46 protein-coding genes are annotated in these 40,578 nt (G+C 57.3%); 34 read left to right on the top strand and 12 right to left on the bottom strand.

The window, feature by feature from the left end:
* From IFT47_RS20520 to IFT47_RS20475, 10 genes are all read left to right on the top strand, one after another.
* Positions 1–980: phage/plasmid replication domain-containing protein (locus IFT47_RS20520; protein WP_206759205.1), on the top strand; the 980-nt coding region annotated here is incomplete at its 5' end.
* The gene (locus IFT47_RS20515) at positions 977–1,285 is read left to right on the top strand and encodes a hypothetical protein (RefSeq protein ID WP_192174724.1); all 309 of its coding nucleotides are present in this window, start codon (positions 977–979) and stop codon (positions 1,283–1,285) included. The genes IFT47_RS20520 and IFT47_RS20515, both read left to right, overlap by 4 nt.
* A 266-nt stretch (positions 1,286–1,551) precedes the next feature.
* Positions 1,552–1,905, top strand: a complete 354-nt coding sequence (locus IFT47_RS20510; RefSeq protein ID WP_192174723.1) for a hypothetical protein — start codon at positions 1,552–1,554, stop codon at positions 1,903–1,905.
* A gap of 33 nt (positions 1,906–1,938) precedes the next feature.
* Positions 1,939–2,091: a hypothetical protein gene (locus IFT47_RS20505; RefSeq protein ID WP_192174722.1), complete on the top strand. Its 153-nt coding sequence runs from the start codon at positions 1,939–1,941 to the stop codon at positions 2,089–2,091.
* A 271-nt stretch (positions 2,092–2,362) separates the two neighbouring features.
* Entirely contained in the window at positions 2,363–2,602 is a 240-nt protein-coding gene (locus tag IFT47_RS20500) for a hypothetical protein (RefSeq protein WP_192174721.1), read from the top strand.
* A gap of 76 nt (positions 2,603–2,678) precedes the next feature.
* Complete coding sequence (locus tag IFT47_RS20495; protein ID WP_192174720.1) at positions 2,679–4,142, top strand: hypothetical protein; 1,464 nt, start codon at positions 2,679–2,681, stop codon at positions 4,140–4,142.
* A 7-nt stretch (positions 4,143–4,149) separates the two neighbouring features.
* A complete protein-coding gene (locus IFT47_RS20490) occupies positions 4,150–4,497 on the top strand; it encodes a DUF2523 family protein (protein WP_192174719.1) in 348 nt (115 codons plus the stop codon).
* Positions 4,498–4,512: 15 nt separating this feature from the next.
* Positions 4,513–5,838: a zonular occludens toxin domain-containing protein gene (locus tag IFT47_RS20485; RefSeq protein WP_192174718.1), complete on the top strand. Its 1,326-nt coding sequence runs from the start codon at positions 4,513–4,515 to the stop codon at positions 5,836–5,838.
* Positions 5,835–6,059, top strand: a complete 225-nt coding sequence (locus IFT47_RS20480) for a hypothetical protein (protein WP_192174717.1) — start codon at positions 5,835–5,837, stop codon at positions 6,057–6,059. The genes IFT47_RS20485 and IFT47_RS20480 overlap by 4 nt, the downstream gene beginning before the upstream one ends.
* 410 nt (positions 6,060–6,469) lie before the next feature.
* Positions 6,470–7,615 (top strand): integrase, encoded by a 1,146-nt coding sequence (locus IFT47_RS20475; RefSeq protein WP_192174734.1) that lies wholly within the window; start codon positions 6,470–6,472, stop codon positions 7,613–7,615.
* Positions 7,616–7,762: 147 nt separating this feature from the next.
* Here the strand turns inward: IFT47_RS20475 and IFT47_RS20470 are convergent, their stop codons facing one another.
* Positions 7,763–8,347, bottom strand: a complete 585-nt coding sequence (locus tag IFT47_RS20470) for a CGNR zinc finger domain-containing protein (RefSeq protein WP_192174716.1) — start codon at positions 8,345–8,347, stop codon at positions 7,763–7,765.
* A gap of 73 nt (positions 8,348–8,420) precedes the next feature.
* On the opposite strand from IFT47_RS20470, the gene IFT47_RS20465 reads away from it, so the two are divergent.
* Both IFT47_RS20465 and IFT47_RS20460 read left to right on the top strand, forming a co-directional pair.
* Complete coding sequence (locus IFT47_RS20465) at positions 8,421–9,140, top strand: MFS transporter (protein ID WP_192174715.1); 720 nt, start codon at positions 8,421–8,423, stop codon at positions 9,138–9,140.
* 84 nt (positions 9,141–9,224) lie between these two features.
* On the top strand, positions 9,225–9,608 hold the full coding sequence (locus IFT47_RS20460; RefSeq protein ID WP_192174714.1) for a hypothetical protein: 384 nt from the start codon (positions 9,225–9,227) through the stop codon (positions 9,606–9,608).
* Between the two features lie 59 nt (positions 9,609–9,667).
* Here the strand turns inward: IFT47_RS20460 and IFT47_RS20455 are convergent, their stop codons facing one another.
* A complete protein-coding gene (locus IFT47_RS20455; protein ID WP_192174713.1) occupies positions 9,668–10,453 on the bottom strand; it encodes an NAD(P)H-dependent oxidoreductase in 786 nt (261 codons plus the stop codon).
* Positions 10,454–10,538: 85 nt separating this feature from the next.
* On the opposite strand from IFT47_RS20455, the gene IFT47_RS20450 reads away from it, so the two are divergent.
* Complete coding sequence (locus IFT47_RS20450) at positions 10,539–11,459, top strand: LysR family transcriptional regulator (RefSeq protein ID WP_192174712.1); 921 nt, start codon at positions 10,539–10,541, stop codon at positions 11,457–11,459.
* A gap of 572 nt (positions 11,460–12,031) precedes the next feature.
* Positions 12,032–12,748 (top strand): SDR family oxidoreductase, encoded by a 717-nt coding sequence (locus IFT47_RS20445; RefSeq protein WP_192174711.1) that lies wholly within the window; start codon positions 12,032–12,034, stop codon positions 12,746–12,748.
* 281 nt (positions 12,749–13,029) lie between these two features.
* Here the strand turns inward: IFT47_RS20445 and IFT47_RS20440 are convergent, their stop codons facing one another.
* Positions 13,030–13,278 (bottom strand): CsbD family protein, encoded by a 249-nt coding sequence (locus IFT47_RS20440; protein WP_133775252.1) that lies wholly within the window; start codon positions 13,276–13,278, stop codon positions 13,030–13,032.
* Positions 13,279–13,547: 269 nt separating this feature from the next.
* Here IFT47_RS20440 and IFT47_RS20435 point away from each other — a divergent pair, with 269 nt between their 5' ends.
* Positions 13,548–14,174: a glutathione S-transferase family protein gene (locus IFT47_RS20435; protein WP_192174710.1), complete on the top strand. Its 627-nt coding sequence runs from the start codon at positions 13,548–13,550 to the stop codon at positions 14,172–14,174.
* A gap of 126 nt (positions 14,175–14,300) precedes the next feature.
* Here IFT47_RS20435 and IFT47_RS20430 read toward each other — a convergent pair whose 3' ends face one another.
* Positions 14,301–14,669 (bottom strand): histone-like nucleoid-structuring protein, MvaT/MvaU family, encoded by a 369-nt coding sequence (locus IFT47_RS20430; protein ID WP_192174709.1) that lies wholly within the window; start codon positions 14,667–14,669, stop codon positions 14,301–14,303.
* A gap of 138 nt (positions 14,670–14,807) precedes the next feature.
* A complete protein-coding gene (locus IFT47_RS20425) occupies positions 14,808–15,905 on the bottom strand; it encodes an ankyrin repeat domain-containing protein (RefSeq protein ID WP_244656060.1) in 1,098 nt (365 codons plus the stop codon).
* A gap of 374 nt (positions 15,906–16,279) precedes the next feature.
* Between IFT47_RS20425 and IFT47_RS20420 the strand changes: the two genes are divergently transcribed.
* From IFT47_RS20420 to IFT47_RS20410, 3 genes are all read left to right on the top strand, one after another.
* Entirely contained in the window at positions 16,280–16,738 is a 459-nt protein-coding gene (locus IFT47_RS20420) for a GNAT family N-acetyltransferase (RefSeq protein WP_192174708.1), read from the top strand.
* A 237-nt stretch (positions 16,739–16,975) separates the two neighbouring features.
* Positions 16,976–17,311 carry a hypothetical protein gene (locus tag IFT47_RS20415; RefSeq protein WP_192174707.1) on the top strand — a complete coding sequence of 112 codons (336 nt, stop codon included), beginning with the start codon at positions 16,976–16,978 and terminating at the stop codon, positions 17,309–17,311.
* Positions 17,312–17,683: 372 nt separating this feature from the next.
* Positions 17,684–18,331 (top strand): DUF3841 domain-containing protein, encoded by a 648-nt coding sequence (locus tag IFT47_RS20410; protein WP_244656059.1) that lies wholly within the window; start codon positions 17,684–17,686, stop codon positions 18,329–18,331.
* Positions 18,332–18,502: 171 nt separating this feature from the next.
* Here the strand turns inward: IFT47_RS20410 and IFT47_RS20405 are convergent, their stop codons facing one another.
* Positions 18,503–18,943: an Lrp/AsnC family transcriptional regulator gene (locus IFT47_RS20405; protein WP_192174706.1), complete on the bottom strand. Its 441-nt coding sequence runs from the start codon at positions 18,941–18,943 to the stop codon at positions 18,503–18,505.
* A 129-nt stretch (positions 18,944–19,072) separates the two neighbouring features.
* Between IFT47_RS20405 and IFT47_RS20400 the strand changes: the two genes are divergently transcribed.
* Entirely contained in the window at positions 19,073–19,975 is a 903-nt protein-coding gene (locus IFT47_RS20400) for a DMT family transporter (protein ID WP_192174705.1), read from the top strand.
* Between the two features lie 204 nt (positions 19,976–20,179).
* On the opposite strand, the gene IFT47_RS20395 is transcribed toward IFT47_RS20400, so the two are convergent.
* Positions 20,180–21,127 (bottom strand): LysR family transcriptional regulator, encoded by a 948-nt coding sequence (locus IFT47_RS20395; RefSeq protein ID WP_192174704.1) that lies wholly within the window; start codon positions 21,125–21,127, stop codon positions 20,180–20,182.
* A 103-nt stretch (positions 21,128–21,230) separates the two neighbouring features.
* Between IFT47_RS20395 and araD1 the strand changes: the two genes are divergently transcribed.
* The 6 genes from araD1 (at position 21,231) to leuD (ending at position 29,159) form a co-directional block, all read left to right on the top strand.
* Positions 21,231–22,229 (top strand): AraD1 family protein, encoded by a 999-nt coding sequence (gene araD1 / locus IFT47_RS20390; protein WP_192174703.1) that lies wholly within the window; start codon positions 21,231–21,233, stop codon positions 22,227–22,229.
* Positions 22,230–22,298: 69 nt separating this feature from the next.
* Positions 22,299–23,618 carry an MFS transporter gene (locus tag IFT47_RS20385; protein WP_192174702.1) on the top strand — a complete coding sequence of 440 codons (1,320 nt, stop codon included), beginning with the start codon at positions 22,299–22,301 and terminating at the stop codon, positions 23,616–23,618.
* Between the two features lie 55 nt (positions 23,619–23,673).
* The gene (locus IFT47_RS20380) at positions 23,674–25,230 is read left to right on the top strand and encodes a UxaA family hydrolase (RefSeq protein WP_192174701.1); all 1,557 of its coding nucleotides are present in this window, start codon (positions 23,674–23,676) and stop codon (positions 25,228–25,230) included.
* Between the two features lie 129 nt (positions 25,231–25,359).
* Entirely contained in the window at positions 25,360–26,940 is a 1,581-nt protein-coding gene (locus tag IFT47_RS20375; RefSeq protein ID WP_192174700.1) for an aldehyde dehydrogenase (NADP(+)), read from the top strand.
* Between the two features lie 186 nt (positions 26,941–27,126).
* Positions 27,127–28,548, top strand: coding sequence for a 3-isopropylmalate dehydratase large subunit (gene leuC, locus IFT47_RS20370; protein WP_192174699.1), 1,422 nt, complete (start codon positions 27,127–27,129; stop codon positions 28,546–28,548).
* A complete protein-coding gene (gene leuD, locus IFT47_RS20365; protein ID WP_192174698.1) occupies positions 28,545–29,159 on the top strand; it encodes a 3-isopropylmalate dehydratase small subunit in 615 nt (204 codons plus the stop codon). Before leuC ends, leuD begins: the two co-directional genes overlap by 4 nt.
* A gap of 59 nt (positions 29,160–29,218) precedes the next feature.
* Here leuD and IFT47_RS20360 read toward each other — a convergent pair whose 3' ends face one another.
* The 3 genes from IFT47_RS20360 to IFT47_RS20350 form a co-directional block, all read right to left on the bottom strand.
* A complete protein-coding gene (locus IFT47_RS20360) occupies positions 29,219–30,112 on the bottom strand; it encodes a LysR substrate-binding domain-containing protein (protein WP_274598140.1) in 894 nt (297 codons plus the stop codon).
* A gap of 103 nt (positions 30,113–30,215) precedes the next feature.
* Entirely contained in the window at positions 30,216–31,100 is an 885-nt protein-coding gene (locus IFT47_RS20355) for an alpha/beta fold hydrolase (protein ID WP_192174696.1), read from the bottom strand.
* Positions 31,101–31,196: 96 nt separating this feature from the next.
* On the bottom strand, positions 31,197–32,099 hold the full coding sequence (locus IFT47_RS20350) for a LysR substrate-binding domain-containing protein (protein WP_192174695.1): 903 nt from the start codon (positions 32,097–32,099) through the stop codon (positions 31,197–31,199).
* A gap of 140 nt (positions 32,100–32,239) precedes the next feature.
* On the opposite strand from IFT47_RS20350, the gene grxB reads away from it, so the two are divergent.
* Positions 32,240–32,884, top strand: a complete 645-nt coding sequence (grxB, locus tag IFT47_RS20345) for a glutaredoxin 2 (protein WP_192174694.1) — start codon at positions 32,240–32,242, stop codon at positions 32,882–32,884.
* Between the two features lie 90 nt (positions 32,885–32,974).
* Here grxB and IFT47_RS20340 read toward each other — a convergent pair whose 3' ends face one another.
* Positions 32,975–33,877 (bottom strand): LysR family transcriptional regulator, encoded by a 903-nt coding sequence (locus IFT47_RS20340; RefSeq protein ID WP_192174693.1) that lies wholly within the window; start codon positions 33,875–33,877, stop codon positions 32,975–32,977.
* A 135-nt stretch (positions 33,878–34,012) separates the two neighbouring features.
* Between IFT47_RS20340 and IFT47_RS20335 the strand changes: the two genes are divergently transcribed.
* The 3 genes from IFT47_RS20335 (at position 34,013) to IFT47_RS20325 (ending at position 35,315) form a co-directional block, all read left to right on the top strand.
* On the top strand, positions 34,013–34,210 hold the full coding sequence (locus IFT47_RS20335) for a tautomerase family protein (protein WP_192174692.1): 198 nt from the start codon (positions 34,013–34,015) through the stop codon (positions 34,208–34,210).
* Between the two features lie 83 nt (positions 34,211–34,293).
* Positions 34,294–34,647: a putative quinol monooxygenase gene (locus IFT47_RS20330; protein ID WP_192174691.1), complete on the top strand. Its 354-nt coding sequence runs from the start codon at positions 34,294–34,296 to the stop codon at positions 34,645–34,647.
* Positions 34,648–34,730: 83 nt separating this feature from the next.
* Positions 34,731–35,315, top strand: coding sequence for a carboxymuconolactone decarboxylase family protein (locus IFT47_RS20325; protein ID WP_192174690.1), 585 nt, complete (start codon positions 34,731–34,733; stop codon positions 35,313–35,315).
* 100 nt (positions 35,316–35,415) lie between these two features.
* On the opposite strand, the gene IFT47_RS20320 is transcribed toward IFT47_RS20325, so the two are convergent.
* Positions 35,416–36,330 (bottom strand): LysR family transcriptional regulator, encoded by a 915-nt coding sequence (locus tag IFT47_RS20320; protein WP_192174689.1) that lies wholly within the window; start codon positions 36,328–36,330, stop codon positions 35,416–35,418.
* Between the two features lie 112 nt (positions 36,331–36,442).
* Here IFT47_RS20320 and IFT47_RS20315 point away from each other — a divergent pair, with 112 nt between their 5' ends.
* The 5 genes from IFT47_RS20315 (at position 36,443) to gfa (ending at position 40,470) form a co-directional block, all read left to right on the top strand.
* On the top strand, positions 36,443–37,072 hold the full coding sequence (locus tag IFT47_RS20315) for an NADPH-dependent F420 reductase (RefSeq protein WP_192174688.1): 630 nt from the start codon (positions 36,443–36,445) through the stop codon (positions 37,070–37,072).
* 27 nt (positions 37,073–37,099) lie between these two features.
* Entirely contained in the window at positions 37,100–37,933 is an 834-nt protein-coding gene (locus tag IFT47_RS20310; RefSeq protein WP_192174687.1) for a DODA-type extradiol aromatic ring-opening family dioxygenase, read from the top strand.
* A gap of 4 nt (positions 37,934–37,937) precedes the next feature.
* Positions 37,938–38,627, top strand: a complete 690-nt coding sequence (locus tag IFT47_RS20305) for an alpha/beta hydrolase (protein WP_192174686.1) — start codon at positions 37,938–37,940, stop codon at positions 38,625–38,627.
* An 84-nt stretch (positions 38,628–38,711) separates the two neighbouring features.
* Positions 38,712–39,821, top strand: a complete 1,110-nt coding sequence (locus IFT47_RS20300; protein ID WP_192174685.1) for an S-(hydroxymethyl)glutathione dehydrogenase/class III alcohol dehydrogenase — start codon at positions 38,712–38,714, stop codon at positions 39,819–39,821.
* Positions 39,822–39,888: 67 nt separating this feature from the next.
* On the top strand, positions 39,889–40,470 hold the full coding sequence (gene gfa / locus IFT47_RS20295) for an S-(hydroxymethyl)glutathione synthase (protein WP_192174684.1): 582 nt from the start codon (positions 39,889–39,891) through the stop codon (positions 40,468–40,470).
* Positions 40,471–40,578: the final 108 nt, after the last annotated feature.

The raw sequence follows: 40,578 nt of genomic DNA, 5'->3' as shown, positions 1-40,578 counted from the left end.
CGACGACGTTTCGAATTCACGTTTGCGGGCGCCGCATCACTGTCGACGGTAATCCTTCCCGTCTCAATCGCCTTGATAACGTTTTCGGCATTCCAGACCTCGACGGTTGTATGCGTGTTATCAATTCTTTGCTGGCCGAATATGACCTTCCTCCAATGACGAAGTGCAAGACTATTCAGCGCATGCAGGACGGCGGTATATCTGCTGATGGTGCAGTTTTCCAGCGTCTCGACCTGACCTCCAACTTTTATGTAGGGCAGGGCAACGAACGAGCTTACTTACGCGGTATATCTAGTCAGCGTTACCGTAATTCTATTGCTTATCTGTATCCTGATGGAAATACCTGTGTTTGGACACCTAAAGGTGGCGAGAAAGCTGGCCGCCTAGTTTACCCTGGTAATTACGCTAAAGCTGCTGAACTTGATGCTCACCTGCTACCCCGTGTTAAGCGTACCTTCGGTGAAGACTCCGAAGAGTTAGGTTATGTAACGGCACTTCGAGATTGGTGCCGTTCTGTTGGTATGGTCCGGTCAGAAATTAAGTGTCGGGCTGAGTTCTTGAAACGTGAAGGCCTTCATCTTTGGGGCTTATTTGATGAATCTAAACTAGCGGAAATCCACAGGGGTTTTCTTATGATCGGCGAAAAATGTGAAATCAACAACTTTGACGTTTTGACCGTTAAAGATGAATTACTTGCTAAAAATATCGTTTCTTCAACAAAGGCAGCTATGACAACTGCCGGATATGTTGCTCTGTGGCAGTGCGGCCAGACTTTCGATTTTGAAAAGTCCGCCGTAAAGAAGCATCGTGCTCTGTTGCGGCAGCTTGATATTGATATCAAGATCCCATTTGATGCCACTCGCCACGGTGTCGTTTTCATCCGCAACGTTCGCGAAGTTGAGCGTCGGTTTGAAGCTCCTGTTCCATCGTTCTACCGTCACGCTGTAATCCCTCGTCATCTTCAACTGGTGGCAGCATGAAGCGTGTAAGCCAGCAGGGTAAGACCTTGAGTGCGTCCCAGCGCCGACACCTTGAACTCCAGGCGAAAATGCGCCCTCAAGCTGCTATTTCACTGCTTCAATCATCTGCTGACTTTGACAAGCTCCGCGACACGCTGAACTCTCGCATGTTTGTTGGTCCTCCAAAGCCTCTCCACTGCTTCAATATGTCTGACGAGGCTGATGCGGCAAGTTATTGGCGTATGGTCGAGCAATATTCACAATACGGTCGTGCTGAATCCTCACAAGCTGGCACTCCTTCAATTGCTGAATGGATGGGATTCTGATGGACAAGTCCCAATATCAATTGTTGCGCTGGTCCGTGGAGTGTCACATTGCTAACTCTATCTCTGACCCTGTTGCTGCTCGTGCTCTCGCTGATGCTGTTATGCACGACTTTGTTAAAGCTATATCGTCTTCACAAATTGCACGCGCTGCCGGAAAACGTGCGTTTCGCACTTTCCGTCGTGACACCCCCTGCGACGTTCCGCAGTGGGCATTTCGTATCCCGGGATCAAACTCCCGTGAATTTCAACACTAAGGAGTTTTCCTGATGATTATTCTCAGTGGCTTTGTTCAGGCCGTCATTATTAAAAACGAAGATGTTCAAGGCAAAAACCCGTATGCGGTAGTTGCCATTGATGATGTCTCGACCGATCGTGACGGCATTAGCCACACTATGACCCGTAAGATCATGGTAGCGGGCAACGATTACAAGAAAGGCCTGCACAACGCCTATCGCACCCACATCGGCGCTGAGGTTTTCGCACCTGTACGTGTTGAATGTGAGTTGTTCAATAACAAGCCTCAAGAGCGTTACACACTTCAAGGCCCGCCTTTGCACCTTGTCGACCGTTCAGCCGCTCCAACTGTCGTAAAGTCAGTTGACCAGTCAAAAGCCGGTTGAAATAGCCACTCACTTTGAATTAGCGAGGTCGTTATGTCTGACTCTGATGAACAAATCGATTACCAGCCCGATTGCATGATCTGCGGCCAACAGTTGTTTGACGACGACCTGGCTAACGCGCTGGAGAATTACCGCGCCGATGATTACGCCTGTAGCGCCTGCCTCGCTGCCGCTGGGGACGCTTAATCATGCTGCCGCTCTGTGTAGTCCTCGACTCTGATAACCGTCTGGTCGCTCAAGGTGAGTTCTCAGGCGACTGCACAGGGTATGTTTTGCAGACTCCGGCAGACTTTGCCGGGTCAATGACAATTGCGGGCCTGTTTGCTTACCCGGAACCCGCCGCATTCGGGCTCGCATTTGGAACAACGTTCGGCTTGGTACTTTTCCTGGCTGCCGTTGCCTCTACTGTCGGAGAAGTCTCCGGCTTTTTCTCAAGTACGTCACAGGTAGAAGAACTATGAAACAACTCAAAGCGCTGTTCAGCATGTCCAAAACTCAAGCTGCTGTTGCAACTTCCGTTGCCGCAACTGTCGCTGCACCGATGACTTTCGCCGCTGGCAACGACATCGACTTCAGCACCATGATCGGCGGCATTGCCGGTGCCACTGCCATCGCTGCAATCGTCTCTATGGGCGTTGTGAAGATCGGTCCGAACTTCGCCAAGTGGGCCGTAAACAAGGTTGCCAGCTTCTTCTGATTGGCGCTCTGCTGCACCGAGGGTTCCCCGCGGGGAGCCCTTTTTTTTCTCTTCGTCCTGCAGGTGGAAACATGATATGGCTCGTTATCGCGGCTTTTGGCGGATTTGTTACGGCTGGTGTTTGTTGTGTTGCATTCTTCCGACCGTAGAGGCCGCAACTAAGAAGGTCAATCTTCCTTCACTGTCACAGCAAGTTGAAAATGGTTCAGCCTCGTTAGCCAATGATGCGTTAACCATCAGCACGGCGATTGAAGGCGAATATATTCCAGCAGCAACTAAGAATGTTCCCGTGCGTGGCATATTGGGCGGTGCTGAGTTCGGCTTAAACACTATCAAGGCCGGTACAAAAGGAATAATCAAGGGTGGTGTTGCTGGTATTGTCGTCGGAGCCGCTCTCGACCAACTTCTTAAGGGGCTTGGCTGGGCCATGGAAGATGGCACCTTCGTTAAGAAGGGTGATGCTAATACGCCGACTCCTACAACTGGTACAACTGCAACTAACGGCGGCAATTACTACGTCTGGGAGGGTGATCACGGTTCAGTTTTGTCCAGCGCTGAAGCTGGCTGTTTTGCATTGCTCCGAGAGACTGGAGTTGTACAGGCTTGGGGTGATCGCGCAATTCTTACGATGGACGTTATTCGTGAAACATCCGCTGAATGCCATGCTGACAACAACAGGGGTGATTTTCTTATTGGTGTTACTAGTCGTAGGTTTGGTAGTGGATGTCCTCCAAACTCTGATTACAGTCAGACAAGAGGTGCTTGTTATGGCAGCGCCTATATTCCATTGACTGATAAAGATTTCATCGATATGGACACTTGGATAAACAACCAAGATTCCGATTTCGTTAAAGGCATCCTCAAACAGCAGTGCGCCGGTTCTCTTGCGCCTGATCGTTGTTATGAAGGTTTGCGTCAACGTCAATTAGACATGCGTGGTCCCAGCTCAGTAGATGCCGGTAGTACCACAACAAAGTCAACCCATGCCAATTCAGATGGCACTACGTCTACCACAACAACGACCACAAACAACAAGTATGATATTACTTACGGGCCTTCCTCTTTCACTTATAACAAGTCAAGCACTTCAACAACATCAACCGATGGTAAGCCCGGCGATACTACCACCACTACCGAGCAACCATCAGACGAAGCTGATCCAGATGATAGTGATGACGACACCGACGATAAGACTACTCCGTCACCCTGTTCAGGCGCTGGCTGTGATGGTCCTAAGTATGAGAAGTTGTATGAACCCACTAAGGACACCAAAGAGAAGGCACTGGACAGTTATGCGAGCCGTGTTAAGGCGCTTCCGATAGTTGCCTCTGTTGCTGGATTCTTTACTGTCAACGCTTCCGCTGGTTGTCCGTCTTGGTCCACTAATGTTTCATTCGCTGTATTTGCTTCGATGTTTTCATACGATCTGGTGTTCGACTTCTATTGCCAGCCTTGGTTTGTCTCGATGGCTCAGTACGCCAAGATAGTTTTTTCCATCGTATGCGCTTACTTGGCATTCCGTCAGGCCATATTAGACTGAGGTATTTATGCAGGCGATTATCTCCACCATAGTTAGTTGGTTCGGTGCCATCCTTAAATGGTTTGCTCGCATATTTGAATGGCTCGGTGGTCTTTTCAAGGACTTCATGGCGTTCATCCTCGACTTCCCCTTAAAGGTCTTGCAGGGCTTTCTCGATGGCGTCCTCTATTTGCTGGGCATGATCCCCGCTCCCGAATTCCTCACTCAATACGGTTTGCAGTCTCTATTCAACCAATTGCCCGAGGCGGTTCTTTACTTCGTTGGTCTGTTTGGCATACCTCAAGCGCTCGGAATTTTGGGCTTGGGTGTTGGTTTCCGTTTAACTCGTAAATTGCTGACGCTTGGTCAGTGGTAAGGGCAGGGTGGTTATATGATTTTCGGTAGTGAAGGATTGCCGCGCTCTGGCAAAAGTCTTGAATCCATGCAGCATATTGTCGATTCGTTGGTTAAGGGTCGAACCGTGGTCACCAATATCCACGGCATTAACCGCAAAGCCATTTCTGAATATTGTGTTATCCCGCTTCCGACTGTCGATCGTTTGCTTATCACTCTTGAGCATCCTTTCGAGGATCACGAAGAGGAAAAGGTTGTGCCCTGGGTGAAAGAGCAATTTCTCAACAATCAGGTCACTGACTCGCTCTGGATATGGGATGAAATCAACCAGTTCTGGCCCCCTGACCGTCAGCCGCTGTCTGCCAACTGGGCAAAGTTCGTCACCGAGCACGGTCACTATGGCATCGATATTCTGATCATGGGTCAGGACCTAACCGAGCTTCATACCACTTGGCGTAAGCGCCTTCAGCGTTACACCCGATACACCAAGCTCGACATGATGGGTAAGGAGGATTCGTTTCATTGGGCCAGCTATAGCAACGCCGGTCGCAATCGTTTCAAGCGCACGGCTGAAGGCAAGAAGCCCTACAACAAGGCGTTCTTTCCCTTGTATAAGTCGCACCGTGATGAAACTCAGAATAAGGACAACTACAAAGATAAGCGCTACGGCATTTTTCAAACTAAGCACAAGGTTTACGGCCTGATATTCGTCGGCATTTTGATTTATGCCCTCTATTACCTTTGGAGCTTCTTTCACCACACTGAAGTCGCCAAGGTCCCAACGTCTGATCACACCAGCAGCCAGGTCGTCGACAAGGCCCAATCCAAGCCTGCTGATGTCCCTGAGGTGAAAACAAAGCAGGCTCCGGCTCCGGAGACGCAGGGTGGTTCTGTTGCCGCTGGTGTCCAAGCAGCCAAGGCCGAACCAATTGACTACTTCGACAAGTTCGCCAGCCAGTACGATTTGCGCCTTGCAGCTATCCTCGAGCGCACGCCTGTAGAGGGCGATCAGCGCCCATGGCTTGAGTTTCAGATCGACGTGCTGGACAGTGCTTATCGCGTCAAGGAACGTTTCAACCGTGCCTCTATAGCGTCCTTGGGATGGACCGTAGAGCGCACCGAGTACGGCATCAAATTGTCCAAGCAGAACGTCGTCTACGTGGTTCGTCCTTGGCCACTCGAAAACTTTGGCAAGGTTCCCAACAAGTCCCTTGCAGAGCAAAGGCCGAACCCGGCGGCGTCTCAGCTCGCTGAGCCGCCACAGGGTCGGCCAGCTTTTGGTAACACGCTTGCTGGTAACTCTGGCCAACGTTTCACCGTGGTCGAGGACACCAGTCGCGGCGGTCGGAGTGTTCTCAAATGAGTTACGTGCTTGTTGCTCAAACTCACGCTGGCCAATGCTGCGGATCCTGCATCGACCTTGATGATGTACTTGCCGAGGCCGCCATTCACCAGGACAATTTCCTTTGTTGGCTGGTTCTCGATCCTGCAGGACAGGTTGTTTTCATGAGCGTTGACAGGTGGTTCGACGACGTCCAGCTAGATGCTGAACTCGTCGCGTTTGCCCAGGAGAATCTCAATTGAATCTAACGCCCGATGGTTTCACCGGCGATTTGACCGCTTTCTATTTCACCATTGGCGTCCTTGTTTTCTCTTTTTTCGCCGTCCCGTTGCTTCGCTGGCTTTTCTTGGGCATCCCACCCTGGAAGGATTAGAGGCTTCGCATAATATATATTATGTTAAATTATGAAACACTTTACGTTGTACATCAGTGTCCAATGTCACTAACCTCCGTTCACGTTTGCACAAAACCCCGTTTCTCGAAAAATCAGCTATTTGAAAGCTCATCCTCATCCCCTGTCTCATGTTCGCTTCTCGCTGCCGTTTCACTAATCGCCGGTTAGCATCGCGTGTCACGATCAGACTGGCCGTACCTCAATCTCTCTGCTACACGTATAGGTACCACCCAAAGATTCTAGGTTGCTGGTTCCACTATGACGCGGCCGTTCATCCCATTTCCGATTTTCCCATCGTACGACCATTGGCAGCCCAACCAAGTAAAACGGTTCCCGGTCAACGCTCACGTCTCAGCTCGCCTGAACGAAGTTGACGACTCCTGCCTTCCGTTCATGAGCGCCTGGTACGCCGATCGGTACTTGAACTGGATTGCTCATAGTTGGAGTCCACAGACGCCACACCTTCAGTACTACAAGACCATCAACGGTCTGGAAAAGATGCTCAACTGGAGTTTCGCAAACAACCTCTCGTTGCTGGACTGGACGGACGCCGACTTCAAAGACTATGTGGCCTTTGTCCAAACCCCTGACAGTGGCTGGGCCAGTCCTAGCATTCAGCCGCGGTTCTTGGTTAGCTCCGGCAAGGACTACCGCGATTACCCGATAAATCCTGAGTGGAAACTGTTCCATACCGCTCGCACCGCGAACTCGAGCGACGCCATAGATAAGAATGTTTGGAAGCGTGAGATCAGGAGCGTCACGCAGTTCATGGATTTCTACTTGAAGGACGTCTCTGCCACTAGGCCAAACGTAGCCGCTGCCAAGCTGGACTGGCTGTCCTTTAAGGAACCACAGGCTCGAGGCTCCATTTCGGATGCAGTGATGAAGTGGATTTTGAAGACGCTACCGAACCTGCTTAGTCCCCATAACTCACACCTGATCGAAATGTACCTCACGATCGCCAGGTATACGGTCAGACCGATGTGGCAAGTGCTTGGTACGGCTTCTAGCCCTGGGCGTATCGACCAGTTCATGCGTAACGAGCGTGGCGACTGGCTGGAAAGCCATCCCAAGAATGGCTCAATGGTTCCCTTGCCACGGGCATTTTCCCGGACTTTCGACCGATACCTGGTTTACCTGAATATTGATTCTAGCCAGCCGTTGCCAGCGGTGAGCCTGTTTCCGAGGGAGGATTCGCTGGGTGTGCACGATCTCAAAGGTCTATGGCTCATCACGTGCTCGATCAGGCACAACCTCGCGGATATGGCGTTGGCGTCGGATAATCCGGATATTGATGCGCTGATCAACACTCAAGTGCAGGAAAAGTGGTTCTGGGCATGGGTTCTGAACGGCTACACCACCACCGTATCCGGTGACGTGATCAAACTGAAAGCCGCTCGATAAGTAGCGCTCGGTTTAAGAGAGCCCGGTTCGCCGGGCTTTTCTGTTTTTAGCGGTTGGAATGTGTGGTGCCGCAGAAGTGTGCGGCGAAAAAAACGGTTTGAATGTTTGTGGTCCTCAATAAGCATTCGGCGGACCTCTGCGCGCCACTTAGTGTGCGCCCGGATCCGACTTCGCTCTGGCGGCTGCTCTTGCCCTGAAGGCGCTAACTTTGGCAATCGTCCCGCAAGCCCTGCCATCCACCCCGCCTTTGGTCATGCCACACCAACGCTTGCTGCCGTTGCGGGTGTTGTCGTAGAAAGCCCAACGGCAATCGCCACACGTTTTAAGTCGCGACCATGTACCTGACGAAATGGCATTGGCTACCGCCGCAAGAATATAGGCAATGTAACTGCCGTCTGCAGGCATCACACAGAGTTGGGACGCCCCCTCCTCCACAGATTTAACGCGAACTGACAGAGAGACACGCGAGAACCAGGCGTTCAGCAGACCATTCGCCTCATCCAGTCCCTCGCATGACTTACGTAAGTCCGAGCGCAACTCCCGTAGCTGCTCCAAGGAATCCTTATCGGCCGGAGGATGAACCGAAAGTGCCTCGCGCCAGCTTTCAGCATCCCTTGCAAGCAGCGGCAGGTCATCCGTTGCCGTGCGTGTCTGGTTTGGAATCGACCACGTGTTAATGAAGCGTCGAACGTATTCGAGATCCCCCGGTGCTGCTTGATGCTGAGGTTGCATCGCCCTCTCCTATTGCAAACGCCATTTATCTAAGTAACCATCAAAATAACATTGACGGTTACGGAGCCTCAACATGATCAAGGTAGTGCAGCCCGAACGACCGTTCTGGCCCCACGATATCCGCAGATTGCTGTGGATGCAGGGTCTGATGAATGCCTCCCATTTTATGACTATCCCACTGCTGGCCCTGTATATGTCGGCGAACCTTCATTTTGGTGCTGCCGCACTCGCGTCGGTGATGTCCGCCAATTTGCTTTCCGCGCAGGTGTTGCCGCTCGCCGCAGGCGCGATTACTGATCGGTTCGGCTCACACAGGGTCATCACCTTGGGCCTCCTGCTGCGAGGCTTGGGCTTTCTGGGTTTCAGCTATTTCGAGGGGGTGAGCGCCTGGGTAGTCTTCGCGGTGATCGCCGGTACCGGTGTCGCATGCTACGAGGGTGGCGTGTATGGCCTCTTCGGCCGGCAACCCAAAGAATCCCACTCAGCCCTCTTCGCGTCCAACAACCAAATGCTGAACGTCGGAGCAGTGGTGGGTCCTACAGTCGGCGGTCTTGCGGGCCTGGCTGATATCCGTGTGGCTTTCGGAGTCAGCGCCATTTTGTTCATTACCCTCAGCGTCGTCGCCCACCGGTCGAAATTCGGATCATCAGTGAGCTCCCGAAGGCAGTCCATGATTGAAAGCCTGAAGGCGGCCGCCACACATGCCGGGCTATGGCGGTTGATCGTGGTTTCATTACCGTGGTTTTTCCTGTTCCCACAGCTCTACGTTGCGTTTCCAATGTACGCAGGATAACTGGCCGGGCCTCATGCCGCTTCCGCCATTTATGTCATCAATGGCGTGGCCGGCCTCGCCTTTATCATTCTGGCGAAAGGGTGGATGACGAAAGTAAATCCTGCATCACTGACCACTTGGGCGTATCTGGGGGCGGGAGCTAGCTTCGCCAGTCTCGCTATGCTGCGCGGCATCCAATGGTTTCTGCTGTTTATCGTCGCCTATTCAGTCGTCGAGACCATCCTGTTGCCCACGCTCGAAAGCATGACCGCATCATTGGCAACGGAAGGGAGTCAGGGAACATTCTTCGGAGTGATGAGCGCAGTGGGGGCGCTCAGCGGCGCCGCCGGTTATTACGTGGGTAGCTGGCTCATACTAAACCGCACCCCTGTCGAGACCTGGTTAGCATTAGGGAGCGTAGGGCTTTTGGGATTTGTCAGCTCAGTGCTGTTACTTCGTGGGCCGGAATCCAAGGCGCTTGTCAGCTAATCTGCGCCTTGGCGAGCGGGTCGTTCGCGTGCACCGCGCGTCTACAGGTCCGACTACCTTTATTCCTCACCAAGGAGGTGGATTCCTAAATCATGCCGATCAGGCGCAAGGTGTGGCTTGAGCGTCAGTGCCGGAATTTCATAGTCGCCAGCGTTTTGCCTGCGAAACCGCAAAGGCTGGTCAAGGAACAGGTTATCCAGCCGAGTGGCATAGGCTGCGCATATCTGTTCGAACCGATCGGCGTCGGTTTTGCTAGTTTTATAGATCGGGAACGGCGGCATCACAGTGAATCCCGGGTAGAAAAGCACACCGTGCTGGATAGGGAACAGCACGTCATTCAAGGCACCATTGACGCCCCGGCCACTGTAGTGGGACTCCCAACCTCCCATCGTGACCACCAGCATCGCACGCTTGCCCGCCATGCTTCCCTCGCCGTAGCGATCCCCCCAGTGGCTTTCGCTGTGTTCGCCGACGCCGTAGGCAAAACCATGGGCGTACACGCGATCAATCCAGCCCTTCAGAATCGCGGGCATGGAAAACCACCACAAGGGAAACTGGAAGATCACGGCATCGGCCCACAGCAACTTGGCCTGCTCGGTCTCGATGTCCGCCGGCTGGGTACCGGCGACAAATACGCGATGGGACTCTGTCGCCGGGTTGAAGGGCTTATCGCTGGCGTAGCCGGGTGCGTCGTCCGGGTCCAGGGCGGCCTTCCAGCGCATCTGATAGAGATCCGAGACTTGGACGTCATGCCCTGCGGCTGTCAGATGGGCAACCGCAAAATCTCTCAATGCGCCATTGAGAGAGCGAGGTTCGGGGTGGGCATAGATTAGAAGTAGCTTCATTGCGGGCTCCGAGTGGGTTGATGGCCTCACCGTAGCGTCGGGTCTACTATGTTGGAAATGAATTCCCGAAACACATGGTATTTACATGAGCAATAGCTTGCATCGGCTGGATCTAAATCTTTTGGTCACGCTGGACGCGCTGTTGGCCGAGCAAAACGTTACCCGAGCGGCGCGGTTGCTGAACCTTGCTCAGCCAACTGTCAGCCTGCAGCTAGGCCGTCTCAGAGAGATGCTGAACGATCCGTTGTTGCTGCCGGGCCCTCGAGGGATGTTGCCCACAGAGCGGGGTCGCGAATTGCGTGGACCGCTGCGTGAAGCACTCGCGGCTTTAGAAGGCGCGCTCAGCCCCACTGTGGCCTTTGAGCCCTTACTGTCGACTCAAACCTGGAAGGTGGCCGCCAGTGATTACGCCACTGCCGCTCTGGTATGGCCGTCACTCGGGCCGATGCGGCGCCTTGCGCCAAACACTCGATTGGCGCTGCTCAGCAAATACCCGACCGACCTGGCTCATGATCTGGAGAACGGTCGGCTCGACCTGGCTTTGCACATCCGCGATGAAGCGCCGCCGAAGTTACGGCAACGCTCATTGGTTCACGAGCGCTACGTGCTGGCCGGGCGGCGTGATCACCCGGCTTTGGCGTCCAGGCTAAGCCTCAAAGCGTTCTGCAAGCTTGAGCATGCGGTCATGTCTCCAAACGGAGCGGGTTTTGTAGGCAGCACTGACCAGGCACTTGCTGCCAAAGGTCTGGAACGGCGCGTCGTCTTGTCGGTGCCCAACTTCAACTCGCTGCTATCCGCATTGGCGCACAGTGATCTTGTTGCAGTTGTGCCTGAAAGGCTGGTACGTGATGAGCCGGCCCTCCTTGTCCAGGAGCCGCCGCTCAGCATTCCGGGGTTTGAAATGCTCATGCTATGGCCGGAGCGACTGCACCGAGACCCCGCCCATATGTGGCTACGCGAACTCATCGCTTCGAATGTGCCTGGAAAGCCCAATCCCCAGGTCTGAGTAGTCAATGCGACGACTCAATGCTGTCGGTCGATCAGTCGCAGTCGTTCCGACGCTTAACACACGTCAGCGCTGCGACATCGCAACTTACCGGGGAAGCGAGGTCGCCTTTCATCACTCTTTGCAGTGGCCGCGCTTTTTCTGATGCTTGGTGCAGTATTTTTTGTCATCCCCATGCAGCCATTTGTCTTGCTGCGCTTTTTCCCAAGGCGACAGACAGGAATTGAAACCGCGTCCCCACCCTTGCCAGTAGCGCCCTTGGAGATGAGCCCGGGCGTCAGCATCCCGCGCCTCATAGCCCCACCCCTGCTCCCGAGCTTCGCATCCACGATGAAAACCTTCCCCGTAAGCTCCGGTTAGAGGAACTGTCTGAAACCAGGCGCACCCAGTCAGACACAACATCACAGACATGACAATCCAGGTACTGAGGAACCGTTTGGCCACAAAGCCCTTCCCGGGGAGCGAGAGACGTAGAAGTTGAGATCTACGAATGAGATCACAATGGCATCACTTTGTTCGCCGAGAGGTCTGTGCTATCAGGATATTTAGTGCCGAATGAAAAGAAGGTAAGCATGAACAACACCCGAACTGCATTGGTGACAGGTGCTACCAAAGGGATAGGTTTAGCGCTCAGCTGCCATTTGACAGAGTCAGGATGGGATGTGGTTGGCATCGCCAGGCGAGCAATTGACAATTTTCCCGGCACGCTAGTGCTGTGTGATTTAGCTAACGCCCAGAAAACGGGTGAGATGCTTCGGAAACTGTTAGAGCGGACTTCCATTGACGCCGTCGTCAACAATGCAGGTATTGCGACCCCGCAGAGCCTTGAAAAGCTTGACCTTGAGACACTCCACAGCGTCCTTGACCTGAATGTGAGGGCGTCGGTACAGGTCACTCAGGCTTGCCTGCCATCCCTCAAGCAGTCCTCGGCAGGACGCATAGTGAATGTTTGCAGCCGAGCCATTTATGGAGCACGAGATCGAACAGCATACTCTGCCGCCAAAAGCGCTTTGGTGGGCATTACCCGTACTTGGGCGCTTGAATTGGCGCCGATCGGAATCACAGTAAATGCAGTCGCGCCTGGCCCTATAGAAACAGAGCTTTTCCGAGCCACCAGACCAGTGGGGAGTGATGCTGAGCGTCAAATACTATCCACGATTCCGATGCAAAGGCTGGGAACGCCATCAGAAGTTGCCTCTCTGATCACCTTCCTGCTTGGTGAAAATGCATCCTTTGTGACGGGCCAGGTGATCAGCGTCGATGGTGGCGGAAGTCTGGGAGGCAGATAGCGACTTAAGAAGTATAGATAGTCAGCCACCCTCTCATCGCCTTTAGCTCCAAGCGCACCTCCTCCAGCCAAGCAAACCGGCCAGGAGGTTATGTGAAGATGAATTAAATGAGTTCCTCACTGCTTCCGGGGGACTTGCATCGTAAGCAAATAAACGGGGAGCCTCAGGAGATTCCTGTCCCCGCAATCCTCCCCCCGAAGCTGCTAGCGGGCAGTCCTCGGGGGGCAGGCATATCTAAACTGAACTGGAAGGCCCCTGTAGGAGCGTCCCTCGCTCTTCACTCAGCGGCGAAAGAGACGGTCCAGAATCAGCAAAGCAATGCCGCCAATGGCAACTGCAGCGACTGGTTTCTCTTTAACAAACGCAGAGATGCTGTCCATCGCATCGCCATAAGCTTGGGTCAGCTGACCAGAAGCCTGGCGACCGGTACCTTCCGCCTCCAGCTTCGAATCACCAAACAGTTTCCCTACTGCGCTCTGTGCTTTGCCGGCAACCTGCTCTACAACGCCTTCTACCTGTTCGCTCTTCATGATTCACCAAACCTTCGTATGTGAGTGACCCAGGATCAGCCTGGGATTGGCGCAACGTGCGCAGAATTAGGGGACGGGCGCAGTGATTAGTTCAGCGGGGATGAGCCTCTGGATTTCTCCGCATGACACCCACCCCCCCTACCCGTCGCCATCCTGACCGAGACACGGCCTTCGAGAAGGCTACTGACTACTGATTTCGCAACCTTTTAGAACCACAGTGCGACACAACAGTCTGTCCCTACACACCTTTCCATCTCATAGGGATCTTCATGATCATCGTTCACCATCTCAATAATTCCCGCTCGCAGCGCATCCTCTGGCTACTCGAGGAGCTCGCCCTGCCCTACGAAATCAAGCACTACCAAAGAGACGCCAAGACCAACCTGGCGCCACCTGAACTGAAAGCCATAAACCCGCTGGGCAAATCACCGGTTATTCAGGATGGTCCTCATGTGCTGATCGAATCCGGGGCTATCGTCGATTATCTGATCCGCCGCCACGGCGACGGCCGCTTGCAACCTGACCCGGCCACCGCAACCTATGACGAATATGTGCAATGGCTACATTTCGCAGAAGGGTCGGCCATGCTGCCGCTGATGCTGAGTCTTTATGTCGGGCGCCTTGGGGAAGCTGGCAAGCCGCTGCAGCCGCGAATCGAATCTGAACTGGCCAACTATCTAGGTTACCTGGAGACCGCCTTGAAACTTACTCCCTACTTGTTGGGTGAAGAAATCAGCGGCGCGGATATCCAGATGAGCTTTATTGGCGAGTTTGCAAAGTCCCAAGGCATGCTGCACGACTACCCTGGCCTCTCCGCGTGGATCGACCGGTTCCAGGCGCGGCCGGCCTATATCAGTGCGGTAAAAAAAGGCGGTGATTACAAGTTCGCAAGCTGAGTACTAAACACGCCGGCTTGGTAGGTCCTGCCCAGGAAGCGTCTCCAAACGCTTCACAGCTCTCGTCAGAGCGCAATCGCAGCCATAAAAAAGCCGTCTTACGACGGCTATTTCAACTCCAACGGGTCATTTAACCAACCAGTTCTCAACCTCGTCGCCGAACTGGCCTTTCCAGGCCTTCAGCAGCTTGTGGTTGCCGCCCTTGGTTTCTACGACCTCACCTGTCAGGGGGTTTTTATAAACCTTCATCTCTCGGGCCTTGCGTGTCTTTTTCTCGGCAGCCACTGGAGCAGACGGCCGACCGCTGGTTCCCTGAGGATCGAGAATGCCGACTATCTCTCTCAAGCTGAAGCCGTACTCACCGAGCAGGCCACGCAGTTTGGTTTCAAATTCGATTTCTTTCTTCAAACCGCTATCATTTTTCAGGGTTTCAAGTTCGGCGAGCTGGGCTGCGAGCTGTTGTTCAAGTTTGCGAAATTCAGCAAGGCGGGACATTTAAATCTCCAAGGTCGTTTTGATATGACCGATGTTAGCCGAACGCCGGTAATCAGTCATTCGCCTGGTTTTCCTAAACACTCCGCCGAACGGCTGGGCCAGTTCAATAACCCGATGCCGAGAACTCCTAGAGCTACATCAGCGATTATAGGAAGGCGTATTCATCGGCATTGGCCGCGGATTGGCGATGACCCAGCATACGGCCAGTTCACACAGGCGATCACTGTACTCGGCAGGGTCGGTACCGTTTTTTAGTGCAGCAGCGAGCGTGCGGGCTTCGGACAGCTCCAGGTCCCTTAAGGGCACGGCACTGCCTAGATGCTCCACAAGCGCTTTTAGCATTTTCTTGAAATCCGCGTCCCAGTTGGCCGAGCCATTGTCGTTGATCTCTATCGAGATACGGCCACTGATGCGGATCACTTCACCTTGCACCGTAGTTGCTGCACCAGAGGATGGCACCAGCAGTTTCCACAATTGCTGATGCTGGGCAGGCCAGTCAGCTGGTGTCACGACTATCGTAGCTTGACCGTCATGGATGTCGCGCGCGGCAACTGGATTTACATTGAAAAGGCGATAGAGAGTGATCAGGGCTGCATCCGTTGCATGCAGGTAATCAGGGTTGAAGCCGGCTCGGTGAAATTCGAATCCACGGCCGATACGCTCCACCTCCGAACGCATAGCGGCTTCGACTTGCGAACCTGCCTCCAACAAGATCTGAGCGATTTTCGCAGTGGCAGTAATGTCGGCGTTGGACGTGGTCAGCAGTGCGAGGTGCAGCAGGCTGTATCCCTGGCGGCTTCTAACCTCTTTATTGGCGCCTCGGCGGATCAGGGCAGCGATTGCATCGGCCTTGTGACTCTTGATCGCCGCTTGCAGCGGTGTCTCGCTCTGATAATCCTGAGCCTCGATATCGGCCCCTAGATCCAGCAGCAGATCGACACCTCCTTTCCAGCTCGAACCACGATGGTGCAAGGCTGTTCGCTGACACTGGTCACGAGCATCAACGTCTGCGCCCTGCTCCACCAGCCAGCGAACCAGATCATCGGGGCAATTATAAAAACCAAGCGCGGTGCTTTTGCTGTAGCCACCGGTGGCTTCGAGGTCGCACACATCGAACACTGCGATCAACTCGGCAAACGGAGCGTGCTCCAGCAGTTGATCGAAATCCTTCGGGAGTTTCTTTCTTTTACGCGTACTCATTAAGGCAGTCATCATCCTGATAAAGAGGTTTTTCATTATAGATTCACTAGGTTTTTGGTCACAGCTAGGTGAGTTCGCCGGACGCTTACGGCACACTCAACCAAGGTATTACTCAAGGATAAGTCAAGCCGCCCTAAGCCCCGCGTTTTCCCAAGTGTTTGCTTAAACTGCAGCACCGGCCAGGCATCATTAACCAGCCCCATCAGCTTTTTGACAGGCTAGGCTTGTTGCACCTAAAACCTGTGATATGACCCATCTGGCTCGCACGACTGTTGTGTCAGTTCGGCATCGCTAAACCGCTGGGTGATGGCTTGAATGCCAACAATTACGTTGCGGCAGCCGTGAATGCCGACGCAGCGCGCGTACCTGAATCAGACGCTACAAACCGGCTCATCTCAAGGATTAATCACATGTTCCAGACGGTCTTGCTTCGCGATCATATGGGCTATAGCGACACATTTGCATCGTGGCTGCATGAACAGTTCGCGTATGAATTCGCTACTCAGGCGCTCCCTGATTGGCAGCGCGAATTTAAAGATGGCCAGAATGACGGGAACTGGCGAACCGTGATCGCTCTGGAAAATGGTCAGCTCCTTGGAGGGGCCGCCCTGGCCAAAAACGACTCGCCCGATTACTCAGAAGTGGGGCCGTGGCTTGCGTGTGTGCTTGTTGCACCGTCAGCAAGGAAGCGTGGCTTGGCCGAACAGCTAATTGCAGAGGTCTGCTCCACAGCAAAAGAAATCGGACATCCGAAGCTGTATTTGCACACACATGACCGACGTGAGTATTACGCAAAGCGAGGATGGGAGTATCTAGAGTCATTTCGTGCCTGGGGCAAAGAGCATTCGCTAATGCAGCGCAGGCTTTAGGCTTACTCTGTACCGCACAGATGACAGCGCTCAGCTTGAAGGCTGCTGCTGCCCAACCCGGCCCCCCCTTCCAGGCTGCGGTCTACACGCATCGGTTCTTGAGAGAATCGGGGCGATCTGAATCGCCCGGATTAAAGACTCCTCCACTGAGAGTGTCGGTGCGCACACGTGTTATCCCTTCGGGTGAAGTGTCGCCGCCCAATAATTGGATTCGGGCTCTTTTCAATGGAGTTTTACGTGAAGTCTTTCAGCAAAATCATCGCTTCTGCAGCATGTGGTCTGGTTCTAGCGGGTTGCACCGGCACCGCCATGAAGACCCAGCAATACGACAGCAGCCAGTACACTGTCGTTGGCCACAGTGAGGCAAGCGCCACTGGCCTGATGCTCTTCGGTCTGATCCCGATTCGTCAAAACGACCGTTTCGTCCGCGCTCAGAGTTACGCCATCCAAGCCAAAGGTGGCGATGCGCTGATCAATACTCAAGTGCAGGAAAAGAGGTTTTGGGCATGGGTTCTGAACGGCTACACCACCACCGTATCCGGTGACGTGATCAAACTTAAAGCCGCTCGATAAGCAGCGTTCGGTTCAAGAGAGCCCGGTTCGCCGGGCTTTTCTGTTTCTGAAGGTTGGAATGTTTGGTGTCGGATAGGTGCAGCGGGCGCGTTGGGCTACTTTAAACTGACCTCTAGCCTTCACAAGCCGACTCGCGCCGGATCAAACCCATGGCAGCGTTGCGCAGCTATTTTGCTAGCTGGTAAGTTCTATGATTAATCCAGAGCGCACGCAGGCACAAATTAAAAAACTTTGAGTTCGAGCAAGCTGATCGAATTCCAAAGGGGCCTGGAGCATACACACCGTTCGTTGAACCAGACGGATTGTATCGCTCACGTCTTGCGGTCACTACCAGCATGACCGCTCCTCATCGGTTCTTGAGCTAAATAGATAATGTATTCGTCACTGACGTCCGTGATTCAAAAATGGCAAATGGAGTTTTCCAAAAACGGTCGCCTAACGTGCTGGACGGTAATGGAGCGCTCGACTTGGCAACGGCTGAAGGCTGAGGGGGAGCTTACGTGCCCCATCAGCAACACCGATGATGACCCCATCTTTCAGAACGCTTATGCCTGGATGAAGGACTCGATGGCCAGCGCTGGGATACTCGCCCCCGCGCAGGGCTTATCTCCTTGGTGGTGCTGGGTAAAGCGTGACGAGAGCCATCCTGAGCCCTTCATTGAAGACGCGGAAGGTCTTAGAGATCCTGTGGTGCTTCAACTCGCCGTTCCCTCCGAACAGGTTGTCCTGTCCTGCTTTGACCTTTGGCATTTTGTACTCAACAACTGGTATGTCTGGTCGTCGGAGCTTGATGAGCAAGATTTTGATCGGGCTAAGGAAGATGTTGAGGAAGGATCCGATGCTGCGCAGCAGCTCCGGCAACGGATGCAGAAATCATGGTCAGCAGTATTTGAGCTGGATCAGAGTGCCGTTGACATGGGCCCATTTGAAGCCAAAAGCATCCAGGGATGTTTTTGGACTCTGAGATTGACGGACGTGACAGCTGTGATCGAGCCGGTTGCTTTGACCTCTCACCACTAACCTTAAATTTCCTGATCAATTAGGGGTGGTCAACTTCTGCATCCATCCGAACAAGTCATCTACCCTGCCCCGCATTTGCGCATCTTTCGACACCTTACTGATCTGCACAAGAGGCCTACCCGTTTGCTAACGCAGGACGAAGTGCCTGCGAGCAGCCACAAGCATTCCAATTCATTCAGTCAACGGCGGCAACCTGCGCTTTACAGGCGTCTTTTTGACAATTGCTGTATTAGTCTCGGCATAGGCATTCAGGCGATCAAGCAATGCGTCTAGCTGATCCATCGTCCGTACATGCAGCTTGGCGATGAAGCAGTCCTCGCCGGTAACCTTGTCGCATTCCGTAAACTCCGGAATAGATTGAATCTGCCGCTCGACCTCCTGCAACTGTCCGGGAAGCGGACGTATGCGCACAATGGCCTGAAGCATGTAACCAAATTGTTTTGGGTCAATTTCCACGGTGTAAGCGTTAAGCACTCCGCGCTCTTCAAGGCGGCGCAGCCGCTCGGCAACGCTGGGGGAAGAAAGGCCGCTGACGTTGGCGAGAGCCTTCAGAGACAGGCGCGAGTCTTTCATCAGTGCAGCGATGAGTAAATGATCTATAGCGTCAGTCATTATTCGCTCGAAGGCTTAAATACTATTTATCCTACAAAAGAAAGGCCAAAACGACGTTTGGCCTTTTCTGTTGCATGGAAGCGGTTGCACTCAGCTTGCCATAATTTATCCTCAATCGAGGAGCACATCATGGACAATTCTGTACGTCGCGGCACATGGGAAATGGTCTTCGCGATGTTGATTTCCGGGACGATCGGCTGGTTTGTGCTTGCATCCCAAGTACCGCTTGTCGAAGTCGTCTTTTGGCGCTGTGTCATTGGAGGAGTGACCTTAGCCGCCGTCTGCAAGACGATGGGTTACCTGAGCATTCGCCTCCTTACCCTGCGAACACTCGGGTTGGCAGTGCTCAGCGGCGTGGCGATCGTCGGTAACTGGCTGCTGCTGTTTGGGTCGTACAGCAAAGCGTCGATCGCCATCGGGACAGCGGTCTATAACGTCCAGCCCTTTATTTTGGTCGTGTTGGCCGCTGTGTTCCTCGGGGAAAAGGTGACGTTGAAGAAGCTTGCCTGGCTGTCGGTTGCATTCTTGGGAATGCTAGCCATTGCCAGTGCACACGGTGACCAGCAAACCAGTGGCAGCGATTACCTCGTTGGTGTGGCGCTGGCAGCAGCCGCCGCGTTTCTCTACGCCGTCGCGGCCTTGCTCATTAAGCGCTTACAAGGCGTGCCACCGCATTTGATTGCGCTCATTCAGGTCATCACCGGCGCCGCACTACTGGCTCCCACAGTTAATTGGCAGAGTGTGCCTTCGGCACCAGTATCTTGGGCCGCGCTGGGTATCTTGGGTGTGGTACACACCGGTTTGATGTACATCTTGCTGTACGGGGCTATTCAAAAGTTGCCGACGACGCTGACGGGCGCACTGTCTTTCATCTACCCGGTGGCTGCCATCCTGGTGGACTGGATTGCGTTCGGTCACCGGCTGGGAACGATGCAATGGATTGGTGTAAGTGCGATCTTGATCGCGGCAGCGGGCATGCAGCGTGGCTGGGGATTACGTTCGGTGATCCGAGTCAAGGCTGAGTCGATTTGATTGCGCATGCAGATGCTCCAGACGCTGCGATGCAACGCAGTTTCAATTGATGATGAATGTGCCTCAGGCCAGGCTCAGCCGGGGCCGTCATCCGTGGCGGTTAACCGCGCCACCATGATTCAAGCAGGTTATGCCGCCAGGAGGCATCAGAGGTTGGTTGAACACCGAAATGCAGAGAGTTCTTCGGCGAATCAGGAACTCGATCTATTGAACGTCCGATGACAAGTCCAACCCCACCCCCGTCATCTCCTCAATCAGCAACACCATCGACGCCGTGTACTCGACATTCGATCGCGTCACAATCTCATAAGGCTCGCTAGTGGACTGAATCGTCAGCGCCAGTTTCACCAACATACCGTGCTCCACCGCCATTTGAGCGACGTCGTTCGGCATGACGGCTACCAGATTCGGATCCTTGAGCAGCAGCGACAACGTCGTGAAGGTCGACGAGGTTTCAATCGCGTAAAGCGGAAAGCTCAGCCCCACCTGGCGAAACTCGCGCTCCAACGTCAGGCGCATGGGCATGTTGACCGGGAAGACCACCCAGCGACTGTCCATCAAGTCGTCCAAGTGCAGCTTCGGCGCATGTGCGAGGCGATGCGCCGGATTCGCCACCACCACCAGCGGTTCCTGTGCGCGGAAGCGGGTTTGATAAGCGCCCGGACGCGGGCTCACGCTGGTTCGGCAGATCGCAACGTCCAGCCTCCCCTGATCCAGCAAGCTCAACAACCGCGAACTGGTGTCTTCGACGATGGAAATTGACAACTCCGGCTGTTTGTCACGCAGTCGCGCCAGGCTGTCCACCAGCGTCGGCACGGCCCCCATGATCGTACCGATCGCCAGGCGCCCGCCTTGTCCTTTCAGGATGCCGACCATTTCTTCGCGAAGGTGCTCAAGGTCGGTTTGAATCAAACGGGCATAACGAATCACGCAGCGGCCAAGATCGTTGGCCTCCAGACCCTTGCTCGTGCGCTCGAAGAGGCTGGAACCGAAAACCGTCTCGATTTCCTGCAACGCCTTGGTGGCGCCCGGTTGAGACAGCGCCATGATCTCGGACGCCTTGCGCACCGAGCCATGCTCGTCGAGGGCAATCAACAGGCGCAGCTGCTTGAGTCGCAGGCGAGACACCATGGATGAGAAGGACGGCAGCATGGCTATACCTAAAGGTTATCGCTTGGGTCGTAACTCTCATTAGGCAGCAGCAGACTGGAAATTTAAAGTGGCCTCAACCATAACAACAAGCCGAGGCCTCACCATGCGTTTAATCCAGTTTGAAGATTCCACGGGCCAGCGTCGTGTTGGCGTGGTCGAGGGCGACTCGATTCAGGTGGTCAACGGCACATCCAGCACGCGCACCCTTGCCCTCGCCGCCATTGCCAATGGCCACAGTCTGCAGCAGGAAGTTCAGAGCGCGGGCACCGCACTGAGTGCCGAAAGTTATACCCATCTATTGGACACAGGCCGCGTCCTGCCGCCACTGGACCATGAAGACCCGGCCCACTGCCTGATCAGCGGCACTGGTCTTACCCACCTGGGAAGCGCTTCGACTCGCGACAAGATGCACCAGGAAAAAGCCGACAATCAGGCTGAGATGACGGACACCGCGCGGATGTTCCAGTGGGGCATCGACGGCGGCCGCCCGGCAGCCGGTGCTGTGGGCGTTCAGCCAGAATGGTTCTACAAGGGCGACGGTTCGATTGTGGTACGGCCGAATCAGGCCTTCCAGTCGCCGGGCTTCGCCGAGGATGCGGGCGAAGAGCCCGAGCTGACCGGCCTCTACGTGATCGGCCATGACGGCAAGCCTCACCGCCTGGGCTTCGCCTTGGGCAACGAGTTCTCCGACCATGTCATGGAGCGCCGCAATTACCTGTACCTGGCCCACTCCAAGCTGCGCAACTGCGCCTACGGGCCAGAGCTGCGCGTCGGTGAGTTGCCCCGGCACCTGGCGGGCACCAGCCGGATCTGGCGCGACGGCAAGGTGCTCTGGGAAAAAGAGTTTCTCAGCGGCCAGGACAACATGTGTCACAGCCTGGAGAATCTGGAATACCACCACTTCAAGTACACCCAGTTCCTGCGCCCGGGTGATGTGCATGTGCACTTCTTCGGCACGGCCACCCTTTCAGTCGCGGACAACGTCAAAACTCAGCCGGGTGATCGGTTCGAGATCAGCATGAACGAGTTCGGAAAGCCGCTGTGCAACAGCATCGAAGTCGCGCCTTCTGCGTTCAATATTGGAGACGTGAGGTCGCTGTGACAGGTCAGGCCCTGCATCGGGCCTTTAGCAAGGGATGCATTTCATAATAAACATAAGAGTGAGATGAACATGACCACTGGCAATGTACAGGCCGTTACGCCTGCTGCTTCGACGAGTGCCGCGAGCGCCCGTCCCACCACGGTGCGGTGGAGGATATTCCTGCTTCTGCTGCTCCTGTCGGCCATCAACTACATCGACCGGGCGTCGCTGTCCGTTGCGCTGCCGTTGATCTCCGCTGATTTCAACATGACGCCGGCGCTGGAAGGCTTGATGCTCAGCGCGTTTTTCTGGTCGTATGCGCTGATGCAGATCCCTGGCGGCATGCTGCTCGACCGTTTTCAGACCCGCAACATTGTCGGCATTGCCACCATTGGCTGGGGCCTCTTTCAGGCCTTGGCGGGCGGCGCGCACAACTGGATCACGCTGCTCATCACGCGCATCGGTCTGGGCGTCGCAGAGTCACCGATCATGCCGGCCGGGGCCAAGCTCAACGGTGCCTGGCTCACGCCCAATGAACGCGGACGCGGTGCGACCCTCGTCGATGGCGGCGCACCGCTGGGCACTGCATTGGGCGCCATCCTCATCGCGGGATTGATCACCTGGTTTGGCTCCTGGCGGATCGCATTCGTCATCGCGGGTGTCGGCACCATGGTCGTAGGCGTCTGGGCGTGGTGGTACATCAGAAACCACCCCAGTGAACACCCCAAGGTCAATGCCGCAGAACTGGCGTACATCACCGACGCCAATGAGGCGGCCAGGAAAGCAACGGGCGGGCGCAAGGCGATCCTCAAGGAATTGCTCAAGAGCCGTTCCGTGCTGGCCATGTTCGCGGGCTTCGCTTGCTACAACAGCGTGTTTTACGGCCTGCTGACCTGGATGCCGAGCTACTTGCACCAGGCCCATAACCTGGACATCAAGGCCATGGGCGGCGCGACCTTTCTGATCTTCATGTGCGGGTTCATCGGCGAACTGTTTGGCGGCTGGGTGGCAGACAAATGGAAAGCGGCCGGCGGTCAACCCAACACGGTCATGCGCAGCATGTTCGCAGGCTCCGCAGCCATTGCCGCCCTATGCATTCTCGCCGTGGCTTATACCAGCGACGCCATCGCTGTCATCTCGCTGCTGTGCGTCGCGCTGTTTTTCATTCGCTGGTGCGGCATGTACTGGTGCCTGCCCGCGATCCTCGGCGGCCAGTCCAAAGCGGGCGTGTTGGGCGGCAGCATGAACTTCTGCGGGAATATGGTCGGCGTGATTGTGCCCATCCTGATTGGCCTGATCGTGCAGTACACCGGTTCGTACTTCCTGGCGCTGATCTTCTTCGTCGTCATGGCGTCCGGGCTGATGCTGTTCTCCAGCCTGATCGATTACCGCGAGCGTGGATTGGCCTGACCTGCCCTGCTCTCCCCATTCCCATTGCGCTCAATGAATAACCGAGGCAATCGTCATGCAGCTCATAACTACAACAGGCAGCGACACCGCTGCCAATGCCGTGATCAGACTCAACGTGCTGGACGATGTGTTGATCGCGCGGCAACCGCTGGTCAAAGGTCTGGTGCTTCAAGCCGAAGGTATCGAGGTGCTGGAGCCTGTGCCTTCCGGTCACAAAGTCGCGGCGCGCCATATCGACGTGGGCCAACCCGTGCGCCGCTACGGCCAGATTATCGGCTTCGCGAGCCAGCCCATCGAAGCGGGACAACACGTCCACGTCCACAACGTCGCCATGGGGGATTTCTCTCGGGACTATGCGTTCGGTGTCGACGCCAAGGGCAGCCCTGCCCCGACCGCAGAGACGTTCATGGGTATCGTGCGCGCCGATGGCCGTGTGGCCACTCGCAATTACATCGGTATTCTGACGTCGGTCAATTGCTCGGCCACTGTGGCGCGGGCGATTGCCGACTACTTTCGCCGCGACATTCATCCTGAGGCGCTGGTTGAATACCCCAACGTCGACGGCGTCGTCGCGCTCACCCACGGCGTGGGCTGCGCCGTCGACCCGGGTGGCGAGGCACTGGCTATGTTGCGCAGGACGTTGGGGGGCTATGCCGTTCACCCAAATTTTGCCTCGGTGCTGATGATCGGCCTGGGTTGCGAGACCAACCAGATTCCCGATCTGCTGGCGGCCCAAGGCCTGACCAGCAGCCATTCGCTGCGCACGTTCACCATTCAAGGCACCGGCGGCACGTCGAAGACCATTGCCAGTGGCATCGCCCAAGTGAAGTCATTGCTGGCAGAAGCCAACAACGTCAAACGCGAACCCGTCAGCGCCAAACACCTGATCATCGGCCTGCAATGTGGTGGATCGGACGGCTACTCGGGCATCACGGCCAACCCGGCCTTGGGCAATGCGGTCGATCGCCTGGTGGCGGCTGGCGGCACCGCGATTCTGTCGGAGACGCCGGAGGTCTACGGCGCCGAACACCTGCTGACCCGTCGCGCCGTCAGCCAGACGGTCGGTGAAAAGCTCATCGCCCGTATCCACTGGTGGGAGGCCTATTGCAAGCGAATGGACGCCGAGCTGAACAACAACCCTTCTGCGGGCAACAAAGCCGGAGGCTTGACCACCATTCTGGAGAAGTCGCTGGGTGCCGTCGCCAAGGCGGGCTCCACCGATCTGGTGGATGTCTACGAATACGCTGAAACCGTCAGGGCGCACGGCCTGGTGTTCATGGACACCCCCGGCTACGACCCGATCTCCGCCACCGGCCAGGTCGCCGGCGGCGCCAACCTGATTGCCTTCACCACGGGGCGCGGTTCGGCGTATGGCTGTGCGCCCTCGCCGTCCATCAAGCTCGCCACCAACAACCGTCTATGGGAAACCCAGGAAGAAGACATGGACGTCAACTGCGGCGGAATCGCCGACGGCTCCATGACCATCGAAGAACGCGGCGAGTACATCTTCCGCATGATGCTGCGCATCGCGTCGGGTGACAAAAGCAAAAGCGAACAGCATGGCTATGGCCAGAACGAGTTCGTGCCGTGGCAGATCGGCGCCATCACCTAAGACTTTGCATCCCCCTTTTGCATCCCCTTCGACACGCCGGCTCCCGTCGTCCGGCACGACGCGGAGCCGCTTCATTCAGCGGGTCTCCCGTCTCGCAGATTCATTACTCATCCAAACAGGAAACCTGACATGACTCAGATTCTCGGTCTGAACTACATCGGTGGACAGCGACTCGGCGCCGGCAGTGTGCAGCTGCAAAGTTTCGATGCGACCAAAAACGAGGCCCTCCCCGGCCATTTCACCCAGGCGACCCAAGACGAAGTCGACGCAGCAGCCAGGGCGGCCAGCGCTGCCTACCCGATTTACCGCCATCTGCCAGCTTTCTGCCGCGCTGAATTCCTGGACAGCATCGCCGACGAGCTGGATGCCTTGGGCGACGACTTCGTCAGCACCGTCTGCCGTGAGACGGCGTTGCCTGCCGGGCGTATCCAGGGCGAGCGTGCTCGCACCAGTGGGCAAATGCGCCTGTTCGCCAACGTGCTGCGTCGCGGTGACTTTTACGGCGCGCGCATCGATCGGCCTTTGCCGGATCGTAAACCCCTGCCCCGCCCCGATTTGCGTCAGTTCCGGATCGCTGTGGGCCCGGTCGCCGTGTTCGGGGCGAGCAACTTCCCGCTGGCGTTTTCCACTGCCGGGGGTGATACCGCTTCCGCCCTGGCGGCGGGCTGCCCGGTGGTGTTCAAGGCGCACAGCGGCCACATGGCCACCGCCGAATGGGTCGCAGACGCGATCATGCGTGCAGCCGAGCGCAGCGGTATGCCCGCGGGTGTGTTCAACATGATCTATGGCGGGGGCGTCGGCGAGTGGTTGGTCAAGCATCCATCGATTCAAGCCGTGGGGTTCACCGGCTCCCTCAAAGGCGGCAACGCCTTGTGCAAGATGGCGGCGGAGCGTCCCCAGCCGATTCCGGTGTTTGCCGAGATGTCGAGCATCAACCCGGTAATCATCCTGCCCGAGGCCCTAAAGGTGCGTGGCGACACCATCGCCAAGGAACTCGCGGGTTCCGTGACCCTGGGTTGCGGGCAGTTCTGCACCAATCCCGGGCTGATCATCGGCGTGCAGTCGGCCGATTTCACGGCGTTCCTGGCCCGCTTCGCTGCGCAGATGAACGATCAACCGGCGCAGACCATGCTCAACGTCGGCGCCCTCGCCAGCTACAGCAAGGGCCTGCAACACCTGCTCGCTCACCCAGGCGTGGAGCATCTGGCGGGAAGTCCGCAACAGGGTAATCAGGCGCAACCGCAGTTGTTCAAAGCCGACGTCAGCCTGCTGCTCACCGGTGACGAACTGCTCCAGGAAGAAGTATTCGGGCCAGCCACGATCGTCATCGAAGTGGCCGACCAGGCGCAACTGGCCGCCGCGCTCAATGGCCTGCGCGGCCAGTTGACCGCCACCGTCCTCGGTGAAGCGGGAGAGCTGCTGGAATACCGCTGGCTGACCGAGTTTCTGCAGGAGAAGGTCGGCCGGATTCTGTTGAATGGCTATCCGACGGGTGTGGAAGTCACCGAGACGATGGTGCATGGCGGGCCGTACCCGGCGACGTCAGACGCCCGCGGAACATCGGTGGGGACATTGGCCATTGACCGCTTCCTGCGCCCGGTGTGTTTCCAGAACTACCCGGACGCTCTGCTGCCACCCGCACTTCAAGACGCCAACCCGTTGGGGATTCAGCGGTTGGTGGATGGGCAGCATACGAATGGGGCGCTTTGACGGCACTTGCCAGGGGATGCACCGAGGGTGCATCCCCCCTGCCTGCAACACAGGTCGAGCGACATGACTCGTCGGACGTACACGAATCGTAGATCCATGAGTTCCGAAGCCGCTCTTGATGGCAACACCCCGGTCCCTATGCTGTTGAAGGTGTCCCCGTGAGTGTTCCCCATCCGAGAGTCCGTCATGAGCAGCCCTAAAACCCTTTATCAAAAGCACATCGATGCGCACACGGTGTGCTCGCTGGACGACCAGGGTCATGTCCTGTTGTACATTGATCGTCAGGTCATCAACGAATACACCAGTCCGCAGGCGTTCAGCGGCTTGCGTGAAGCCGGGCGAACGGTATGGCGCGCGGGTACGGCGTTGGCGGTGGTCGATCATGTCAATCCGACCGCGCCTGAACGCACCGCAGTGATGCCCGATGCGGGCGGTGCGCGGCAGGTGTCCTATCTCGGCGAGAACTGCGAGGACTTCGGCATCGAACTGTTCGACATCCTGGACAAGCGCCAGGGGATCGAGCACGTCGTCGCCCCCGAACAGGGGTTCATTCTCCCCGGGATGGTCATTGCCGCAGGCGACAGCCACACCACGACATACGGCGCACTCGGTGCCTTCGGCTTTGGCATCGGCACGTCTGAAATCGAACATCTGCTGGCCACGCAAACGCTCGTCTACAAACGCCTGAAAACCATGCGGGTCAGCGTCGTGGGGGTCTTGTCGTCTGGACTGACCGCCAAGGACGTGATCATGGCCCTGATTGGTCAGATCGGCGCGTCAGGCGCCACGGGTTTTGCCATCGAGTTTGCCGGATCGACCATTGATGCCCTGAGCGTAGAGGCGCGCATGACCCTGTGCAACATGGCCGTTGAAGCCGGCGCCCGTGGTGCGTTCATGGCACCGGACCAGAAGGTGTTTGATTACCTTGAGGGCAAGCCCCGCGCACCCAAAGGCGAGCATTGGCGGCGTGCGCTGGACGTGTGGCGCAACCTGCGCAGCGACCCGGGTGCCGTGTTTGACCAAGAGATTACCCTCGACGTCAGCACCCTCCTGCCGATGGTGACATGGGGCACGAGTCCCGATCAGGTCGTGGCCATTGACGCGCGGGTTCCAGACCCGCTGCTGGTCAGTGATCTCATCCTGCGCGCCGACATGCAGCGCGCCCTGACTTACATGGGGCTCAAGGCCGGTGACCCTCTGAATGAAATCGTCATCAGTCACGCGTTCATCGGGTCCTGCACCAACGCCCGTATCGAAGACTTGCGCGATGCAGCCAGCGTCATCCGCGGCAGGCAAGTGGCCCCGCACGTGCGGGCGATGGTCGTGCCAGGCTCCACCGCCGTTCGCGACCAGGCCGAAGCTGAGGGCCTGGCAGCCATTTTCCGGGAAGCCGGATTCGAATGGCGTCAATCGGGTTGTTCCATGTGCCTGGCCATGAACGACGATGTGCTTGCCCCGGGCGACCGCTGCGCGTCGAGTACCAATCGCAATTTCGAAGGCCGCCAGGGTGCCGGAGCACGCACCCACTTGATGAGCCCGGCCATGGTGGCGGCCGCTGCAATCAGCGGCCATCTGACCGATGTTCGGCAAGCTGGAGAACGCCCATGAGCATGAATCCCTTCACCCGCGTCACGGGCACCGCAGCGCCGATGTTGGCGGCCAATATGGACACCGACGTGATCATGCCCAAGCAATTCCTCAAGGGGATTGACCGCAACGGCCTGGACCAGGGGCTGTTTCATGACGTGCGTTTTTTGCCGTCAGGGCAGCCAGACCCCGCATTCGTGCTCAATAAACCCGCCTGGCAGCGTGCACGCTTCATGGTGGTCGGCCCGAACTTCGGCTGCGGTTCCAGCCGGGAGCATGCCGTCTGGGGCCTCAAACAGCGGGGTATTCGCGCGTTGATTGGCACAAGCTTCGCCGGCATCTTCTACGACAATTGCCAGCGTAACGGTGTGCTGTTGATCACCCTGGAGGCGGCCACCGTGCAACGCATCGGCGAGCTCGTCGGCCAGCCGGAGACGGCCGAGATCACCGTCGACCTGAACGAACAAACGATCCAGCTGCACGGCCATGAGATGGTTCGCTTCCAGATCGATGCCCTGCGCAAAACCGCGCTGCTGCTTGAGCTGGATGCCATTGGCAGCACCCTGCAGCGCAGCGAACAGATACAGGCTTTTGAACGCGAGCATCTGGCCGCAAACCCATGGCTGTCGTGACGGCAGGGCTTCTCGCTAAACGCTCGGTCGGGCGCACAACCCTGTGCGCCCTTCTTCACTCAGATCGACAGCTGCGCGAAGTGCGCCTCGAGAAACTCCACGCAGGCCCGCAGCTTTCCCGAGTGGGCAAGCCGCGTGGGGTAGACCGCCCATACGTTGGCGCTTTGTCCGTAATCGTGGAGCACCTGAACCAGCCTGCCCTGCTCCAGCAAGGGTTTGACATCCCACAGCGAACGCAGCAACACCCCTCGGCCATGCAACGCCCACTGCAACACGATCTCGCCGCTGTTGGATGACAAGGGGCCGCCCACCCGGACGCTCTCCTGCTTGCCGTCGCGCTCCAGCACCCAGACCCCGAAGGCGTTATCGCGCTCCTTCAGGACCAGGCACTCATGACGTTCCAGGTCACTCAACTGCGCAGGTGCTCCGTGGCGTTCGAGGTAGCTGGGGGCCGCGCACAGGACGCGTCGGTTGCTTACCAACTGACGCCCGATGTGCTGGCCGGGAATGTCGTCACCCACGCGAATTTCCAGATCGAAGCCTTCGTTGACGATATCCACCACCCGGTCGAACAGGTCCAGGCGGATTTCCAGCTCAGGGTAACGGTCGGCCAGCAACGCCAGCGCGGGTGCGACGTGATTGCGGCCAAATCCGAAGGTGCTGCAGATATGCAGTCGGCCACGGGGGTTGTCATGGGCGTCGACCAGATCGTCTGAAAGATGCTGAAAGTCTTCCAGAATGCGCGCCGCCCAGTCTTTTACACGCTCGCCATCGTCGGTCAGCGTGATACGGCGACTGGTGCGGTGCAGCAAACGGGTCGCCAGGGTCTTTTCAAGGATCTGGATACGCTTGCTGACATAAGCCGCCGACACGCCAAGTTCATCGGCGGCAGCCGCAAAGCTGGCCTTGCGGATCACGGTGAGAAACACCCGCAGGTCTTCGGGAAGGGGCATTGAGCCTTTCTGGTTGATCATCAAAAGTGGCATAGGTGGCGGTGTGAAGCGCGAGAATACCATCGCATCAATGAGCGCTTGTTGCGCCACTGATGCGGCTTGGCTAGACCGCTTCAGCGAAAAATCCCAACACCTCTTCAAGCAGCAACTCGGGCACTTCCTCGGCGATGTAATGACCTGAAGGCAACGCCTTGCCGCGTACATCGGTCGCCACTTGCCGCCATTCCTTGAGCGGATCGAAGCAGCCCCCCACGGTGCCTTCGGCGCCCCACAACACCAACAATGGCAGCGTCAGATGATGGCCCGCAGCGAAATCCGCGCGATCGTGTTCGAGGTCGATCCCCGCCGAGGCGCGGTAATCTTCACAAATCCCCCGCGCGCTGCCGGGAATGTGCAGGCAGCGCAGGTACTCGGCGAACGCCTCAGTCGTGAAGGGCTGCAGACCAGCGCTGCGGCTGCCCATGACACTGCGCAGGTAAAGTTCGGGATTGGCCTCGATCAGGCTCTCCGGCAACGGCGCCGGGCGGATGAGGAAGAACCAGTGCCAGTAGGCGCGGGCGAAGGCTTCGTCCGTCTGTGTGTACATCGCCAGGGTGGGCGCGATGTCCAGCAGCACCATTTGCCTGACCGCGGTTTGATGGTCGAGGGCCAGGCGATGGGCCACCCTCGCCCCTCGGTCGTGGGCAAGAATGCTGAACTGCTCAAAACCGAGAGACTTCATCAACTCAACGGCATCGAGCGCCATTTCACGCTTTGAGTAACGAGCATGCTCAGCATCGGCAGCCGGCCTGTCGCTATCGCCGTAGCCACGCAAGTCAGCGGCGACCACGGTAAATTCGCTGGCCAACTGCTCGGCGACTTTGTGCCAGATGACATGGGTCTGAGGGTGGCCGTGCAACAGCAATAACGCGGGGCCGGTGCCGCCGATGCGGTAGCTGATGGTGAGGCCGTTGACCTGGCGTTGTTGTTTCTCGAAACCAGCGAACATGATTCGACTCTTAAAGGTGCTGGCTCGATCCTGATATCAACAGAACCGGGCGGCAATAGGCCAAGCGTAGAGGCACTGTTCATGAAGTGTGTAGCACTAGGTTGCACGCCCGTCAGCCGTACAGGCCTCCACCAGCCACGGAATTTTTCGCCGGCAGTATTCAAGGTAGGTGCGAACCACGGCTGAAGGATGACGATGGGCAGGATAGAGAAGATTCAAAGGCACTGACGGTAATGGACATTCCTGTAACAGCGGCACCAGTAAGCCCCGTTCTATAGCGTCCTTGACGATGAACGGTGGGAGTTCGGTTATCACCTCCCCAGCCAACACACTGTGCAGCAGATGCATGCTGTCGTTTGTCGACAGCACGGTGTTCGGTGTTACTGATGTGCCCGCGAATCGCCAGGTCGCGTTCGTATTGGTGCCAAGGCTCCACGTAGCACAGGGGAACCGGCTCAGATCTTGGGGCGTATTCGGCCGACCATGGGCGGCGAGGAATTCAGGGCTGGCGACCAGCACATGTCGATAGTCGAGCAAATGCCTGGCGATCAACGCTTCATGCTCCACCTCACCGACGCGAAGGGCCACGTCGATGCCGTCTTCCACCGGGTGAACACGACGCTCCGTCGACAGCAGATGAACGCGGATATCGGGATGATCGTTCTGAAAGTCAGTGACAAGCTGCCACCAGGGCGAGAACGATGGCGGCACTGAAAGCCGCAATTTGCCTTGAACATGGGCTTGATCGCTCATCACGGCGTCTTGCCCTTCTTGCAGCAGCTCCAGGCCACGGCTGGCATGTTCGAAAAGGCGCATCCCGGCTTCGGTCAGCTTTACGCCTCTGGCTGATCGCTCCAGCAACTGCACGTTCAGCGCCCGCTCCAGCGCACGGATCCGCCGGCTCGCCGTGGGCAGTGGCACGCCGAGACGTTCGGCGCCAGCCGTCATGCTGCCCGCCTGGACGATCGTAACCAGCATCTGCACCACATTGAGATCCACTGTTATGCCCTCTCTTTTTTGAAAGGCATGCTCTCACTACTGGGCCTTCTCTATCAATGATCGACCTCTTAAGGTGGCGCCATCCGCTTCCCATTATCGGGCTCGCGTCCCGCAGCGCCACGCTTTGGAGTACAACCACCATGAAGCTCTACGTTTACGATCACTGCCCTTTCTGCGTGAAAGCACGCACGATTTTCGGGCTGAAGGACACCGCATTCGAGCTCGTCATTCTGCTGAACGACGACGAGGCCACACCAACCCGGATGATCGGCAAAAAGATGGCCCCGATTCTGGAGCACGACGGGCGCTACATCGCCGAGAGCATGGACATCGTTGCCTATGTCGATGGCCTGTCTGGCGCTCGAGTCTTGTCCGGCGCCAGCAACCCCGCCCTGGGCGAGTGGAACAGCGAAGTGACCGGCCCGCTCTACTCCCTGGCGATTCCACGCTGGGCGAACGCTGACTTCGAAGAGTTCTCCACGCCGGCGGCGCGCGCCTACTTCACGCGCAACAAAGAGGCCATGCTCGGCAGTTTCAAGGACCATATGGCGGCCAGCGCCGACTACATCGCCACGCTGAACCGCCATCTGCTGGCGCTGGCGCCAATGATCCAGTCGCCGGACGCGGTGAATGGCGAGCTGTCGGAAGATGATGTCCATCTGTTCGCGACCTTGCGCAGTATGTCCATCGTGGGCGGTATCGAGTATCCGCCCGCTGTCGAGGCTTACCGGCTGCGCATGGCCGAACTTACCGGCGTCGATCTGCACGAAAGCATCGCCAGTTAGTATCGGTCCTTCCTGCCGTCGCGAGGTCTCAAAGAACGGATGACCGCAGGGCTTACCTCCGCCAACCGACCGTGCTACCTGGCCCTGTTACTACTGCCAGTCTTCGCAGAGTCGGACCAGCTCATCGACTACATACCTGACCTTTGGCCGCAAGTGGGACACCTTCGGCCATACGGCATGGACGTCGACCGGCTCGGGTTCATAGCGTCCGAGCACCTCAACCAACCTGCCAGCGTCGATATCCTCCCTGAGCAGGCAGCGCGGCATCTGGCACAAACCCACGCCCGCCACAGCCGCGAGAATCATCGCCTCGCCGTCGCCTATCTCGTGGGTGGACGGCGGCGAAAAGCGAACGGTCTCTTCGCCTTGCCGGACCCGCCACGACAGCGGCTGGCCTCGACGATGCCCCACGATGCAGTGGTGCCGATCCAGCGATTCCAGCGTATCGGGTGTGCCGAAGCGCTCCAGATACCCTGGCGAGGCACAGATCACCCAGCGTTGTCGCGCAAGCCGGCGAGCCACCAGGCCGCTGGTGTCTGCGAGCTCACCAAAGCGAACCAGCAAGTCGATGCCCTCCTCGATCGGGTCCACCAGGTGGTCCGAAAAAGTCATGATCAGTTGCAGCGCGGGGTACTTGTTGGCGATGTCGAACAACAGCGGTGCGACCACTCGGCGCCCGAACGCCACCGGGATGTCTATTCGCAGACGCCCCGCAGGCTCCCGTGTCCCCGGCCCAAGGCCGCTCTCGGCAGCCCCGATTTCTTCCAGTGCGTTGGAGCAGGCGATGAAGTAGGCATCGCCATCGGCGGTGAGCGAGATGCGTCGAGTGGTTCGGTGAAAAAGTTGAACGCCCAATCGCTCTTCTAGGCGGGCGATGGATTTGCCGACCGCCGATTTGGACACACCCAGCCGCGTGGCCGCCTCGGTGAAGCTGGTGGAGCGGGCGGCCATGACGAAGGTAATGACGCCCTGGAAGGAATCGATGGGAACCATAAGCCCTGCAATTGTAGAGATGAAGTCTACTCAATTTATAGTTTCAGGCCGTTTATCGCCAGCGCGCTCTACCCTAGGATGGACTCGTCTTGTGGCCTGAGTTGGGCCCTGCTTCACCACCCAAAGGGAAATGTCATGCCCGTCGTACGCGTTAGCTGGTTCGAAGGAAAAGAGCACGGTCAGAAAGCCACCGTTGCGGCAGAGATCACTGAAAGCATCGTGAAAAACACCGGTACCCCGGCTGAATACATCTACGTCATTTTCGAGGACGTGGCGCCCTGCGACTGGGCGGGTGCCGGCAAGTTGTTCGGTGAAGGGCCCGCTAAAGCCTGATGTGTGTCAGCGCACTCAATGCATCGGCTCCGCCAGCGATGCATCCTCCCAAGCGTTTTTGCGCCCTCGATGGAACACATCCCATGCATCCTTATATTTCCTGCCAGTTCACCCTGGCGATCAAACCCGGCGATTTTCCGGCGTTCAAAGCGTTGATTGCACGCATCGTCGAGGCAACCCAACAAGAGCCGGACACACTGGTTTACGAGTACAGCGTCAACGAAGATCAGAGCGTTGCCCACATCCTTGAGCGCTACAAGGTCGAGTCCGTCGTCAGCCATGTGGACACAACTTTCGCCCCGTTCGGCGCGCACTTTCTGGAGTTGTGCACCATCACCCGCCTCATCGTGTACGGCACGCCTGACGCCGAAATCCGTAAACGCCTGGATCCGTTTGGCGCTGTGTACATGACGCCGTTTGACGGCTTCAGCCGTTAAGAGCATTGGCCAGCGCCACCACCCATACCGTTAATCATGTCAAAAACCACGCGAGAACCGATTTGCTTCTGAAGGAGTGCCCCATGAGCAAGCCCGACGTATCCATTGATTCCATCAGCTCCAACGTCCAGATCAACTATCCCGATTTTTCAAAACTGCCTGAACCGGTCAGGGAGAAGTTTGAAAGCCTCCCGACAAAAGTTAACTTCTTCCGGATGCTGGGTTACAGCGCCGGGGCGTTTATACCGGTCATTGACCTGACCAACGCCATCTTCAGGGATTTGACGATCTCCGATTACCACAAGGAATTACTGGTGTTGCTGGTGGCCGCCCATGAAGACGTCGCTTATGAATGGGAGCAGCACGTGTCCATCGCGCAGGTGGCAGGCGTTCGTGCGGATCAGTTCGTCGCCATCGCTGAAGGCTGCCTCGACGATCCCGCCGCGTTCAAGGAGGAAGAGCGCGTTCTGCTTCGATTCGGGAAAACCATTCTCGACAAGGGCAAGGCGCCTGGCGTGCTGTTCAAGCACGCCCAGCAGCACTTCTCGCTTCAGGAATTGAGCGACGCCATCATCGTGATGGGTTATTACCGGATGTTGTCAGGCTACCTCCAGACGTTCGACATCGAGATCGATGCGCAGAAGGATGGCAGCTGGATCAAAGGCTGATTGCAAGCTACAGGCTCCGGACCGCCGGCCGCTGCAGCTGGACCTGCTCATGCAGGTCCGCTTCGCTATCGGGAAGCCGATACCGGGGAACCGTTGATCTTTATCCCGGCTGGTCTGCGACCTCCCAGACGGGATGCGCAAACCGCTCCACCAGAAAGCTGATCAGTGCCCTCACTTTGGCAGGCAGATGTTTACGGGTGGGGTACACCACGTAGATACCCAGTTCGATCGATCGGTATTCGGGGAGTATCTCCACCAGATCACCTCGACGCAGGTCCTGCGCCACCATGAAGCTGGGTTGCAGAGAAATGCCGCCGCCGGCCAGGGTGATGGCGCGGCAGGTGTCGCCGTTATTGCACCGAACCACCGAGTGGGTGCTCACGCTCTCGCTGCCCTGTGGCCCCTCGAAATCCCATTCATTGCCGCTGGCAAAGTTGCTGTAGGCAACCACCCCGTGCTGCTCGATATCCTGGAGTGTGCGGATGGGCGGATGGCTGGCCAGATACGCAGGCGATGCACACAGACACATACGTGTGCTGGCCAGGCGTCGACCCACCAGTGAGGAGTTCTCCATGCGCGCGATGCGAATGGCGGCGTCGATCCCCTCGTCAACCAGGTCCACCAGCCGATCACTCAAGCTGATCTCCAGCTCGACCTTGGGGTGGGCACGCATGAAGTCTGCCCAGACCGGTGCCAGATGCAGCACGCCAAAACTGACCGGCGCGTTGACCCGAAGAACGCCACTGGCTTCAGGCGACGAAGACGATACCGCTTCCTCCGCCTCATCCATCATGGCCAGGACCTCGCGGGCCTGGTGATAGAACTGGCGCCCCTCGTCGGTTAGCGCAAGCCGACGGGTCGTGCGATGCAGCAAGCGTGCGCCCAGCCGTTCCTCCAGCCCGCTCACGTAACGGGATATGGCCGCCTTGGACATATTCAGCGGCTCGGCAGCGCCCACAAAGCTGCCCTTATCGACAACGGTGCAGAAAACCTGCATTTCCAGCGCTCTGTCCATGATTGTCTCGTTTAGTGGAACTATTCATCACATTTAGCCCGGTTTATCCCATGCGGGCAATCCATAAGACTGAGCCCATCGAAACGCAACTCAACGCTCAGAAGAGGTCGTCATGAAAATTACGGTTATTGGTACTGGCAACATGGGTTCGGCATTTGCGAAACAGCTCTCGGCTGCAGGCCACATCGTTCGCCTCACCGGTCGCGACACCGGCAAGGCTCAGACCCTTGCCGAGCAGTTCACAAATGTCAGCGCATACCCAGCGTCCGAAGCGTTGGGTGACAGCGAGGTGGTAGTCCTCGCCACCCCGTATGACGATGCGGTCCCAGCGCTGCAGAGCCTGGGCGATCTGACCGGCAAAGTGGTCATCGACATCACCAACCCGCTCAGCGCCGACTACATGTCGTTGACCATTGGCCATGTCACCAGTGCTTCGGAAGAAATTGCCAAGTCCGTGCCACAGGCCCGTGTCGTGAAAGCGTTCAACACCCTGTTCGCTCAAGTGCTGGCCGACGGCCCCACGTTCGCCAACGACCAGACCGGCAGCGTGTTTGTCGCCAGTGACAGCGAGCGCGCCAAGCAGACTGCAGTCACCCTGGCGCGCAGCCTGGGCTGGAAAACAGTGGACGCGGGTGGACTGGTCAACGCGCGTTACCTGGAGCCGCTGGCCGGTTTCAACATCTACCTCGGCTATGGCGCAGGTCTGGGCACTTCGGTGGCTCCGGCCTGGCTGAGCAAGTAACCACTCGATCCTCTAACAGGAGCCGTCATGAACACTTCATTCCCCCTGCTTTTCGTGTCTCATGGCGCTCCGTCGTTCGCCATGGAGCCCGGTCTGGCCGGCGAAACACTGGCCGCGCTCGTGCGCCAACTGCCGCACCCTGATGCCATCGTGATTCTGTCGCCACACTGGATGAGCCGCGATCACGTCAGCGTTACCGCAAGCGCGCTGCCAGAGACGATTCATGATTTTGGCGGCTTCCCCGACGCGCTGTATCAGCTGTCCTACCCGGCACCGGGTGCGCCGACATTGGCGAGTCACATCGTCGAGCTGTTGCAGGCGGCGGGTTGGGATTCGCGGCTGGACCCCAACCGTGGTCTGGATCATGGCGCGTGGGTACCCCTTCGCTACCTGGCACCAGGCGCCGATATTCCGGTGGTGCAGGTGTCGATGCCGGCATCGCTCGATACCCGCAGCGCCTGGAAACTGGGCGAAGCGCTCAAGCCGCTGCGCGACATGAACGTACTGATTGTTGCGTCAGGCAGCTTGACCCATAACTTGTACGAGTTCCGCGGCGCAACGGCCCACGGTGCCGATTACGTCAAACAGTTTGCATCGTGGACCGGCCGAACCCTGCAAGCGCAAAACACCGACCAGTTGCTTGATTTCAAGCAATACGCGCCTTTTGCCGAGCGCGCGCATCCGACCGATGAGCACTTCCTGCCGCTGTTCATCGCGCTGGGTGCCGCAGGCGAACATTATCAGACACAGGTTCTGGAAGGCGGCATTACCCACGGGGTATTGGCCATGGACAGCTACCTGTTCACCTCACCCGGTCAGGAACCGTCGACATCCGTTCAACCCCTTAAAGGCGTGGCATAACTTCATGCAAACCCTCCATTTTTCAGACCCGGCCCGCGAGCCTGAGTCGGGTATTTTTTTCCGCAAGGCGTGCACCAGCTCAACCCCGAAAGGCCGTTTGTTGCTGCTCCATGGGGTGGGCTCGAACGAAGCCAATCTGGCGAGTCTCGCGACTTCGCTCCCTGACGACATCGAAATCCTGTTGTTACGCGGCCCGCTGCAGCTAGGTCCCGAGGGATTTGCCTGGTACCAGGTCAATTTCACCAGCAACGGCCCCTCGTTCAACCAGCAGCAGGCCGAAGCGAGCCGACGGCTGTTGATCCAGTTCATCGAGGCGCTGCCACCGCTGCCCACCGTGATTGCCGGCTACAGTCAGGGCGGAATCATGAGTTCCAGCGTTGGCGTCACGCAGCCGGAGCTCGTCGCAGGTTTTGCGCTGTTGAGCGGCCGGATGCTGCGGGAAATCGAGCCGTTGATCGCCGGGCCAGAGCGGTTGAAGAACGTCTCTGCCTTTATCGCGCACGGTCATCGGGACAATGTCCTGCCCGTGGATTGGGCACACGAGGCCGATGCGTGGCTGAGCCGAATTGGCGTCGAGCATCAGACTCATTTTTACGAAATGTCCCACGAGATCGTGCCGCAAGAGCTGGCGGACTTCTCGCAATGGCTGAACCAAACGCTGTCACCTTCCCGCAAAAGCCACTCACCCGAGTAACCCTCACTCAGGAATCCGGCCCTTGAAGCCCGTCTGCTTTCGGCATGGCGGGTTCAGGGAGCATCACCACATGGAGAACGTCATATGAAATCCCGTGCAGCCGTTGCATTCGAAGCGGGCAAGCCGCTTCAAATTGTTGAAATCGACGTCGCGCCGCCGCGCAAGGGCGAAGTGCTGATCAAAATCACCGACACCGGCGTATGCCATACCGATGCGTTTACGCTGTCCGGCGATGACCCTGAAGGGTTGTTCCCGGTGGTCCTGGGCCATGAAGGCGCAGGCGTCGTCGTCGAAGTGGGTGAAGGCGTGACCAGCCTCAAGCCAGGCGACCACGTCATCCCGCTTTACACGGCCGAATGTGGCGAATGCCTGTTCTGCACATCCGGCAAAACCAACCTGTGTACCGCCGTGCGCGCGACCCAGGGCAAAGGCGTCATGCCGGACGGTACGTCTCGCTTCTCCTACAACGGCCAGCCGCTGTATCACTACATGGGTTGCTCGACGTTCAGCGAGTACACCGTGGTCGCCGAGGTGTCAGTCGCCAAGATCAATCCGGACGCCAACCATGAGCACGTCTGTCTGCTGGGCTGTGGCGTGACCACGGGTATTGGCGCCGTGCATAACACCGCCAAGGTTCAGCCGGGCGACACTGTTGCCATCTTCGGCCTGGGCGGCATCGGCCTGGCCGCCATTCAGGGTGCGCGTCAGGCAAAAGCCGGTCGCATCATCGCCATTGACACCAATCCGTCGAAATTCGAGCTGGCCCGTTCGTTCGGCGCAACCGATTGCGTGAATCCCAAGGATCACGAGCAGCCTATCCAGCAGGTGATCATCGAGATGACGGGATGGGGCGTCGATCACTCCTTCGAGTGCATTGGTAATGTTCACGTGATGCGCGCGGCACTCGAATGCGCCCACCGCGGCTGGGGTCAATCGATCGTCATCGGCGTTGCCGGTGCTGGCCAGGAAATTTCAACCCGCCCTTTCCAGCTGGTCACTGGCCGTACGTGGAAAGGCTCGGCATTCGGTGGCGTTAAAGGCCGTAGCCAACTGCCGAAGATGGTTGAGGATTCCATGAAAGGCGAGATCGAACTCGCCCCTTTTGTGACCCACACCATGCCGTTGGAACGCATCAACGAAGCGTTTGACCTGATGCACGAAGGCAAGTCGATTCGGACCGTCATCAAGTACTGACAGGTTGCCCGGGGCGCGCACCCCCGGGGAGCTTTTCGTATTCCCCCCGCAACGTTGGAGATAAAAAGTGAGCCCAATAAAACTGCACCCTTCGCTGGATAACGGCATCACGCCTGAAACGCCAGGCTTCACCGGTGGCACCCTGCAGTGCCTGTGCGCGACCCATAAGGTCGAAGTCAAAATCGACGCTCAGACCCTGCACAACCACGCCTGCGGCTGCAGCAAATGCTGGAAGCCTGAAGGCGCCACATTCGCGGTCATTGCCGTCGTTCCCCGCGGCAATGTCAGCGTCACTGCCAACGCTGAAAAACTGGCAATCGTCGATGAGACCGCGACCATCCAGCGTCACGCCTGCAAAGACTGCGGCGCGCACCTGTACGGGCGCATCGAAAACACCGGCCATGCCTTCCACGGTCTGGACTTCGTGCACACCGAACTGTCGCCTCAGACCGGCTGGGCTGCTCCGGGCTTTGCGGCTTTCGTCTCGTCGGTCATTGAAGCCGGCACGCCGCCGGCCGAAATGGATGGCATCCGTGCGCGCTTCAACGAACTCGGCCTGCCGACTTACGACTGCCTGTCTCCAGCCCTGATGGACGCCCTGGCGACCCATACCGCCAGGCAGAGCGGCGTGCTCCAGGTCACCCGCTAACGGTCAAAACCTCCAATCCAGAGCCTTCGGCTGCCTTAATCGCTCGTCACTCCCGACCCATCCCTTTGAGCGATGGGCAGCCACGGTCGTACTAGCCTCTTCTTCGTA

This window comes from Pseudomonas sp. CFBP 13711 (genome assembly GCF_014842265.1).
Lineage (GTDB): Bacteria > Pseudomonadota > Gammaproteobacteria > Pseudomonadales > Pseudomonadaceae > Aquipseudomonas.
This window is presented reverse-complemented; position numbering and strand designations above follow the sequence as displayed.

Coding starts and splice junctions, on each gene's coding strand:
- IFT47_RS20340 (WP_192174693.1), bottom strand. CDS start 33,877: ATGGTTCCCATCGATTCCTTCCAGGGCGTCATTACCTTCGTCATGGCC.
- IFT47_RS20475 (WP_192174734.1), top strand. CDS start 6,470: ATGACGCGGCCGTTCATCCCATTTCCGATTTTCCCATCGTACGACCAT.
- IFT47_RS20400 (WP_192174705.1), top strand. CDS start 19,073: ATGGACAATTCTGTACGTCGCGGCACATGGGAAATGGTCTTCGCGATG.
- IFT47_RS20380 (WP_192174701.1), top strand. CDS start 23,674: ATGCAGCTCATAACTACAACAGGCAGCGACACCGCTGCCAATGCCGTG.
- IFT47_RS20465 (WP_192174715.1), top strand. CDS start 8,421: ATGATCAAGGTAGTGCAGCCCGAACGACCGTTCTGGCCCCACGATATC.
- IFT47_RS20515 (WP_192174724.1), top strand. CDS start 977: ATGAAGCGTGTAAGCCAGCAGGGTAAGACCTTGAGTGCGTCCCAGCGC.
- IFT47_RS20450 (WP_192174712.1), top strand. CDS start 10,539: ATGAGCAATAGCTTGCATCGGCTGGATCTAAATCTTTTGGTCACGCTG.
- IFT47_RS20510 (WP_192174723.1), top strand. CDS start 1,552: ATGATTATTCTCAGTGGCTTTGTTCAGGCCGTCATTATTAAAAACGAA.
- IFT47_RS20500 (WP_192174721.1), top strand. CDS start 2,363: ATGAAACAACTCAAAGCGCTGTTCAGCATGTCCAAAACTCAAGCTGCT.
- IFT47_RS20425 (WP_244656060.1), bottom strand. CDS start 15,905: ATGAAAAACCTCTTTATCAGGATGATGACTGCCTTAATGAGTACGCGT.
- IFT47_RS20320 (WP_192174689.1), bottom strand. CDS start 36,330: ATGGACAGAGCGCTGGAAATGCAGGTTTTCTGCACCGTTGTCGATAAG.
- IFT47_RS20455 (WP_192174713.1), bottom strand. CDS start 10,453: ATGAAGCTACTTCTAATCTATGCCCACCCCGAACCTCGCTCTCTCAAT.
- IFT47_RS20440 (WP_133775252.1), bottom strand. CDS start 13,278: ATGAAGAGCGAACAGGTAGAAGGCGTTGTAGAGCAGGTTGCCGGCAAA.
- leuC (WP_192174699.1), top strand. CDS start 27,127: ATGAGCAGCCCTAAAACCCTTTATCAAAAGCACATCGATGCGCACACG.
- araD1 (WP_192174703.1), top strand. CDS start 21,231: ATGCGTTTAATCCAGTTTGAAGATTCCACGGGCCAGCGTCGTGTTGGC.
- IFT47_RS20430 (WP_192174709.1), bottom strand. CDS start 14,669: ATGTCCCGCCTTGCTGAATTTCGCAAACTTGAACAACAGCTCGCAGCC.
- IFT47_RS20505 (WP_192174722.1), top strand. CDS start 1,939: ATGTCTGACTCTGATGAACAAATCGATTACCAGCCCGATTGCATGATC.
- IFT47_RS20300 (WP_192174685.1), top strand. CDS start 38,712: ATGAAATCCCGTGCAGCCGTTGCATTCGAAGCGGGCAAGCCGCTTCAA.
- IFT47_RS20490 (WP_192174719.1), top strand. CDS start 4,150: ATGCAGGCGATTATCTCCACCATAGTTAGTTGGTTCGGTGCCATCCTT.
- IFT47_RS20470 (WP_192174716.1), bottom strand. CDS start 8,347: ATGCAACCTCAGCATCAAGCAGCACCGGGGGATCTCGAATACGTTCGA.
- IFT47_RS20355 (WP_192174696.1), bottom strand. CDS start 31,100: ATGTTCGCTGGTTTCGAGAAACAACAACGCCAGGTCAACGGCCTCACC.
- IFT47_RS20310 (WP_192174687.1), top strand. CDS start 37,100: ATGAACACTTCATTCCCCCTGCTTTTCGTGTCTCATGGCGCTCCGTCG.
- IFT47_RS20420 (WP_192174708.1), top strand. CDS start 16,280: ATGTTCCAGACGGTCTTGCTTCGCGATCATATGGGCTATAGCGACACA.
- IFT47_RS20375 (WP_192174700.1), top strand. CDS start 25,360: ATGACTCAGATTCTCGGTCTGAACTACATCGGTGGACAGCGACTCGGC.
- IFT47_RS20325 (WP_192174690.1), top strand. CDS start 34,731: ATGAGCAAGCCCGACGTATCCATTGATTCCATCAGCTCCAACGTCCAG.
- IFT47_RS20495 (WP_192174720.1), top strand. CDS start 2,679: ATGGCTCGTTATCGCGGCTTTTGGCGGATTTGTTACGGCTGGTGTTTG.
- IFT47_RS20445 (WP_192174711.1), top strand. CDS start 12,032: ATGAACAACACCCGAACTGCATTGGTGACAGGTGCTACCAAAGGGATA.
- IFT47_RS20335 (WP_192174692.1), top strand. CDS start 34,013: ATGCCCGTCGTACGCGTTAGCTGGTTCGAAGGAAAAGAGCACGGTCAG.
- IFT47_RS20485 (WP_192174718.1), top strand. CDS start 4,513: ATGATTTTCGGTAGTGAAGGATTGCCGCGCTCTGGCAAAAGTCTTGAA.
- IFT47_RS20315 (WP_192174688.1), top strand. CDS start 36,443: ATGAAAATTACGGTTATTGGTACTGGCAACATGGGTTCGGCATTTGCG.
- IFT47_RS20480 (WP_192174717.1), top strand. CDS start 5,835: ATGAGTTACGTGCTTGTTGCTCAAACTCACGCTGGCCAATGCTGCGGA.
- IFT47_RS20410 (WP_244656059.1), top strand. CDS start 17,684: ATGTATTCGTCACTGACGTCCGTGATTCAAAAATGGCAAATGGAGTTT.
- IFT47_RS20460 (WP_192174714.1), top strand. CDS start 9,225: ATGACGAAAGTAAATCCTGCATCACTGACCACTTGGGCGTATCTGGGG.
- IFT47_RS20395 (WP_192174704.1), bottom strand. CDS start 21,127: ATGCTGCCGTCCTTCTCATCCATGGTGTCTCGCCTGCGACTCAAGCAG.
- IFT47_RS20330 (WP_192174691.1), top strand. CDS start 34,294: ATGCATCCTTATATTTCCTGCCAGTTCACCCTGGCGATCAAACCCGGC.
- IFT47_RS20435 (WP_192174710.1), top strand. CDS start 13,548: ATGATCATCGTTCACCATCTCAATAATTCCCGCTCGCAGCGCATCCTC.
- leuD (WP_192174698.1), top strand. CDS start 28,545: ATGAGCATGAATCCCTTCACCCGCGTCACGGGCACCGCAGCGCCGATG.
- grxB (WP_192174694.1), top strand. CDS start 32,240: ATGAAGCTCTACGTTTACGATCACTGCCCTTTCTGCGTGAAAGCACGC.
- IFT47_RS20305 (WP_192174686.1), top strand. CDS start 37,938: ATGCAAACCCTCCATTTTTCAGACCCGGCCCGCGAGCCTGAGTCGGGT.
- IFT47_RS20360 (WP_274598140.1), bottom strand. CDS start 30,112: ATGCCCCTTCCCGAAGACCTGCGGGTGTTTCTCACCGTGATCCGCAAG.
- IFT47_RS20385 (WP_192174702.1), top strand. CDS start 22,299: ATGACCACTGGCAATGTACAGGCCGTTACGCCTGCTGCTTCGACGAGT.
- IFT47_RS20405 (WP_192174706.1), bottom strand. CDS start 18,943: ATGACTGACGCTATAGATCATTTACTCATCGCTGCACTGATGAAAGAC.